This is a genomic window from Methylobacillus sp. (genome assembly GCF_036844465.1).
Lineage (GTDB): Bacteria > Pseudomonadota > Gammaproteobacteria > Burkholderiales > Methylophilaceae > Methylobacillus.
This window is the reverse complement of record NZ_DAIUFW010000004.1, coordinates 282612-329613: the sequence shown is the minus strand read 5'-3', so window position 1 is coordinate 329613 and position 47002 is coordinate 282612. Positions and strand designations below refer to the sequence as shown.

Below are 47002 nucleotides of genomic sequence, written 5' to 3'. Positions count from 1 at the left end.
GCATTATACAGACCTTTTTAATTCGGTCAAGCCAGTTTCGAAAATTTATTATTCATTAATCTTCACCACCAACTTCGCCACCCATCTCATCAGCGAGCCGCGCATTTTACAGTATCTTTCGACCCGGTCAAGCACTTTTCAAAAATTTAATCTTCGATTTATTGCTTAACTGCGCTTCGCTCTATTTCAAGCGAGCCGCGCATTTTACAGACCTTTCTTAGGAGGTCAAGAGAAATTTGCTTCTTGCTTTCCCTTGTTGCGACTCGCCGTCAAAGCGAGCTGCGCATTCTACGCACCCGGAAAATTTGGTCAAGCGTTTTTCCGGAAAATTACAATTTAATTACAACTAGGCACTAACAATCTATCCAAACATGCTTTCTTAATATATAGGTATGTTATTCACCGCTGATAACAATGCGCGCAAACTTGCGTTTGCCTACCTGAGCAACAACAATAGTACCAATGGTTAATTGCAAGTTACGGTCCGATACCTTTTCACTATCCAGCTTCACCCCGCCTTGCTCTATCATGCGAAAGGCTTCGGATGTGCTCGCAACCAATCCCGCCTGCTTGAGCAATGGCCCAATGGCAATCGCAACCTCTTGAATAGAGACTTTCACCTCCGGCACATCGTCAGGGATGCCGCCTTTCGCCCGTAATTCAAAGTCTGCCAGTGCATCAATAGCCGCCTGGTTGCTATGGAAGCGAGCCACAATTTCCTGCGCAAAGCGCACTTTGATGTTGCGGGGGTTCTCACCTGCAGTGACTGCGCTGCGCCATTGCTCGACGGTGGCAATGGATTCAAATGAGAGTAAATCGATATAGCGCCACATCAACTCATCGGATACGGACATGAGCTTACTGAATATAGTATTGGCTGGTTCGGCGATACCTATATAGTTGCCTAGGGACTTGGACATCTTGTTGACGCCATCCAGGCCTTCCAGTAGCGGCACCGTCAGCACTGCTTGCGGCACCTGGCCATAATGTTTCTGCAGCTCACGCCCCATGAGCAGGTTGAAGCGCTGGTCAGTGCCGCCCAGCTCAATGTCTGCTTTCAATGCAACCGAGTCATATCCTTGCAATAAAGGATAGAGGAATTCATGAATCGCGATTGGCTGGTTGCCCTTGTAGCGTTTCTCAAAGTCATCGCGCTCCAGCATACGCGCCACGGTATGCGTGGCCGCCAGCTTGAGCATGCCTGCCGCGCCCAGCTCATTGATCCAGCGCGAGTTGAAAACAACTTCGGTCTGCTCGGGCTTGAGTATCTTGAATACCTGCTCCTGATAGGTCTTTGCATTGATTTGCACCTGCTCCTCACTTAGGGGCGGTCGTGTGGCACTTTTGCCGGTCGGGTCGCCGATCATGCCGGTGAAGTCGCCGATCAGGAACAAAACTTGATGCCCAAGATCCTGGAATTGGCGTAATTTATTGATCAATACCGCATGGCCCAGGTGCAGGTCAGGAGCGGTAGGATCAAAACCCGCTTTCACCCTCAAGGGTTGTCCGGTTTTGAGTTTATCGATTAATTCCTGCTCGCCGATCAGGTCATCAATGCCCCGCCTGATCAACGCCAGGCTGTCGTTCAAATTCGCCATATCTGATAAATATCCGTATCTTAGGGTGTTTTTTTGCTTTCACCATCCAGCACTTTTCTGTTAGCATGCCTGTCTTTAGATTGTGACAGCGATGAGGTAACGACCAGTGCAGCAGACTGAGCAGAGCCGAAAAGAAGTTATTTTAACGCAAAACCCAGCATTAAAAGAACGCAAGCTACGTCTGCGATGGCTGCTTGTCATTTCCAGCCTGCCGCTCTTTGGTATCATCACCGCCTTCGGTATCGCACCTCAAACCTCTACACAGAATGTCACCATTTCCACCATCGTGGAGAATATCGAATTACCCATAGCCTCTGCACCACTCGTTTCAGAAAATCTCGAACACGAAAACTACTGGCAGGCCGATCAAGTCCGCCGGGATGACACATTAGCCAGCCTGATGTCTAGGCTGAATGTGCAAAACAGCGAAGCCTTGACATTCCTGCGCAATGATCCAGATGCCAAAGCATTGGCATCACAGCTACGCCCAGGCCGCTCAATTCAAGCCCAAATCAACGCCAACGGAGAACTTCTCAAGCTGCAATACCAGCTTAACCAGTCCTCCACCCTGACGGTGGAGCGCACCGACACAGGCTATCAGGCCAAGACTGGCGAGCCAGTTCTGGAAGTGCATAATGTATTGAAAACCGCCGAAATCAGGAGCTCGCTCTTTGCAGCTACCGATGCCGCTGATATTCCAGACTCCATCGCCATCCAGATGGCGGAGATTTTCTCTTCCGATATCGATTTTCATACTGACCTGCGCAAGGGTGACCGTTTCGTCGTAATCTACGAAGCCAAGTATGACAATGGCAACTTGGTCAGCACCGGCCAGGTACTAGCAGCCGAATTCACCAATCAGGGCAAAACTTATAAAGCCGTGATGTATCGCACCCCAGAAGGCAAAGTGGCTTATTACACGCCTGAAGGCAAAAGCCTGCATAAGTCCTTCCTGCGCTCCCCGCTGGAGTTCACTCGCATCAGCTCCGGCTTCACCATGGGCCGCTTTCATCCCGTATTACAGAAAATTCGCGCCCACAAGGGCGTGGATATGGCCGCGCCTATCGGCACCCGCATCAAAGCACCTGCTGACGGTATTGTGCAATTTGTGGGCGTCAAAAATGGTTACGGCAACGTGATCTACCTGCAACACGCCGGCGGCGTCACCACGGTGTATGGACACCTTTCCCGTTTCGCGCCCGGCTTGCGTGCTGGCATGAAGGTATCCCAGGGCGATATCATCGGCAATGTTGGTATGACTGGGATGGCGACAGGCCCGCACCTGCATTATGAATTCCTGCTCAATGGCGTACATAGAGACCCACTCAAGGTAGCATTACCTGCCGCGCAACCACTTGCACCACAATACCGAGCTGATTTCGCAGCACATAGTGCAAATCTGAGCGCCCAATTACAACTGCTGAGTGCAAGCACGCTAGCATCGCTTGACTAGTGCATTCCGGGTTTTACATTGGCTTGATGTCAGGCACCAGCTTGGACGGTGCCGACAGTGTGGTGGCCTTGCTGGGTCAGCAGCAATGCAAGATCATCCAGCAGCAGTTCACCCCTTATCCGGCAGTATTGAAACAACAACTGCTGGCGCTACACGATGCAGGCGTCAATGAACTTGAATCAACAGCCCTCATCGGCAATCAACTCTCTCATTTATACGCCCGGAATATTGAAGCCCTATTGCAATCTGCTTCAATAACTTCTGCTGAAATCCGCGCCATTGGCTGTCATGGGCAAACTATTCGCCATCGTCCCGAATTGGGTTTCACCTTGCAGATTGGCAATCCGGCGTTGCTGGCGGAACTGACCAGGATCAGTGTGGTAGCAGACTTCCGCAGCCGGGATATTGCCGCCGGTGGACAAGGCGCCCCTCTGGTCCCCGCTTTCCATGCTACCATGTTCGCCCATCCGCAAAAGCATAGGGCTATCTTGAATATTGGCGGGATTGCCAATATTACGCATCTGCCTGCCGCAGGCGGCCACGTAACCGGCTTTGATACCGGCCCAGGCAATATGCTAATGGACGCGTGGATCAGCAAGCACCAGGGTAAGGATTATGACGCCAATGGCAATTGGGCTGTTAACGGTAATATCATTCCCGAATTGCTCCATTGCATGCTGGCCGAACCATTTTTTACCATGCCACCTCCCAAAAGTACGGGCCGGGATACATTCAGTCTTGCCTGGCTTGAACAACTTTTGGAGCAAACAGGCAAGCAATATGCACCAATAGATGTGCAGCGCACCCTGTTGGAACTCACGGCTGTTTCCATCGCCATGGCAGTGTCACAGCATTGCTCTAATGTGGATGAGCTATATGTATGTGGCGGAGGCGCTTATAATAGCGCTCTGCTGAAACTCCTGCAGCAAGCACTGCCTTCAGTTTCCATTCAGTCCAGCAATGTTCTGGGACTGGCCGTCAATGCCGTTGAAGCCGCCGCATTTGCCTGGCTGGCAAGGCAAACATTGTGTGGATTGCCAGGCAATCTACCGGCGGTCACTGGTGCACGCGGCCCGAGAATACTTGGCGCAGTTTACGCTGCGTAATTTGCAAATTATCCATCTTTGAATCCAGAATTATGAATCCAAGCAAAGTCACTCTTACTTTCGATGATGGCTCCGCTCCCATCGAGCTGCCTATCCTACCCGGCAAACTGGGGCCCAGCGTTATAGATATCGGCGCCCTGGGCAAACATGGGTACTTCACCTACGATCCTGGTTTTCTCTCGACGGCGTCCTGCAATTCCAACATCACCTACATCGATGGGGAACAAGGCTTGCTGCTCTATCGCGGCTACCCTATTGAGCAACTGGCCGAACATTCAGATTTCATGGAAGTTTGTTATTTGTTGATGTATGGCGAACTGCCGAACCCCGAGCAGAAAACCAGTTTCACCGACATCATCACACACCACAGCATGGTGCCTGACCAACTCAACCACATTTTCCGCGGTTTCCGCCGCGATGCCCACCCGATGGCAGTCATGATGAGCGTAGTGGGTTCATTGGCTGCTTTCTACCAAGAATCAAGCGATGTCAGTGACCCGAAAAATCGTGAATTTGCCGCATACCGTCTGCTAGCCAAAGTACCAACCATCGCTGCTTGGAGTTACAAATACAATATCGGCGAACCATTCATGTATCCGAAGAACCGCTTTAATTATGCGGAAAACTTCATGCATATGATGTTTGCCACGCCTTGCGAGGAATACGAGCCCAATCCTATCCTGGCTAAAGCTTTTGAACGCATCCTGATTCTGCATGCAGACCATGAGCAAAATGCGTCCACTTCCACCGTGCGCCTGGCAGGCTCCAGCGGCGCCAACCCATTCGCCTGCATTGCCGCAGGAATCGCCTCATTGTGGGGTCCTGCACATGGTGGCGCCAACGAAGCCACTCTGAAAATGCTGGAAGAGATCGGTGATGTCAGCCGGATTGGCGAATACATCAACCGCGCCAAGGACAAGACCGACTCGTTCCGCCTCATGGGTTTCGGTCACCGCGTCTATCGCAACATGGATCCGCGCGCTGCCATCATGCGCCAGACCTGCCACCAGGTGCTGGATGAGTTGGGGCTCAATGACGATCCCATGTTCAAGCTGGCATTGCAATTGGAAAAAATTGCGCTGGAAGACGAATATTTCGTCAGCCGCCAGCTTTATCCGAATGTGGACTTCTACTCCGGTATCGTCATGCGGGCGATGGGTATCCCCAACTCCATGTTCACCGCCATTTTTGCCATGGCGCGAACAGTAGGCTGGGTTGCTCAATGGAACGAAATGATGTCTGACCCCGGCTCCAAAATTGGCCGCCCGCGTCAACTTTATACCGGTTCCGAACGCCGGGATTTTGTGCCCATGGGGAATCGCTGAATCAATCAATGCTAAAGAATTAAAGCACTCGCATCAAAATAAAAGGGGCCAATGGCCCCTTTATTGTTTCATGAGCAATCAAGTGCTTTCTACATAGAGAAAGACGAACCGCAGCCACAAGTGGTTGTAGCATTGGGATTGCGGATCACAAACTGCGAGCCCTGCAGGCTATCTTCATAATCAATCTCAGCGCCCACCAGGTATTGCAAGCTCATAGGATCAATCAGCAATAGCACGCCATCCTTGTCCACGGTAGTGTCATCGTCATTGATTTCCTCTTCGAAAGTAAATCCGTATTGGAAACCAGAGCAGCCGCCCCCACTAACGAATACGCGCAGCTTGAGATCAGGCGAACCTTCCTCTTCAATCAATTCCTTGACCTTACGCGCCGCATTATCGGTAAAAACCAATGGGCTTGGAATTTCTTCAATCACTGCATTCATGTTGGGCAACTCCTAAAAAATTAATGGGCTCATTATCCTGCTCACCCCTGCAATGGTCAATCTCATCAGGGCAACAAGGGCACAATATTCAGGCCAGTGCTTTCATCCAGTTCGAACATGATATTCATGTTCTGCACTGCTTGGCCCGCCGCACCCTTCACCAGGTTATCCTGCACCACGATAATGGTCAGGTAGCCGGTCTCCGCCTGGGGATACAATGCCAGACGCAACTGGTTCGCGCCACGCACAGTCCGGGTCTCAGGCAAGCTGCCCGGCGGCAGCACGTCCACAAACGGCTCACCTTGATAACGGGTTTCATATAACGCCTGAATATCCGCCTTCACCCCTTGCGGCGTCAATTTGACGTACAAGGTAGACAACATGCCGCGTATCATCGGGATCAGGTGCGGCACAAAAATGAACTGTGGCACCGCACCACCCAATTGCTGCAATTGCTCCTGGATTTCAGGATGATGCCTATGGCCGGCCACACCATAGGCTTTCATGTTATCGCTGGCCTCCGCAAACAAGGTCGCCACTTCGGCTTTTCTGCCTGCGCCGGAAACCCCTGATTTGGAGTCCGAAACAATGGGAACGGACAAATCAATCAGCCCTTGTTCCAGTAATGGCGCCAGACCCAGCAATACGGTGGTCGGATAACAGCCTGGGTTGCCAATGACCTGGGCAGAGCGCACTTTTTCACGATATAACTCGGGCAAGCCATACACAGCACCAGCAAGAATCTCTGGGCAACTGTGCGGCAGCTTGTACCATTTCTCAAACACTGCCGTATCCTGCAAGCGGAAATCTGCGGCAAGATCGATCACCTTCACACCAGCAGCCACCAGTTCCTGCGCCTGGCTCATGGCAACGCCGTGCGGCGTGGCGAAAAAGACCACATCGCACGAGGTCAGGTCCGCCTGTAACGGGTCTGTGAATACAAGATCCACGTGTCTACGCAGGCTGGGGAACATATCCGCGACCGGCAAACCAGCCTCGCCGCGCGAAGTAATGACACTAAGCTCCACGTCGGGGTGCTGCGCCAGTAAGCGCAACAACTCAACCCCGGTATATCCCGTACCACCAACTATACCAACCTTGATTTTCTTGCTCCGCATCACCTGGACTCACCTTCCGCATGCATCTATGACAGCTAAAGAAGTTAATAGTAACAAAACCATATGGCAATTTGAAAACGTCAAAAACAAAAAAGCCGCAACAAGTGCGGCTTTTTCTGAACAGCAACAGCGTAAAGCTTAGCGCTTGGAGAATTGCTTGCGGCGACGCGCCTTGCGGAGGCCGACCTTCTTACGCTCAACTTCGCGTGCATCACGAGTCACGAAACCTGCCTTGGACAGGGCGCTCTTCAGAGCTGCATCGTAGTCGATCAGCGCACGGGTAATACCATGACGTACTGCACCAGCCTGGCCGGATTCGCCACCGCCAGTCACGTTCACGAGAATGTCGAAGCTGCCTTCGTTCTCGGTCAGTGCCAGTGGCTGACGCAATACCATGCGGGAAGTCTCACGGGAGAAATATTCGTCAGCAGGTTTGTCGTTTACAACGATGTTACCGCTACCGGACTTCAAAAAGACACGGGCTACCGAACTCTTGCGGCGACCTGTACCGTAGTTATATTTACCAATCATCGCTGCTTATCCTTACGCTTGACTTTGGATTACCAATGGTTGCGGCTGTTGTGCAACATGGTCGTGCTTGTCACCAGCGTAGACCTTGAGCTTGCGGAACATCGCATAACCCAATGGACCCTTTGGCAGCATACCCTTGACAGCTTTTTCCAGGGCGCGGCCCGGGAAACGCTCTTGCATCTTGCCGAAAGTTGTTGTGGAGATGCCGCCTGGGTAACCACTGTGGCGGTGATACTTCTTGTCCAGCGCCTTGTTGCCGGTTACCTTGATCTTGTCGGCATTGATCACAACAATATAATCGCCCGTATCCACGTGCGGTGTGTAAATAGTCTTATGCTTGCCACGCAGGCGGTGCGCAATTTCGCTCGCCAAACGGCCCAGCACCAAATCCGTAGCATCAACTACGAACCAGTCGCGCTTCACTTCATGCGCTTTTGCAGAAAATGTCTTCATCGGACAAACCAATATTCGGTGAAAAATTAAGAGGCGGATTGTATGCCATACAGGAAAGCTTTGTCAAACATTTATCTGCCGGATTTTTCAATCCGCATAGATACTTAAATGTTGACTTAAAGGTAATCGCTGAGAAACACGCCCGCGAACACTACACCGCCAAGCCAGTTGTTATGCAGAAATGCCTTGAAACAAGGCTGCCGCTCACGAGTGCGAATCAGCGTGTAATGATACAGGGCAATGCCTGCCGCAGCCACCAATCCCATGAAATAGGGCCAGCTCAATTGCAGACGCATGCCGACCCAGCCCATCAATGTCAGGAAAATCACATAACAAGCCATCACCGCCATCACATCCAGCTTGCCGAAAAAAATCGCCGAGGAGCAAATACCGATCTTGAGATCATCATTGCGATCCACCATGGCGTATTCCGTATCGTAGGCAACTGCCCAGAACAGATTGGCAAGCAGCAATATCCAGACTTCCAGCGGCAGCTGTCCGGTAATGGCGGCAAATGCCATCGGGATGCCAAAACCGAAGGCGATACCAAGATAGGCTTGTGGTATCGCCAGGAAGCGCTTGGTCAACGGATAGCTGGCTGCCAGGAACAAGGCCGGCAAGGACAAGGCGATTGTCAACATGTTCAATTGCAACACCAGCCCGAACGCCACCAGACTTAACACTGCCGCCAGCAGCAAGGCTTCGCATACGCTGACCTCACCTGTGACCAACGGCCGTTGTTTTGTCCGCTCCACATGTCCGTCGAAATTCCTGTCCGCAAGGTCATTCATGACACAGCCAGCTGAACGCATCAACACCGTGCCTGCGATAAAGACGAATAACACCACGCCATCCGGCCAACCCGGGCTGGCCAGCCATATGCCCCATAACGTAGGCCAGAGCAGCAACAGGATGCCAACAGGCTTGTCCAGCCGCGTCAGTCGATAATAGGCTTTGAGTTTTTGCAGGATTGTCATGGCTTTATTTTTTGGTTGAGTGGCTGTTGAGCGCCAACACGGCAGGCAGGAACAATTCTGTCACCAGCACCGCATTCCGTCCCAGCCTGAGCACCGAGCGCCTTGCCCAAATGGATTTGCCGGGCATGGTCAAATGTTCCGCTGCGCGTTTATACAGGAAATGCTGCGCGGATATTTTCTTGTATTGCAACGCGCACCGGCACATACGCGGATCAGCAAACAAAGTCCCTCCCAGGGAATGTGACCCAAGACGCCCCAGCCCACGCCATGCGCCGCGCATTGCGCCTTGCGGCAGCACGCTGTGGGCGAACACCACCGCCTCACCGTCGCAGCGCAGCAGCACATCGCGCAGCAAGGCACGCTGGCGCGGCAATGCCTGCAATAAGCCAATCTCAGCAAATGGCGGCTTTTGCCTTACCAAGCGCAAAGGCCGCACGGCAAACTCGACGCTGTGTTGTTGCAAGCGTTTGGTGAGCGATCCACGTTCACTGAGCCAGGGACGATAACGTCGCGCTCCTATCGGCTGACGGAGCCAGCAATCCCGCATTCGGGGAAAATGGGCAAAAACTTTCACCGGGCGATTATCTCAGACTTTGACCAATTCTTCCGCATGGCCAAGCCAGCGTGCGAGATGTGCCTCCGCCATTTGTGGTTCACGCAGTAGCAAATCGGTGGCGATATCGCGTGCCGTCGCGAGCAAATCCTGGTCCCGCTCCAGGTCGGCAATCTTGAGCATGGGCACACCGCTCTGCCGTATGCCCATGAACTCTCCCGGCCCGCGCAATGCCAGGTCTGCCTGCGCAATGGCGAAACCATCGCGGGATTCGTAAATGATCTTGAGGCGCGCGCGCGCCGTTTCTGAAAGCTTGCCGTCCTGGTAGAGCAGGATGCAACTGCTTTTCTCCGCGCCGCGCCCGACACGGCCGCGCAGTTGGTGCAATTGGGCCAGCCCCATGCGCTCAGCATGCTCGATCACCATCAGGCTGGCATTCGGCACATCGACGCCGACCTCGATCACGGTTGTGGCTACTAACAACTGGGTTTCTCCAGCGCTGAACGCAGCCATCACCTGCTGCTTCTCTGCGGGCTTCATGCGGCCATGCACCAGCCCGACCCGCAATTGCGGAAAAGTCTCGCGCAGGCCCTCATAGGTTTCCATGACGGTTTGCAGTTGTAACGCCTCGGATTCCTCAATCAAGGGGCATACCCAATAGGCCTGCCTGCCTGCCATGCAGGCCTGCTGCACGCGCTCAAGCACTTCGCCTCGTCGCGCATCGCTTACCATCCGGGTCGTAATCGGAGTACGTCCGGGTGGCAGCTCGTCGATCACCGACACATCCAGATCGGCAAAATAACTCATGGATAAAGTGCGCGGAATCGGCGTAGCGCTCATCATCAACTGGTGCGGCTGACCGCCCTTCTGCCGCAGTGAGAGCCTCTGCTGCACGCCAAAGCGGTGCTGTTCGTCAATAATAGCCAGCGCCAGCCGCTGAAATACCACCTGGTCTTGGAACAAGGCGTGCGTGCCGATCACCAGTTGCGCCTCACCATTCTCCACGACATGCAGCATTTCCCGCCGCTCCTTCTTGCCCTGGCTGCCGGATAACCAGGCCACCCGTATGCCCAACGGGGCCAGCCAGCCTTGCATTTTCCAGTAATGCTGTTCGGCGAGGATTTCAGTCGGTGCCATGATCGCCGCCTGCCAGCCATTCTCAATGGCCTGTAAAGCAGCCATGGCCGCAACAATTGTCTTGCCACTGCCGACATCACCCTGCAACAGGCGCTGCATGGGATGGGATTGTTGCAGGTCCTGGCCGATTTCCAGCGCGACCCGCTGCTGCGCCTGGGTCAGGGCAAATGGCAGGCTGCGCAACAAAGCCGTGACCAGCTTGCGTGACGGCGCCAACGCTGGCGCTCCCTGATGCCGCCGCCGTTCATGATGCTTGCGCATGGACAGCTGTTGGGCCAGTAGTTCATCGAAGGCCAGCCGCCGCCAAGCGGGGTGATCGTGTGCCTCTATGCTGGCAAGGTCAATGCCTGGCGCAGGGTGGTGCAATTGTTGCAAACTATCGGCAAAAGATGGCAGAGACAATGTCTGGTAGATACCCTGTGGCAGGATTTCTGCCATATCGGCATGCTGCAATGCCCAGGCAATCCATTTGCGCAATGTCGTCTGACTTAATCCAGCGGTAGTCGAATACAAGGGAGTCAGGGTATCGGCTACCGGCGTATCTTCCTCGGCCTGCCTGCATTGTGGATGCACCATTTCCCAGCCGAAAAATCCGCCGCGCACCTCGCCAAAAGCGCGAATATGGCGACCCTCCTTCAAACTCGCAACCTGGCTGGGATAAAAATGCAGGAAGCGCAGCACCAGTTGCCCGGTGTCGTCCTTCAAGCGACAGACTAATGCTTTGCGAGGGCGATATTGCACCTCGGCATGCACGATCTCGCCCTGCACCTGGGCCTGCTCTCCCGTGCGCAGTTCACGGATGGGGGTAATGCGGGTTTCGTCGAGATAACGCAGGGGCAAATGCAACAGCAAACCCTGCAAATTGAAGATGCCCAGCTTGGACAAACGCCCCTGCAACGCAGGGGTGATGCCCTTGATTTCACTCAGCTGGGTATTGGCTGGCAGTCTGGACGCCATGACCTGATGGCAAATACTGACCCTGGCGCAGAGTTGCTATGATCAAGCGCCGATTTCCAGCACTCCGTCCGCTTCCACCAGCGCATTGCGCGGCAATTGCGCCACGCCAACGGCTGCGCGGGCAGGGTAAGGCTGGGTGAAATATTCTGCCATCACGGTATTCACCAGCGCAAAATGCGCCAGGTCCGTCAGGTAGATATTAAGCTTGACGACATCCGCGAGCGAACCGCCAGCCGCCTCAGACACCGCCTTGAGATTCTTGAACACGCGATGCACCTGCGCCTCGATACCGTCCACCATTTCCATGGTGGCAGGATCCAGGCCGATCTGGCCCGAGAGATACACCGTGCTGCCCCTGACCTTGACCGCCTGGGAATAAGTGCCGATTGCCTGAGGAGCACCGTCGGTATGAATGATTTGCTTTGCCATGATTTTCTCCTGAAAACTTGTTATTGCATTATTTCGACTACGCGTGGGAATAAGCGAAAGTGAGCAAACACTACTGCATTCTTTGTTCTGCGCCTGCGCCCTTGACCCGGTTGATTCTCACCACATCCGGAATCTTGCGCAAGCGCCGCATCAACTCCGCCAGATGCACGCGATTTTCCACCTGTACTGTGAAATTCATGGTGGTATAGGTACTGTTGTCCGCTTCTTCCATGCTGACATTGTCGATATTCGAACCCGCCTCTGCAATCCCCGAGGCGATCTTCGCCAGCATGCCGCGACGATTGGCCACCACCAGCCGCAAGCTGACCTTGTACAGGCGGCTGCCTTGTGGGTCCCATTCCACGTCCAGCCATTTGTCCGGATCGAGGCGGAATTTACGGATGGTGGGGCAATCGTGCGTATGAATCACCAGGCCCTTGTCCTTGTTGATGAAGCCCAGGATAGGATCGCCTGGGATAGGTCGGCAACATTGCGCGAATTGCACCGCCATGCCCTCGGAGCCACGGATGGTAATCGTATCCAGCATCTTGGGGTGCGGCTTAACGCTTTCCGCGGTCTCCGGCTGCGCGCCATTGACCGGCACCATGAGCTGGTGCGCCACCATGACGTTGAGTCGCTTGCCCAGGCCGATATCCGAAAGGATTTCATCCCTGCCCTTCGCGCCATAATCACGCACCAGACGCTGCCAGGCCGTATCATCAATGGCGGTCGGATTGGCATGCAAGGCCCGCAACGCTTGATTGAGCATGCGCTCGCCCAACAAGGCGGATTCGGTGGACTGCATGGACTTGAGGTAATGCCGGATATGCGCGCGCGCCTTGCCGGTCAGCACATAATTGAGCCAAGCCGGGTTCGGGTGGGCATGAGCTGCCGTGATGATTTCCACATGATCACCGTTGCGCAGTTCTGTGCGCAACGGAGCCAGTTCCTGGTTGATCTTCACCGCCACGCAGCGGTTGCCGATATCGGTATGCACCGCATAGGCAAAGTCGACCGCAGTCGCCCCCTTCGGTAGGGCCATGATATTGCCCTTGGGCGTGAAGACATAAACCTCGTCCGGGAACAGATCCACCTTGAAATGCTCAAGGAATTCCAGCGAGTCCGTGCTCTCGCTCTGGATGTCCAGCAGGCGCTGCAACCATTGGTGCGTCTGGTGCTGCAGCGCAGTTAAATGGGCATCGGTGGATTTATAGAGCCAATGCGCGGCCACACCCGCATCTGCCACGTTGTGCATTTCACGGCTGCGGATCTGGATTTCTATTGGCGTCCCGAACGGGCCGAACAATGTGGTATGCAACGACTGGTAGCCATTGGCTTTGGGGATGGCAATATAGTCCTTGAACTTGCCGGGAATGGGCTTGTACAGACCGTGCAACACGCCCAGTGCGGCATAACAGGTAGGCAGGTCGCGCACAACGACGCGGAAGCCATAGATATCGTATATCTGCGAGAAGGTGATGGTCTTGCCTGTCATCTTCCGGTAGATGCTATACAAATGCTTTTCGCGGCCCGTGACTTCAGCATCAATATGCTGGTCTTTCAGGCGCTGGTTAATGGCGTCGAGAATCTTGCCAACCACTTCCTTGCGGTTGCCCCGCGCCGCCATCACCGCCTTGGAAATCACGCGGTGGCGCATGGGATAGAGATACTTGAAGCTCAGGTCTTCCAGCGTCTGGTAAATCTCATTCAGGCCCAGCCGGTTGGCAATCGGTGCGTAGATGTCCAGCGTTTCACGCGCGATGCGGCGCTGCTTCTCCGGCTTCATCACCTCCAGCGTGCTCATGTTGTGCAAGCGGTCGGCGAGCTTGATCAGGATCACCCGCACATCCTGCGACATCGCCAGCAGCATCTTGCGGAAATTCTCGGCCTGCGCCTGGGTCGCGCTCTGGAACTCGATCTTGTCGAGCTTGGACAGGCCATCCACCAGCTCGGCCACCTGCTTGCCGAATTTCTCGCTGATTTCCTGCTTGGTGACGCCGGTATCTTCCACCACATCATGCAGCAAGGCCGCAATCAGGGTAGGTGGGTCGAGGTGCAGATTGGCGAGGATGCCAGCCACGCTGACCGGATGGATCACATAAGGCTCGCCGCTGCGGCGCACCTGGCCTTCATGCGCGGCAGCGCTGAAGCGGTAGGCTTCCCAGACCTGGTTGATGTCGTCTTGCTTGAGATATTCCCGCAGGCGCAGGGTGAGTTGGGAGTCTTCGCTGTCGGCTGGCAGCAAAGGCGGGGGTGGAGCGGGTTCAGCTGGTCGTTTGGCAGATGTGGGAGACATAGCTCGATTATTCAACTCAATTATTTGCCATCATATTCACCATCCCGTGACTCGCAATCCTGCTTGCCCCGGGAAGTTGCCAGCTAATGGTTGTCACATAGCAGACAATCAGGCATGTCCGCGGTTAAGTACTTCCAGACCAACCTTGGATGCCGCAATCTCGCGCAGCGCCAGCACGGTAGGTTTGTCCTTGCTGCCATGCGCATTAACCAGCGGCTCGGAGCCATTGGCCAGCTGGCGGGCGCGATAGGCGGCTACCAGGGTCAACTGGAAACGGTTGGGAATTTTTTCCAGACAGTCATCAACGGTAATACGTGCCATGTTATGAAAATCTCCTGAATATTGTCATCGTTACTCATGCATCGCGCCATCACAGCAGCTTTTGCACCACTTCCTGGTGCCGCACCATCTGCTTTTCACGCCTCAGTCTCTGGCTGCGCACGATTGCGCGCAGGTCTTCCAGCGCATGTTCAAATCTGTCGTTAATTGTAACATAGTCAAATTCCGCCACGTGGCGCATCTCGTCGCGCGCGGCCGCCAGCCTGCGGGCGATTACCTCGGCGCTGTCCTGCGCGCGGTTTTTCAGGCGTTGCTCCAGCGTCTCCATGGAAGGCGGCAGAATGAAAATGCTGATCGCCTCAGGATATTGTTTGCGTACCTGCTGCGCGCCCTGCCAGTCGATTTCCAAGATCAGGTCCAGCCCACGCGCCAGCACCGCATTCACCGTAGATTGCGATGTACCGTAATAAGCGCCATGCACCTGGGCGCTTTCGAGGAAATCCCCGTGTCCAAGCAGCTCGACGAACTTCGGTTCTGCGACAAAGTGGTAATGCACCCCATCTTCCTCGCCGGGCCGCGGCTGGCGCGTGGTATGGGATACCGAGAGCTTGATCTGGTCATCCCCGTCCAGCAATGCCCGTACCAACGAGGTTTTCCCAGCGCCGGAAGGGGCTGTAATGATGAAGAGGTTACCTTTCATGATAGTGAATTCCGTCATACATGCTTAAAAATCGGGTTCAGGAGGACAATTTGCGCTTATGAAGAATCGATGACGCCAGGGATGCCATGATGAACACCACGCCAATCAACCCTGTAATCACTTCCGGCACCGGTTGGTAGATGGTGTAGAACATGACCAGTCCCAACACCCCGATCGCATAATGAGCGCCGTGCTCCAGATAAATATAGTTATCCAGCGTGCCTTTGTAGACCAGCCGCACCGTCATGGAGCGCACGAACATGGCGCCTATGGTCAGGCCCAGCATAATGATGACGACGTCACGAGTGATCGCGAACGCCCCGATCACGCCGTCGAACGAGAAGGAAGCATCCAGGATTTCGAGATAGAGAAATCCCATGACCCCATTGCGCTTGGCCGTGTTGGCAAAGGCATCGGCCTCCGCCTGCGAGGAAAAGAAGTTGCTCAGGCTGTCGATCAATACATACAGCACCACCCCAGCCAGCCCAGATAACAGAATGGTCAGGCGCTTCTCCTGTGAAATGGGCAGGAAATGCTGCAAGCCTAGCAGGATCAGGAGAATGACAATAATCTTGATTGATTCCAGGTTGCCCAGTTTGCCAAATGCGGCTTCAAGGCGCCCCAGCCAATGCAGTTCCTTTTCAGGGTCCAGCAGAAAGCTCAGGAACACAAGGAACAGGAAGGAGCCACCAAATGCGGCAATCGCCGTATGCCCGTCATCCAGATAATCCGCATACAACACCGGATTATTGATGGCCATATCCGCCACCGCCACCAATCCCTGATCGGTCGCTACCGCCACAAGCAATAATGGGAACAGCAAACGCACACCAAACACTGCGATCAGGATACCGACCGTCAGAAATATCTGCCGCCATCTTTCATCCATCTCCTTGAGGATGGCAGCATTCACCACGGCATTATCGAAAGAAAGGCTGACTTCCATGACGCCCAGAATCAGCGCCACGCTCAGCGCAGGCCAGATGCCGGAAATATCGCCCTTGAGCTGGTAACCCCAGAGCGCTGCCAGCCCCAGGCAAAGAAACGTCACAAAAAAAGAATATCTGAAATCGCGCATGATCATTCCGCGTATTGAACAGGTCCGCCGGACTCCGCCAGTCTGCTTCACTCCTCTCAGCAAAATCCAAAAGCCGGAACCGACTAGCTTACCATATCCGCATCAGCGAACCCGACCTTGCTTCACTGAAGTATCTAACTGGCCAGGTAAAACAAGCCAATCAACCGGGACTTGCTGGATATTATTTTGCAATCCGCTGTAACGAATAGCGGCTAACTGACGACTTATGTTTGTCACTACTCCGAAAAAGGATACAGGCCATGAAATCCCCACACTTCATCCAATCCGCCGCCATCGCGCTTGCCAGCGGCATTGCTCTGGCAGGTATGGCACTCCCCGTCCAGGCTGAACCTGGTCCCGTAGAATTGATTGATGCCTTGAATGGCGTTTTCGGCCAGCACAAAGGATTGCGCAGTTCACATGCCAAAGGCTTTTGCGCAACCGGGAAATTCATCCCGGATAGTGCAGCAGGCACATTGATTGCCTCACCAATGTTCGCGCAGCCTGAAGTCCCCGCCATCTTCCGTTTCTCCATCGGCGGCGGCAACCCGGCGGTTTCCGACAAATCCCGCAGCGTGCGCGGCCTGGCCGTCAAGCTGGAATCAGGTGATGAAACCTATGATTTGGCCCTAGTTTCAGAACCTGTGTTTTTTGCTGCCACGCCCGCTTCCTTTGTCAGCTTTCTGCAGGCCAGAGTCGCTGACCCTGCCACCAAGAAGCCCAACCCCGAGAAAATCAAGCAGCATAGCGAGCAATATCCGGAAAGTAACCTGCTGGGCAAACTCCTGGCTGCACATGCCGCACCGGCCTCTTATGCCACCACGCCTTATTTTTCCAATCACGCTTTTCATTTCGAGAATGGCAAAGGCAGCAGTAAATGGGCCAGAATCATTGTGGAACCAGATGCAGGCACCCGCTACCTCACAGAAGGTGATGAGCAGACATTGCCTGATAACTTCCTGAAAGAGGAGCTACAAGCCAAGCTGAAAAATGGTGCAATTTCCTATACTTTTTACCTGCAGGAAGCTACCGTCGGAGACTCGCTGACCGACCCCACGCAGCCGTGGAGCCAGTCCGGCGCCAAACAGCCGATCGGCAAGCTTGAAGTCAGCAGCCTGGTAGCGGATCATACATGCGATACGGCTATTTTCTCGCCGACTCAACTACCGGATGGTATCAGCCCCGCAAACGATCCTATCTTGCAAGCGCGCGGCGCGGCTTATGTAGAATCCCTCAGGAGAAGATCAGCGCAATAAAGGAAGCAGATGCAGACTACCGCAGGCAACACCGCAGATTTTACCCAGGCCGTGCTGGAGCATATGGCGTTCCTGACGCGGCTTGCCTGCCTGCAACTGGGTGAGGATGGTCACGATGCGGCGCAGGAAACGCTGATTGGCGCCCTCACCGGCCATGAACGCTATGCCGGGCAATCCTCGATACGCGCATGGCTGTTAGGCATTTTGCGCCACAAGATCATCGACGCCATTCGCCTGAAGAAGAAATTCCACGCCATCGCCCTTGATGACCTCATCGCCGAATACGATGCCCAGGATATGTTCACTCCCGATGGCAACTGGAACCCGGAAAATTTCAATCCTGTCTTGTGCCCTTCGACCACTACGGAAAGGCAGCAACTGCTGGATATCATCGAGCTATGCCTGCAAGCACTGCCCGAGAAAAACGCCAGTATCTTCCTCATGCGCGAATACCTTGGGTTTGATATTGAAGAAATTGCCCACCAGACCCAACTGACACCCGGCCATATCCGCGTCACCCTGCATCGCGCCAGACTCAAGCTGCGCGCCTGCACCGTTAACGCCTGGGGAGATGAATATGCATCCTGACACCTTGTTCAACTGCATCCACGCCGCCACCCTGGTCTGTGAAAGTCGCGATCGCGAGCTTAGCGCGACGGAACGCTCCGAGATCCAGCACCACGTCGCCACCTGCCCTGCATGCCAACAAGCAAGGCAGCAATTGGCGTCACTATTTGAGCAACTTGATCTTTATTTGGGGAAACAGTGAAGCGGGTGCCTATTCAATATTCTGCACCTGCTCGCGCATCTGTTCGATCAGCAGCTTGAGCGCCATGGCGGCTTGGGAAACCTCGGTGGAGACGGATTTGGAGGCCAGGGTATTAGCCTCGCGATTGAGTTCCTGCATGAGGAAATCGAGCTGTTTGCCCGCAGGACTGCCTGCATTCAGGAGATGTTTCACTTCTGTGATATGCGCGCCCAGGCGGCTGAGTTCTTCGTCCACGTCGATGCGCTGGGCGAAAATGGTAAGCTCCTGGCGAACACGCTCTTCATCCGCGACGCCCAACGCCTCCCGGAGCTTGGCCGTGAGCCTTGCCTGGTAGGTCTGCATCTGGGTGGGCAGCAGAGGACGCACCTTGGCGACTTGTGTTTCCATATCGACAAGACGTTCCAGGATGATGTCCTTGAGCTTGGCGCCTTCGCGCGCACGCGCCGCCGTCATTTGCTGCACGGCCTTGAGCACAGCTTCCTGGATAGCCTTGCCCAGTGTTTCCTGATCCGTGCTTTCGCCCAGCACCACGCCCGGCCAGCGCAAAATATCGGAAACGCTCAAGGGACGGCTTTCAGGGAAATGGCGCTGCACGCTAACTGTCATTTGCGCCAGTTGTTGCAACACGTTGTCGTCCAGTTGTACCTGTCGCTGTTCGGTAGCGCGATGCGCCAGGCTGAGGCGGCACTCCACCTTGCCGCGCTTGAGGTGGGTGGAGATAAGCTCACGCACCTGCGGCTCGAACATGCGCACATGGTCGTCGAGCTTGAGCTGCAACTCGAGATAACGGTGATTTACCGAGCGCAGCTCCAATACCAGAACTCCATTGCTGACCTCATGTTCGACTGAGGCATAACCGGTCATGCTGTAGATCATCTGTTGCCAATCCTGATTAAATTTGGCTCATGGTATCAAATCCAACGCAATTCATGACAGAATAACCGGCAAATTACAGGTTCGACCCCAGATCTCCCGCGATTCTCCATTCATGCATTCCAACCAGAACAGCCCTCTGCCACCAGGCTATCAACTGGAGGGTTATGAAATCAGAAAACTCCTTAGCGCAGGCGGGTTTAGTTTTGTCTATATCGCACGCGAGCTGGAAAGCCGCTCCACCGTGGCAATCAAGGAATACATGCCGAATATCCTGGCCCTGCGCAAGGAGGGCGACAAAGTGCATGTGCCCACCAACGATGCAGCAGCCGGGTTCCGCTTCGGGCTGAAGTGTTTTTTTGAGGAAGGCCGCTCGCTCGCCAATATCGAGCATAAAAACATCGTCCGCGTGCAGAATTTCTTCCGCGCCAACGACACGGTATACATGGTGATGCAATACGAGCGCGGCAAATCCCTGCAGGAATATGTATTGGCGCGCGACACCCATCTGCCAGAACCCATGCTGCGCAGCATTTTCAGTCAATTGCTCAACGGCCTGCGCGAGGTGCATGCGCAAAAATTGCTGCATCTCGACCTCAAGCCCGCCAATATCTATATCCGGTTGGATGGCTCGCCGGTGTTGCTGGATTTCGGCTCCGCGCGCATGACGCTCAACGAGGCTTCCAACAATCTGCCGCCCAGCTACACACCGGGTTTTGCCGCGCCGGAACAATATGGCGACCGCCAGAACCTTGGTCCCTGGAGTGACGTTTACAGCATAGGCGCCAGCATGTACGCATGCTTGCAGCAGGCCGCGCCGCAGGCGGCGAACCAGCGCCTGAACAAGGATCTGCTGATTCCCGCCGTCAAGCTGGGCCGTGGCAAATATTCCCGCGCGCTGCTGGAGATCATCGACAGCTGCATGGCGCTGGATTACATGGAGCGCCCTCCCAGCGTGTTCGCGCTGCAAAAATCATTGATGGAGGATGTAGCCGATACCGGCCAGCGTGGCTGGCTGCATAGAATCTCCTCGATGTTCACCCAGGATTAACAATATGAAATTCAGCATTTATCAATGCAGCCGCAGCGGTGGACGCCCGGTCAACCAGGACCGGGTCGCCTATTCCTACAGCAAGGACGCCTTGTTGCTGGTGCTTGCCGACGGCATGGGGGGACACCATCATGGCGAAGTAGCGGCCCAATTGGCCGTCAAGATGCTGACGGCGGCATTCCAGCAGGCCGCTACCCCTGACCTGCCGGATGTCAAAGGCTTTTTACGCACTGAAATCCTCAAGCTGCATGAAGCCATCCACCATGTGGCAGTCAATCGCTCGCTGGAAGAAACCCCAAAGACCACGCTGGTAGCGGGAATCCTGCAACGCAATACGCTGTATTGCGCCCATATCGGCGATTCACGCCTGTATCACTTCCGCCGGGGCAAGCCGCTGTTCCGCACCGAGGATCATTCCGTCGTTCAACTCATGATGAAACAGGGCAAGCTGGATGCGCAAGCCGCGCTGCATCATCCTGACCGCCACAAGATATACAACTGCCTGGGCAGCGACTCTCCCCCGAAAATAGACATCAGCTCCCCCATCCCACTACAGGCGGGCGACCACATTTTGCTATGCAGCGACGGCCTGTGGACATATCTCAGCGACGAGCGCATGCAGGACATGCTCATCAACGGCCCCGGCATTGCCCATAGCGTCCCCGGCCTTCTGGATGCCGCTGAAAAGGTAGGCGACAAGAATATGGACAACCTCAGCGCCATCGGCCTCCAGTGGGAAACCAAGGCAGAGTTGCCGCTTACCATCTCCACCCTGGAGATGTCGCTGGCGCAATCCCATACCATCATCGGCCTCTCCGAAACGGCAGACATCGACGCCGATACGCTAGCCACCGACCTGGACGAGGACGAGATCGAGCGCGCCATTGCCGAAATCAATGCCGCCATCAAGCGCAGCAAGCGCTGAGCGCCCGTATTCCCGGAAAATACAATTCATCATTCAGCCATCGCTTATAATAACGGCTTTGAAATCTCAGGAATTGCCATGCGCCCCAGCCAACGCACGCCGGATCAGTTACGTGAAGTCGAGATCATCCGCCATTACACCAAGCATGCGGAAGGCTCCGTGCTGGTCAAGTTCGGCGATACCCATGTGCTGTGCACCGCCAGCGTGGAAGAAAAAGTGCCCGGCTTCCTCAAGGGCAAGGGCCAAGGCTGGGTCACGGCGGAATACGGCATGCTGCCCCGTTCCACCGGCAGCCGCATGGACCGTGAAGCCGCGCGCGGCAAGCAATCCGGACGCACTCAGGAAATCCAGCGCCTGATCGGGCGCAGCCTGCGCGCCATCATCGACCTGGGGAAACTCGGCGAGCGCACTGTCCACCTGGATTGCGACGTGATCCAGGCTGACGGCGGCACGCGCACCGCCAGCATCACCGGGGCCTATGTCGCCTTGCATGACGCCATCAGCTTTTTGTTGAAAAAAGGCTTGATCACCGAATCGCCGTTACGAGATGCCGTAGCCGCCATTTCGGTCGGCGTCTATCAGGGCACGCCAGTGCTGGATCTGGACTATATCGAGGATTCCGCCTGTGACACCGACATGAACGTGGTCATGACCGGCCAAGGCGGTTTTGTGGAAATCCAGGGCACTGCCGAAGGCGAGCCTTTCCAGCGCGACGCCATGAACCGCATGCTGGAATTGGCCGAAAACGGCATCCGCAGCCTGTTGGACAAACAGAAAGAAGCCTTGGGGCTATAAGCATGGGCATGCCTTTCCAGAAACTGGTGATCGCCAGCGGCAACCAGGGCAAGCTGAAGGAAATCCAGGCCTTGCTGGCGCCGCTTGCCATCGAGGTCATCCCGCAATCCGCCTTCAATGTGCCGGAAGCGGAAGAGCCTTTCGTCACCTTTATCGAGAATGCTCTCGCCAAGGCGCGCCATGCCAGCCGCCATACCGGCCTGCCCGCACTGGCGGATGATTCCGGCATTTGTGTCAACGCGCTGCAGGGCGCGCCAGGCGTGTATTCCGCTCGCTATGCCGGAGAACCAAAATCCGACGTGCGCAACAACGAGAAACTGCTGCAGAGCCTGGCAGGGCTGCATGACCGCCATGCGTATTACTATTGCGTCATGGTGCTGGTGCGCCATGCGGACGATCCGCAACCGTTGATCGCAGAAGGCATCTGGCAAGGCGAAATATTGACCGCGCCGCGCGGCAGCGGCGGCTTTGGCTACGACCCCTTGTTCCTGGATGTCAAAACCAGCCAGACCGCCGCCGAGTTGGCTGCCGAGATCAAGAACCGCATCAGCCACCGCGGCCATGCGCTGAGCAAGCTGGTGCAGCAATTGGAGAAATTAGCCTCATGAGCGGTAACTGGCCCAAATGGGTGCGGGACGACGGCAGCGTCGTTTCCTGCACGGAAAAGGTCAAGGTCATGACCGAGAACTTCGATGAGATCAAGCAGATCGCGCAGGACGCGCTGGAAGACGGCCTGCTCATGGAAGTGTCGGAACCGCAGATGCGCGAAGCCTTGCACCGCCTGATTGATGAATTGGTGAACCCCTATCAGCACGTCCATCGAAATCAAGGCGATTGACACGCCGGCGGCGCAAGCAGAAGACGTCGTTTCCTCCGCGCCCACCCAGCCGCCCCCGTTATCGCTTTATATCCACATCCCCTGGTGCGTGCGCAAATGCCCGTATTGCGACTTCAACTCCCATGAGTCGCGCGGCGAAATCCCCGAGACCGCCTACGTCGATGCGTTGATCGCCGACCTGGAACAATCGGTGCCGCGCATCTGGGGCCGCCGCGTACACAGCATTTTCTTCGGCGGCGGCACGCCCAGCCTGTTTTCGCCGGAAGCCATAGACCGTATTCTGAGCAATGTGCGGGCGCTGGTGCCGCTTGGCGTGGATTGCGAAATCACCATGGAAGCCAACCCCGGCACCGTTGATGCAGCGCATTTCAAGGGCTACCGCGCCGCGGGCGTCAACCGTCTCTCGCTCGGCATCCAGAGTTTCGACAGCGCTTATTTACAAAAACTGGGACGCATCCATGACGAAGCCCAGGCTGTGGCTGCCGCTGAGTTGGCGCTGGATATTTTTGACGCCGTAAATCTGGACGTCATGTATGCCCTTCCCGGCCAAAGCCTGGAGCATGCTCTGGCCGATGCCAGGCGCGCCTGTGAACTGCGGCCCGCGCACCTGTCCTTCTACCACCTGACGCTGGAACCCAACACGCCGTTCCACCGCACCCCGCCAGCACTGCCCGATGACGACGCCAGCGCCAGCATGCAGGAAGCGATTGAAGAGCTGCTTGCCCAGCACGGCTATAATCATTACGAAACCTCGGCCTTCGCGCAACAGGGCCGCCAATGCCGCCACAACCGCAACTACTGGTTGTTCGGGGATTATCTTGGCATAGGCGCGGGTGCGCACAGCAAGCTAAGCTTTCACGACCGCATCACGCGCGAAACGCGCCACAAGCACCCCAAGCGCTATCTTGATCACTCCATGCGCGGCAATGCAGCAGACAATCTATGGTCCATTCCGCAGGATGAACTGCCTTTCGAGTTCATGATGAACGCATTGCGGCTGACCTGCGGCTTTGAGCCATCATTGTTTGAATTGCGCACCGGCCTTGCCCTGGAGAGCATCTCCGCCACCTTACAGCAGGCTGCCGACAAGAGCCTATTGCACCTTGGCCCGGAATATATTGCCCCTACCCAGCTCGGCCAACGCTTCCTCAACGAACTGTTGCAACTATTCCTTGACTGATAATTCGAAGTTGCAAGTTTATTTTGTAAGACATTCTCTGTATTACAATGTAGCGGTTCTGAGAGCAGAATGTAGCTAGGCGAGAAGCACTTGCCTGCGACACAAGCCCCCCTGAGAAAATGAATATAATTTGGGTCAGCCATGGATCAACATAAAAAAGCCGTTGAAACCGCACGACAAACCCTGCTCCAGCTTTCAAAAAGCCGAATAGCGCCCACACCCGATAACTATCGCAAGGTTTATAACACCATCAACGGTCAGTCTGCCGTCGACAACTCCTTTGCCCTCGGACAATTACTGCACAAGCTCCTGACGGAAATTGGTATCCGGCAACCCTCCTACCGCCTGGAAATCAATAGTCTCCTGACGCAGATTGAAAAACAGGAATGGCCAGATCTGGAAACTCCGCTACGGCAATTACTCGCCATCCTATCCACGCCTGTCAACTCGCAGGAAGCCCAGGCCATCCAGCCTGAATTCAATGCGCCGTCTGATGTCGTCACGCTCTGGCGCAACATGCTGATCAAGACACTGGACTTGGTCGTGCTCCCTCAACTCAAGGATTTGCCCGAAGTCCATGCCCGTGCTACTGCCCTGCTGCAATCCGCACGGCAAGCTGAGGGCCGGAAAGATATTCTGGCGCTGGAATCTATCCTGAAGGAAATCCTGTTCAGCCTGGAAATGCACCTGGATGGGCAGGGCCAACTGCAATTGCAACTGCTACAGCTATTGCGCATGCTGATCGTCAGCCTGGAAACCCTGGCTGAGGAAGAGCATTGGTTACAAGGCCCGATTGCGACTGTGCGCGAAACGCTTAGCCAGCCATTGAGCATAGATTCGTTATCCAAGGCAGAAGACACCCTGCAGGACCTCATTTTCATGCAGGGGCAATTCCGGCCAGGGCTGATCGAAGCCAAGAAGACACTGAAAAAAATGGCAGAAATCTTTGTCACGCAACTAGCTGAAGTCACGGTAGCCACCGATGACTACCAGGCCAAGCTGCAGCATTATCGCGAGGAAATCAGCCATAGCGATGATATACGGGCGCTCAATGAGGTGGTGACCCGCCTGCTTGAGGACACCCAGATTATCAGCACCCTTACGCAGCATTCACATGACAAAATCGTGGAAACCCAGACCAGGATTCGCGAAGCCGAAAAGCAGATCTACGAACTCACCTTGCAGCTCGATCATATCAATGAGATTGCATTTGAAGACCACCTGACCGGTACCCTGAACCGCCGCGGGATGGATGAAGCATTATTGCGGGAATTCCAGCGGGCAGACCGGTTTGGCATGCCGCTCAGTATCGCCATGATGGATATCGACCATTTCAAGCAAATCAACGATACCTTGGGCCACACGACTGGCGATCATGCGTTGGCCCATCTTGCTTCCGTAATCAAGGAATCACTACGCACCACGGATGTGATCGCGCGGTACGGCGGCGAGGAATTCATCATCCTCTTGCCTGGTACCGTGGAAAAAGATGCAATCAGCGTGATTACGCGAGCACAACGCGAATTGACGCGCAACATCTTCCTGCACAACGACAGCCATGTTCTGATTACCTTCAGCGCCGGAGTAGCGGAGCGCGAGACGGGTGAATCTGCGGACTCCCTGATCGGACGCATAGACCACGCCTTGTACGTGGCAAAAAACAGTGGCCGCAACCGGGTAGTAGGCGCCAGCACCATGCAACCATCGCCGCAGTAGTCATGAATATAGTCAATCATGAGAAAGAAAAAGCCCCGCAATGCGGGGCTTTTCAACTCACTCTCACTCCAGCACCGTTTTAGTCCAGTAGCTTCCTTGCGCGTATCAAGGCTTCCCGAACTTGGCTAGGTGCCGTGCCGCCGCGATGGTTGCGGCTGGCCAGCGACCCTTCCAGCGTCAGCACCTGATATACGTCTTCCCCAATCTGCGCACTGAACTGCTGCAATTGCGCCAAAGGCAGGTCTGACAGGTCGCAACCCTGCTCCACGGCATGGCGCACTGTCAATGCCACTACCTCATGCGCATCACGGAACGGCATGCCTTTCTTCACTAGATAATCCGCCAGGTCGGTAGCAGTGGCAAAGCCTTCCGCCGCCGCCAGGCGCATGGCATCCTTGTTGACCTTGATGCCGCGCAGCATATCTGCATAGATTTCCAGCGTTACCAGCAGGGTGTCCACTGTGTCGAACAAGGGTTCCTTGTCCTCCTGGTTATCCTTGTTGTAGGCCAGCGGCTGGCTTTTCATCAAAGTCAGCAAAGCCACGAGGTGACCGTTGACGCGCCCGGTCTTGCCGCGCACCAGCTCCGGCACGTCGGGATTCTTCTTCTGCGGCATGATGGAGGAGCCGGTGCAGAAGCGGTCGGCAATGTCGATAAAGCCGAAGCGCGGACTGGACCACAGGATCAGCTCTTCCGATAGTCGCGACAAATGCGTCATGATCAATGCCGCCGCCGCGGTGAATTCAATCGCAAAATCACGGTCGGATACCGCGTCCAGCGAGTTTTCGCACAGCGCCTCGAAACCGAGCTCATGCGCGACGCGCTCGCGATCTATGGGATAGCTGGTACCTGCCAGCGCCGCCGCGCCTAGCGGCAGACGATTGATGCGTTTGCGGGCATCAATCAGGCGTTCCGCATCGCGCTGCAGCATCTCGAAATACGCCAGCAGGTGATGACCGAAGGTCACGGGCTGCGCCACCTGCAAATGCGTGAAGCCGGGCATCACGGTATCGGCATGCTGTTCCGCGAGCTCCACCAGCGAAGCCTGCAATTTGCGGATGCGGCCGACGGCATCGTCCACCATGGCGCGCAGCCAGAGGCGGATATCGGTAGCGACCTGGTCGTTGCGCGAGCGGCCAGTATGCAAGCGCTTACCCGCGTCGCCGATCTTGTCCGTCAGGCGCTTTTCGATATTAAGATGCACATCCTCCAGGTCGAGCAGCCAAATGAATTCGCCCCTGCGGATTTCTTCCAGAATCTCGTTCAGGCCCTGCTCTATCCTGGCCACGTCCTCCTGGCTGATGATGCCCTGCGCACCCAGCATGCGGGAGTGCGCCAGCGAACCCTGGATATCGTATTCGGCCAACCGGTAGTCGAAGCCCACGGAAGCGGTATATTGCTTGACCAGTTCAGCCACGGGTTCATTGAAGCGGCCGGACCAGGTCTTGGAGGAGGTTTGGTTCAAGTGATTGGACTTTTCTGTCATGATGCTGCGTGATGGACTCACGTGATTGAATAAAGTGTGAAAAATAGTGCGCTAAATATGCCTATTATAAAGCAATTTGCCATGCGTTCAGCGAAATTGCCCGACTTCCGCAACCTGGGCATCTGCCTGCGCATCCTCATCGCCGTCAACCTGCTGGGCCTGTTTGCCGCGCTGGCGGCCAGCGCCACGCTGGGAGAATGGCTGCCAGAGTTCACGCGCTGGTGCGCCTTCATACAGCCGGTGCTGCTGCTTAGCCTGCTGGCCCTGTATCTATTGCAGCCATGGCTGGCCCGGCTGAACCCGGCTGGCGGCTACTTAGTGGTGCTGACACTGCCCGCCCTGTTCAGCCTGTTGGCCCACGCCATTGCCATATCGCTGTTGAACATCAACCTGCCCGGCCATCCTTTGCGCACCGTCATTCTCGCCATCTGCATCGCCTCCATCACCCTGCTCTACCTGCATCTGCGCCAGCGCGCGCTGGCGCCCGCACTCGCCGAGGCACGGCTGCAGGCATTACAAGCCAGGATACGCCCGCATTTCCTGTTCAACAGCATCAATGCCGTGCTCTCCATTGTCCGCAGCGACAGCAAGCAGGCGGAAACCGCCTTGATGGATATGGCCGACCTGTTCCGCGTCCTGATGGCTGACAACCGCGAACTGGTGCCGCTGGCGCAGGAGCTGGCCTTGTGTCGACAATATTTAGCATTGGAGAAACTGCGCCTGGAGAATCGCCTCAATATTGATTGGCAAGTGGAGAATATGCCGCAAGATGCCCTGATTCCTCCGCTCGTCCTGCAACCGTTGTTGGAAAACGCGGTATATCACGGCATAGAACCGCTATCGGAAGGCGGCACCATCACCATCGAGCTCAGCAGCACGCGCAACGGGCTACACATTCACCTGCACAACCCTTATCAGCCAGGTATCAGCCACCACCAGGGCAACCGCATGGCGCTCGACAATATCCGCGAGCGGCTGCAATTGCATTTCGATGCCGAAGCCAGCCTCAATATCGTCCGGAACGATGACGGCTACAGCGTGCATATCGTCATTCCCTACCGCCACAGGCCTGCTGCATGAGCACCCCGACCCTCGATGTCGTCATTGCCGACGACGAGCCGCCCGCCCGTAACCGCCTGCGCGAGCTGCTTGCCGATATCCCGGGCGTGAAGCTGGTGGGAGAAGCCAGGCACGGTAATGAGGCGCTCGAGCTCACGCAACAACTCAAACCGCATGTCCTGCTGCTGGATATCCGCATGCCCAACATGGACGGCATCGAGGCCGCAGGCCATGCGCAGAAGCTTGCTCTGCCGCCCGCCATCATCTTCACCACAGCTTTCGATGGCTATGCCATCCAGGCGTTTGAGATGAATGCCGTAGATTACCTGCTCAAGCCCATCCGCCAGGAAAGGCTGGCCGCGGCCCTGCACAAGGCACGCGTGCTCTTGCCCGCGCAGATAGAGGCGCTGCGCCCATTACAGCGCGTCCGCACCCATTTCAGCGTTAGCGACCACGGCCGCATCCTGCTTATCCCGGTGCATGAGGTCGCCTATCTGCGCGCTGAACTCAAGTATGTCACCCTGCGCACGCGCTATGGAGAATACCTGATCGAGGAATCCCTCACGGCGCTGGAGCAAGAACTGGGGCCGTTGTTTCTGCGCCTGCATCGCAATTGCCTCGTCGCGCAGTCCAGCATAACAGGCTATGAAAAGCGCGAAACCGACGGCGAAAGCGGATGGCACGCTCTGCTCAAGGACATCCCGGAAACCATTGCCGTCAGTCGGCGGCAATACCATCTGCTACGCAAGCTTTCCGCACATTAGGCTGAAAAGACCCTATGCTAGAATGCCGGTTTCGATAACGAACCGGTTGCGCAGCACACGCCCAACCCGCACGCACTAATGAACATTCCCAAGAAACTGGTGATTGCCTCGCGCGAAAGCGCTTTGGCCATGTGGCAGGCGCAACATATCCAGAGCCGTCTGCAAGCCTTGTACCCGCAAACCGAAGTCACCATCCTCGGCATGACAACCACAGGCGATCAGATCCTGGATTCCCCGCTGGCTCGCATCGGCGGCAAGGGCCTGTTCGTCAAGGAACTGGAGCAGGCGCTCGCAGACGGACGCGCCGACCTTGCCGTGCATTCCATGAAAGATGTGCCCATGCATCTGCCGCCCGGCTTCGCCATGGCGGCGATCAGCGAGCGCGAGGATCCGCGCGATGCTTTCGTCTCCAACGATTTCGCCAGCCTAGAAGCGCTGCCTGCAGGCAGCGTGGTCGGCACTTCCAGCCTGCGCCGTCAAAGCCAGCTGCAGGCACGCTTTCCTACGCTCAAGATAGAGTCGCTGCGCGGCAACCTGCAAACCCGGCTGCGCAAGCTGGACGAAGGCCAATATGCCGCCATCATCCTGGCAGCAGCAGGACTCAAGCGATTGGGACTGGAATCGCGCATCCGCGAAGCCATAGACCAGGACAAGAGCATCCCCGCCGTGGGCCAGGGCGCGCTGGGTATCGAAATCAACGCCGAACGTGCCGACCTGCTGGAAATATTGGCGCCGCTCAACCACGCCATCACTGCCGCCTGTGTGGAAGCCGAACGCGGTATGAGCCGCGCGCTGGCTGGCAGTTGCCAGGTGCCTTTGGGCGCTTTCGCGCAGCAGGAGGGCGATACGCTGCACATAACGGGCTTTGTCGCCAGTATCGACGGCAAGGAATTGTTGCGGGAATCCGCGCAAGGTCCAGCCACCAAGCCAGAAGCGCTGGGCCAGGCATTGGCGACCAAGCTGATCGCGCGCGGCGCGGACCGCATCCTGGCCGCGCTTGCCAATGACTGAACCTGCAACCAATCTCGCTGGCCGCCATATCGCCATCACGCGGCCAGTTGAACAAGCTGCGCGCCTGACTCGCCTGATTGAAGAAGCTGGCGGCCAGTCCATCAGCTTTCCCTTGCTTGAAATCGCGCCGCTACAAGACTACAGCGTGTTTGAACAGTTACTGGATGATGTATCAGTACAGGACTGGCTGATTTTCATCAGCTCTAACGCCGTGCAGTACTCTATGCCCAGGCTGCAGGCGAAATTTGTGCAATGGCCCGCCAAGCCCAGGTGCGTCGCTATCGGGCCGGTCACTGCGGCTGAACTCGTGCAATATGGCGTTACGAATATCCTGCAGCCAGCGCAGCGCTTCGACAGTGAAGCATTGCTGGCGCTGCCGGAAATGCAATCGGTACGTGACCAGCGCGTCATGATCGTACGCGGCATCGGTGGCCGCGAGCTGATCGCGGACACCCTGCGCAGCCGGGGCGCGGAAGTGTGCTTCGCCGAATGCTATCGCCGCATCAACCCGCAAACAGATACAGGAAAATTACAACGGCTATGGCACAATGGGCAATTGGATACCATTGTGGTTACCAGCAGCGAAGCCATGCGCCACCTGCTTGCCATGACCGACAATGGCAGCGCAGAATGGCTACGGGATATCAGAATATGTGTTAACCATGCCCGTATCGCCGAACTGCCATCCCGCCTGGGCCTGCATGTGCAAGTTGCTGCCGCGCCTGGGGACGAAGCCATGCTGCAATGTTTAAGTGAAGTAAATCATGACTGAACAACAATCACCTGAAATCCAGACAATCTCATCGGCACCCGCAGATACTAGGCGTAAGCCTTCTTCGCTGGCATGGCTGGCTCTGTTGCTGGCGATTGGTGCCATCGCCTTTCTTTCCTGGCAATGGCTGGATACTCGCCACCGCTTCGGCACGTTGGAACAATCCCTGTCGCAACGCCTGGAGCAATTCAACGGCACCAACCAGCAAAGCCTGGCGCTATCCAAGAATGCAGACGAGCGCAGCACAGAGGCCAACAGCCGCATCATCCGCCTGGAACAGCAATTGGCGGAATCGCGCGACCAACAGGAAGCCTTGCAGACGCTCTATCTGGAACTGGTCAACAATCATGACGAACGCGTGATCGCTGAGGTTGAACAATTACTGCTCATCGCCAACCAGCAATTACAGCTGGCAGGCAACATCAAGCCTGCGCTGCTGGCATTGCAGACTGCGGACTCACGCCTGCAACCCATGAATAGCGTGCCTGCCGTACAATTACGCAAGGCCATCGGCAAGGATATCCAGCGCTTGCAGGAATTACCGCAGGTGGATTCCATCGGCATCAGCCTCAAGCTGGAGAACCTGATGGAAAGTGCCACTACTTTGCCATTGGTGAGCGACCGTCACCCTAAAACCTCCATCCCGGAAGCCGCCATGGCGGAAGAAAGCTCCTTCCGCAAGCTGGCTCGCGAAGTCTGGGATGACCTCAAGCACATGATCCGCCTGGAACGGGTTGACCGCCCCGAGCCGCCTCTACTGGCGCCTGACCAGACCTTCTTCCTGCGTGAGAACCTCAAGCTACGCCTGCTGGGTGCCAGAATTGCGCTACTGCAACGCGACGAAAATACCTACCGCGCAGACCTGCAACAGGCAGAACAATGGATCAAAAGTTATTTTGACCTACGTGAGCAAAGCACGACAGCAGCACTGGATACCCTGAAACAGCTCTCCGCCAGCAGCATCGTCATCCAGCTACCTGATATTTCCGAAACCCAGGGTCTGGCCAGCCAATACAAGCTGACACTGGAGCGCGCGAGTAACTCGGAGCGCGCCCATGACCGCAACAACCTGGAGCGAGGCCAATAGTGCGTGTATTGATCTGGATATTGCTGATATTGGCACTGGCTATCGGTGTCTCCCTGCTTGTGGGCAATAATGAGGGTTACGTACTGATCGTGCGACCGCCTTACCGCCTGGAGCTGTCGCTAAACCTGTTGCTTATCCTGGTCGTCCTGGCTTTTGCCTCATTGCATCTGCTGTTGCGTTTTATCCATTACGCACGCGACTTGCCTGCCAATGTACGCGCCTACAAGGAAAACCGCCGCATCCGCCTCGGTCATGCTTCTCTGCTGGAAGCATTGCATGCCTTGAGCCAGGGGCGCTATCAGATTGCGCAGAAATCCGCCTCAAAAGCCCTGGACCTGGGCGAAGACCCGAGCCTCACTGCCTTGATTGCCGCGCGCGCCTCACACAAGCTCAAGCAAAAAGGCCAGCGTGACTACTATCTGGCAGAAGCAGAACGCCTTGCTCCGGATGCAGAAGTCGCCCGGTTGCTATTACAGGCAGAACTACTGCTGGACGACCGCCTCTACAGCCAGGCGCTGGATGTACTGCAGCAGATCGAGAAGATAGAACACCGTTTCATTCCCGCCTTGCGGCTGGAGTTGAAAGTACAGTTGCGCCTTAATAACTGGGAACAGGTTTTGGTACTGCTGCAACAGCTTGAGAAACATGACGGCATGGAAAGCTGGCAAGCTCGCGAAATCCGCCTGCAGGCGCATCAGCACCTGATTGAACGCCATGGACACAATCTGAATACACTTATGAACTACTGGAAGAGAGTGCCAGCGGAGGACAAGCTCAATACGCGCATTGCCAAGCTGGCCGCGGATGCCTTTATTCGCCTCAATGCAGGCAACCAGGCGCAGGAAGTACTGGAAATGAGCCTGACCCGGGAATGGGACAGCGAGCTGGCAGCCAAGTTAGGGGATTGCGCCAGCACCAACCCTCAAAAGCAATTGCAACAGGCGGAACACTGGCTGTTGAGTCATGAGCAGGATGCGAAACTCCTATTGGCGCTGGGCAAGATGTGCATGCGCCTTGAGCTGTGGGGCAAGGCCCAAAGTTACCTGGAAGCCAGCATCAGCGTGCAACCTTGCGCTGAAGCCCATCTCACGCTGGCGCGCCTGTTGGATAACCGCGGCGAAACCGATGCCGCGAATCGCCACTATCGTCTGAGTGTGCAGGCTTGTGAAGATAACAAGTAATCCAGAAGCCCTGACTAGCGGAACGCCAATGCTTAGCCGGTTATTCAGCAAAGTCTATGGCAGCCCCGCTGGCAAATATAGATATCTGCGCTAAGCTGGGATCTTCGCCACAGGATTGGCAAAGGTAAAGGCATCAGAGAAAAACTCCCCTTTCGGCAAGCCGTGGCGCTGGAAATCACGATGCGCCACATCCACCATCTGCGGCGCTCCGCAGCAATACACCTGATAAGCGCTCATATCCGGGTAATCCTCCAATACTGCCTCGTGCACCAAACCAGTACGCCCCAGCCAGCCATCTTCCGGCTCAGGCGCCGACAACACGGGAATATAGCGGAACAAGCGGTTCTCTGCCGCCCATTGCCGCGGCAACTCATCCATGTAGAGGTCCTCCAGGGTTCGCGCGCCCCAATACAAGGTCATGGGCCGCTTGAGTCCCTGGCGCAATGCATGCTCAACAATCCCCTTTACCGGCGCAAAACCGGTGCCGCCGGCCACCAAGATGACCGGGCGCGTGCTTTCCTCGCGCAGGAAGAATGTACCGAAAGGCCCCTCGATACGCAGGATGGTTTTTTCCTGCATTTCATTGAAGACATACTGGGTAAATTGTCCACTTGCCACCAACCGCATATGCAGTTCGATGAAGCGGTCATCATGCGGCGCGTTCGCCAGCGAAAATGCGCGGCGTCTGCCGTCATTGAGCAGGAACTCGATATACTGACCCGCCATGAACTGCATGCGCTCATTGCTTGGCAGCTTCAGTGTCATGCCCATGACATCATGGGAAAGCTTTTCCAGCTTTTCCACCCGCACAGTCAGGATGCGCGGCGGAATACCTTCGCCTTCCACTTCGCGGCACTCGATCACCAGGTCGGTTAAAGGCTGGGCACAGCAAAACAGCGCCTTGCCAACTTTCTTTTCATCTTCACTGAGCGCGCTGTCGAAATACTCGCCATAGCTCACTTCGCCCGCGAGCACCTGCCCCTTGCAGGCGCCACAGGTACCATTGCGACATCCGTAAGGCAGGTTGATACCGGCATCAATCGCGGCATCCAGGACAGTACTACCATCCTCCACCTCGAATACGCGATCACTGGGCTTGATAATGACTTGAAAAGACATGGTTTTCTGACTCTATGCATCGCAGCCATTTGGCCGAAAAATCGTATTAGTCTAGCATAGAGCTAGTCCTCGCGACGGTACTCGCCCTCGATCACGTCTCCATTCGAGCGGCCTGCGCCAGGTTCGCTGCGATATTGCGACTGAAATTGCTCCGTGGTTTCACGTGAAACGAACTCTTCATCATTAGCTGCCTGCTCCAATTTCCCGCCACCTGGTAGTAGCAGCAAAATAACTGCAATCGCATCGCTGATCACGCCTGGAATCATGAGCAACACGCCTGCCAGCAGGTTTTTGGCGCTGCCGAATACAGCGCGCAAAGGTGTGCCGCCAGCTTGCAACGTTTGCGCCATACGCCCCATCATCATGAGCTTCTCATCCTGCACAAGCCGCCAACCCAATATCCCCATCACGATCAAATATGCCAGCACCAGCCAGCCATACCTTGCAGCCAATTCCACCAGCACCCATATCTCAGCTATCGGGAATGCGAGTAAAATCAGTAAAAGGAAAAGAACACGCATGAATACTCAATCTCCATCATCAGAAAACAATTCCGCTATCCTGGTCCTGACCAATATGCCGGACCAGGATAGCGCTGAAACCATTGCACACGCGCTTGTCAGCAGAAAACTGGCCGCCTGTGTCAACATGCTTGCCTCTTGCCAATCCTGTTACCAGTGGCAGGGCAAGGTAGAAACCGCAACGGAAATACCATTGCTGATCAAGACCACCGCCGAACGCTATGCCGAACTCGAGCAAGCCATCCGGGAGCTGCACCCTTACGAACTTCCCGAGATCATCCATGTCCCAATCACGGGCGGTTTCCCCGCCTATCTTACATGGCTACACCAGGAAACCCAGGCTTGAACCCGACACTGCAGCGCTGCTTATCATTTTTCCTGTTACTCTGCATGTTGCTGGGCGGCACCGGCATGGCCTATGCGACCGGTAGCAGCCAACTTGGCGAATGGCTAAGCCAGGGACGTAGCGCCTTTCTTGGCAGCGACCAGGATAATATTCTGCCGCCAGAGCAGGCTTTCAAGCTCCAGGTCGAATTAATTGATGCAGATCATCTGCAGGCAGCCTTCAAGATTGCGCCGGGGCATTATCTCTACAAGGACAGGATCAAGTTTGAGCTGGAGCCTGCCGACCACAAAGTGAACAATCTCAGCCTGCCGCAAGGCGACTGGAAGCAGGACCCAACCTTTGGCCGCACCGAGGTATTCCATCACAACTTTATCGCCGATATGCGCCTAGTATTGTCCACATTGCCGGCTGGCAATATCAGGATCAAGGCGAGCTATCAGGGCTGCAGCGAAAAAGGCTTGTGCTACCCGCCTCGGCAACAGTTCTTCGAACTTGGCTCCCTGCTTCCGACCGTTAGCAAACCGGCAGGTTCAACTACGGCCCAACCACAAGGCGAACATGATCAGGCGGCCAGCCTTCTGTCGCAAGGCAGCCTGCTGTTGATTATCGCGGGCTTCTTCGGTTTCGGCCTGCTGCTCTCGCTGACGCCTTGCATGCTGCCGATGATCCCCATCCTTTCCGGCATCATTGTCGGCAGTCAGCGCAAAAGCCGCTGGCATACCTTTCGGCTTTCACTGGCCTATACCCTGGGCATGGCATTCAGCTACACCATTGCCGGGGTCGCAGCCGGCCTTTCCGGGCAATTGCTGAGTTCTGCCCTGCAGAATGCCTGGGTGCTGGGTGCAAGCGGCCTGGTCTTTGTCCTGCTAGCGCTTTCCATGTTCGGTTTCTATGAACTGAAACTGCCCGCTACGCTGGAAAACCGCCTGGCGCAAACCAGCAGCCGCCTGCCGGGCGGACGCCTGATTGGCGTTTTTGTAATGGGCATCCTCTCCGCCCTGATCGTCAGCCCCTGCGTCGCCGCGCCGCTGGCAGGTGCATTGATCTATATCGGACAAACCCAGGACGTCGCGCTGGGCGCCACCGCCCTGTTCTCCATGTCGGTCGGCATGGGCATTCCCCTGCTGCTCGTTGGCGCTTCTGCTGGGACGCTACTGCCCAAGGCCGGGCCATGGATGGTGGCCATCCGCCAGGCTTTTGGCGTGTTCATGCTGGCGGTCGCTTTGTGGATTGTTTCCCCCTTGCTGCCTATCAGTGTGCAATTACTGACCTGGGGCGCCCTGCTTATCGTACCCGCCATCTTCATGCATGCCCTGGACCACTTGCCTGAGACAGCCACGGCCTGGCATCGCTTCTGGAAGGGCATCGCCATTCTCATGTTGATCGTCGGCATTGCCCAGGTGATCGGCGCTGTTTCCGGCGCCAGGACACCATTGCGACCATTGGAAGGACTCACTCTGAATCATGCCCAGGCCACCAGCCTGCCATTCCAGCGCATCAAAACCGTGACTGATCTGGACCAAGTATTGCGCCAGAATCCCGGCAAACCGGTCATGCTGGACTTTTATGCAGACTGGTGCGCTTCCTGCAAGGAGATGGAGCAATTCACCTTCACTGATACTGAAGTGCGCGCATCCCTGCAGGATTTCGTGCTATTGCAAGCCGATGTCACCGCCAATGATGCGGACGACCAAGCCTTGCTCAAGCGCTTCGGCCTGTTCGGCCCGCCCGGGATCATCTTTTTCGATGGCCAGGGAGAGGAGCTCAAGCACCACACCGTGATCGGCTATCAGAACAGTAGCCGCTTCCTTGTTTCATTGAATGCAGCCAAGTCCACTCATGCAAACATCAAACCAGAATAATCCCGGCAAGAATAAGTCCGGTTTAAGCAAGGGCGGCTTCATCATTTTTGCCCTGGCGATTGCAGCAGCCATGCTGCTGCTCCAGCAATTTGCTACCAAGCCCAGACTGGCGCAACCAGTCGATGTCTATGCCTCCACTGCACCATTCTTTGCCAGCCAAGTGACAGACCTAGATCAGCAAACGCAAAGCCTGGCCCAATGGCAAGGGCAATTGCTTGTAGTCAACTTTTGGGCGACCTGGTGCGCCCCGTGCCGCGAGGAAATGCCAGAACTGGCCGCACTGGCGCAGGAATATGCTGGCAAACTAACCGTTCTGGGTATTTCACTGGATAACCTGCATACCATGCAGGCTTTCTCTCAGCATACTCCCATACCCTACCCGTTGCTTTCTGCAGATATCGAGGGCATGGCACTCAGCACCTCCCTGGGCAATATCAACAGCGTTGTTCCCCATACCGTCATCATTGGGCCGGACGGTAAAATCCTCAAAAGCTACTTTGGCCGCATCACCAAATCCTTACTGGCAGAGACTCTTAAAGCTGCACTTTCGGAAGATAAATAGCAGACAAGTTCTCTAAATTTCGTCAATTCTCTAGACAAAATACCCAAAATTACGGCAAAATTTCGCCCATTCCAGTTAAATTGGCGATCAACTACGCCCCTTCCATGACTCAATCATCTTCGAAATCCGTACTGGTATTGCATGGACCCAACCTGAATTTGCTGGGGTTGCGCGAACCCAATCATTACGGTTCGAACACATTGGAAGATATCAATCGCCAATTGACGCAACATGCTGCGGCGGCCGGAATTTCCATTGATATCTGCCAGAGCAACCATGAGGCTGCGTTGATAGAGAAAATCCATACGCTGGCGCACGCCCCGGTGGATTTCATTATCATCAATCCTGCCGCCTTCACCCATACCTCGGTAGCCTTGCGCGACGCATTGGCTGCCGTGAAGATACCGTTTATCGAAGTTCATCTTTCAAATATCTACGCCCGCGAACCTTTCCGTCACCACTCTTATTTTTCCGATCTCGCAGTCGGCGTCATCAGTGGCCTGGGAGCTCGCGGATATTTACTGGCACTGGATTACGCCATCAACCACATTACCCGTGCCTGAACGGCACCCAATACACCGAGAGGTCAACCATGGATTTACGCAAACTGAAGAAACTGATCGATCTGGTCGAAGAATCCGGCATTTCCGAGCTGGAACTTACCGAAGGCGAGGAAAAAGTACGCATCTCGCGCCATATCGCTGGCGGACAAGCCCCCATTCAATTTGCCCAACCTTATATGGCAGCACCTGCGGCACCCCTGGCGACCGCCCCGGCAACGCTTGCAAGCGAAGCGGCCAGCACTGAACCCGTCATCGAAGGACATGTGGTTAAATCACCCATGGTCGGCACCTTCTACCGCGCGTCCTCCCCTGATGCCAAGCCATTCGTTGATGTCGGCAGCAGCGTCAGCGCCGGTGATACACTGTGCATCATCGAAGCCATGAAGCTCCTGAATGAGATCGAAGCCGACAAGTCCGGCGTGATCAAGGCTATTCTGGTCGAAAACGGCCAGCCCGTGGAATACGGTGAACCGCTGTTCATCATTGGCTAGGAACCCACTCCATGTTTGATAAAGTCCTCATCGCCAACCGAGGGGAAATCGCCCTGCGCGTACAACGTGCCTGCCGCGAACTCGGTATCAAGACAGTCGCGGTGCACTCCGAAGCCGATCGCGAAGCCAAATACGTCAAGCTCGCGGACGAATCGGTCTGCATAGGGCCTGCCCCTTCCGGTCAAAGCTATCTGAACATTCCCGCTGTGATCAGCGCTGCCGAAGTCACGGATGCGGAAGCCATCCATCCCGGCTATGGCTTCCTCTCGGAGAATGCCGATTTCGCCGAGCGCGTCGAGCAAAGCGGCTTCACCTTCATCGGCCCGCGCGCCGAGACCATCCGCCTGATGGGCGACAAGGTCAGCGCAAAGGACACAATGAAGGCGGCGGGCGTGCCGTGCGTGCCCGGCTCGGACGGCGCACTTTCAGATGACGCGGATGAAAACCTGCGCATCGCCAAGGAGATTGGCTACCCGGTCATCATCAAGGCAGCTGGCGGCGGCGGCGGACGCGGCATGCGCGTCGTGCATACCGAAGCCGCCCTGCTGAGCGCGGTCAACATGACCAAGGCCGAAGCGCAAGCCGCATTCGGCAACCCCATGGTCTACATGGAGAAATTCCTGGAGCAGCCACGCCATATCGAGATCCAGGTGCTGGCTGACCAGCACGGCAATGCCATATACTTGGGTGAGCGCGACTGCTCCATGCAGCGTCGCCATCAGAAGGTGCTGGAAGAAGCGCCTGCCTTCGGCATCACGCCCGCACTGCGTGAAAAGATCGGCACTGCCTGCACCGAAGCCTGCAAGCGCATCAATTACCGCGGCGCGGGCACCTTCGAGTTCCTTTACGAAAACGGCGAATTCTACTTTATCGAGATGAATACCCGCGTGCAGGTGGAACATCCCGTCACCGAAATGGTGACTGGCATCGATATCGTCGTGCAGCAAATCCTGATTGCCGCGGGCGAAAAGCTCAGTATCAAGCAAAAGGACGTCAAGCTGGCAGGCCACTCCATCGAGTGCCGCATCAATGCGGAAGATCCGTTCAATTTTGTGCCATCCCCTGGCCGCATCACCACCTTCCATATGCCGGGCGGTCCCGGCATTCGCGTCGATACCCACGCCTATCAGGGCTACATGGTGCCGCCAAACTACGATTCCATGATCGGCAAGCTGATCGCCTACGGCGATACGCGCGAGCAGGCGATTGCGCGCATGCAGATCGCCTTGTCTGAAATGGTGATTGAAGGCATCAAGACCAATGTCGCGCTGCATAAGGAACTCCTATCCGATGCGGCTTTCCACCAGGGTGGCACCAGCATCCATTACCTGGAGCATAAACTCGGCATTGCATCCAAGTAATGGGCTGGATTTCATTAAAAATCGAGGCGCAGGACAATAATGCCGAACTGCTGAGCGATACCCTGATGGAACTTGGCGCCCTCTCTGCCAGCATTGAGGACGCCAATGCCGAAACACCGGACGAGCAACCCATTTTCGGTGAGCCGGGCGACCCTCCGCCCGGCATCTGGCAGCAGAATGTCGTTAGCGCCCTGTTCAATGAAGATGCCGATCTGGAAGCAATCCTGCAGGAATTGGGCGCAGCCACCGGCATTGCGGAATTCCAGTTCACTACTGAGGCCATCGCTGAGCAGGACTGGGTGCGCGCCACGCAATCCCAGTTTGACCCGATCAGGATTCGCGATGATCTCTGGATCGTCCCTTCCTGGCACGATGCGCCCAACCCGGACGCGCTCAATATTGTGCTGGATCCAGGTCTGGCCTTCGGCACAGGAAGCCACCCGACCACGCACCTGTGTCTGAGCTGGCTGGCAGATGCTGTCACGTCTGGTGCCAGTGTGCTGGATTATGGCTGCGGCTCCGGCATTCTTGCCATCGCCGCCCGTAAACTGGGAGCCGGTAACGTCATCGGCGTGGACATCGACAGCCAAGCCATCCAGTCCAGCATCTATAACGCAGAGCAGAACCAGACCGATACCAACTTCTACCTGGCCAATGACCTGCCCGGCGGACAATTCGATATCGTCGTGGCCAATATCCTGTCCAGCGCACTTTCGATTTTAGCTCCCGCATTAGCTCGCGCAGCCCGCAGCGGCGGAAAAATCGCGCTTTCCGGCATCTTGCGCGAGCAGGCGGAACAGGTCAGCGCCATTTACCAGGAATGGTTCGATATGAGCCCACCCACGTTCATGGATAGCTGGGTGCTGCTCACCGGTACCAGAAGGTAACCCTTGGCATGCGGCTAGTCACCTTCTGTCCTGCATGCAATACCCGGTTCCTCGTCACGGCAGAACAGTTGGCAGCTCATGATGGCGAGGTGCGCTGTGGTCAATGCCAGCACAGCTTCAATGTGCGCTCTCGGTTGTATGCAATACTGGAGCCGCAAACCCTCCCGCTTGCTCCAGCAGCAGTCACTGAGCCAGCCACCGACTCATCTCTCATGGTCGAAGAAACCATAGAGGATATTGCTGACATAGCGGCAAGTAGTGAGAGCACTGCTACTCTGGTAGCTGATGAGGATATTCCAGGGCATGACATCTCGACTTCTCCGGACATAGAAGCTCACTCTGTTGAAGAAATCCCCGCTATCATTGAAGTCGATACTATCGTCACCATTGCCACAGAAATTGACCAGGGTGAATCGGTAGATACTGATATAGAAGAATCTGCCATCGCCAGTGTCATAGCAGCATCGACAGAAACCGCACCGGCAGTGCATGCCGCTATGCAGCAGGTCCATGACTTTTCGCAATTCAATGCCGCACCTGAACCCGTCAGCACCAGTTTTCTTGCTCCTGAGAAACCAGTTCGACGCTTTCCGTTGTGGGTGAGTATCTCCTTGAGCTTATTGCTCGCGCTGATGCTGATCGCGCAATCAGCCTATTTTTTCCGTACTCAGTTGGCAGGTTATTGGCCATCCAGCAGGCCCGCGCTCGAATTCGCCTGCCAATGGCTCGGATGCTCTGTGCCTTTGCCACGCAACTCGGAATTGCTGGCACTGGACGACTCCGACCTGCAAGAGGATTTTGAGCATCCCGGAGTCATCCAGCTCTCGACTAGACTGATCAATAATGCTTCCTATGCTCAGGGTTATCCCTTGCTGGAGCTGACTCTGACCAACGATGACGACAAACCCAAGCTGCGCCGCAGCTTTACTCCGGGAGAATACCTGCCTTCAGGTACTGACATTGACGCCGGCCTGGCTGCAAAGCAGGAAATCCAGATCAATCTGGCATTCTCCACCAGCGGCGAGACCGTTTCCGGCTATCGCGTGTTCGTGACTTACTAAACCTCCCCTCGTAACTCTCCCCGGCTCAGGATTTATCTCAGTTACCGATATATAACGGCATACCGCTTGAATTCAGTCTAATGAAAATCATGAGGTCCGGATCATGATGCTGCGCATGGCGTAAGTCAGCATGATCTATATGATGTGAATCGTGAATTGCGCCAAATGAATCCTACCGCGCAGTGACAATCCCAATTTAAAGGAGACAGATCATGTGGACCAAGCCAGAAGTGACCGAAATGCGTTTTGGTTTTGAAGTAACCATGTACGTTTGCAACCGTTAAGCAATTCTCATCTCCATGAGAAAGGGGCCGCCAGGCCCCTTTTCTTTTACGCCGCTGCAATAATGGATTGCAGACAGGGCGATTTGAGCGCGCGGATTGCCTGCAACAGGCACTCAATAGCCTGCTCCCGCGCATAACCTTTGCGCCAGGCCAGCGCCATGCGGCGCAGCGGAACCGGCTCTGCAAATGGAATCATCCTGATCAATGGGTTCTGATACCGTTCCACCGCCGCGCTGCAAGGCAATACCGTAATGCCCAGATTGGAAGCCACCATGTTGCGTATGGTTTCCAGTGAATTTCCCTGTAATACCTCTCCGCTTTTCGACAGCTCCGGGCAGGCCAGCACCACCTGGGTGCTGAAACAATGGCCGCTGTTGAGCAATAACACCTTCTCGCTGGCAAGCTCTTCCGCATGGATAAGCTTGCGCTCGGCCCAGGGATGGATATCCGGCACCGCCACGACGAAACTCTCGTCGTACAAGGGTTCGCAGTGCACGCCCGGCACGTCGAATGGCAGGGCGATGATGGCTGCATCGATCACGCGGTTGCGCAATTGCGTTTCCAGATTCGCCGTCAGGTTCTCCTCCACTTCCAGCGGCATTTCAGGAGCGAGCTTGCGTAACGCGGGGATAATCTCGGGCAACAGGTAAGGCCCGGTGGAATAAATCACGCCCAGCTTGAACGGCCCAGCCAATTGGTTATTGCCCATGCGGGCGATTTCCTTGACGCGGTCTGCTTCTTCCAGCGCGCGCATGGCCTGGGCAACGATCTGCTCGCCAATCGGCGTCATCGTCACATCCTTGTGACCGCGCTCAAACAGCGTCACGCCAAGCTCTTCTTCCAGTTTCTTGACCGCCAGGCTCAAGGCCGGCTGGCTGACAAAACATTTTTCCGCAGCACGGCGAAAATTGCGTTCGCGCGCCACGGCCACGATGAATTTGAATTCACTCAAGGTCATGGGATTACCTGATAACTAATACATATCAAATTGTATCAATTAATATGCATTATCGATAAATTCCATATCCATATGCCTTACGCAAACCTGCTGATTAGTGATAGATTGCAGCGTTTTTTTCAGAAAGCGCTATGTGTCTGCTGTATTGAATTGGCTCAAAGGCTTAAAGCCGCAACAAAGCCCGGTCAACCATCAAGAGAAGCTACGAGCCTGCCTCGGCGCGCTACTAGGAATATTATTCAGCGGCTTTCTGAGCGCCTGGCTGCTGGGCATGGAAAGCCTGCCGTTCCTGATGGCGCCCTTGGGCGCATCGGCGGTTCTGCTGTATGCCGTGCCCGCCAGCCCGTTGGCCCAGCCCTGGTGCATCATAGGCGGCAACCTAGTATCCGCGCTGGTCGGCATTGCTAGCCTGTATTGGATACCCCTCGTTCCTGTCGCGGCTGCCGTGGCAGTCGCAATCGCCATTATCCTGATGTTCGCGCTGCGCTGCCTGCATCCCCCTGGCGGAGCAGTCGCATTGACCGCCGTGCTCTCAGGCTCGCTGGCGCTGGAACATACCGGCTATTTCCTGCTTTTGGTACTTCTCAATTCCAGCCTGTTGCTGCTGGTCGCGCTGGCCTACAATAATGCCACCAAACGCAGCTATCCTCACGTGACCAGGCCAGAGCCGAACACGCACAACACCCATGATGTGAATCCCTCGCACCGGGTCGGCTTTACCCGGGACGACCTGGATACCGTACTCAAGGAATACAACCAAGTGCTGGATGTCACGCCTGATGACCTGGAGAACCTGCTGCTGAAAACAGAAATGCAGGCCTACAAGCGTCGCTTCGGTGAAATTACCTGCGGCGACATCATGTCGCGGGACGTGATCAGCGTGGAATATGGCACTCTGCTGGAAGAGGCCTGGCCGCTGCTGCTTACCCACCACATCAAGGCTCTACCTGTGGTTGATCGCGCCCGCCGGGTGATCGGCATCATCACGCGCTTCGATTTCATGAAGCACGCCAACCTTGATGCCTACCCGGGGTTTGAGGAAAAACTCAGGAAGTTCGTGCGCCGTTCCCTGTCAGCGGAAAGCGGGCAGCCGCAGGTGGTCGGCCAGATCATGACCAGCAAGGTGCTTACCGTAGATATGGACATGCATATTGTTAAGCTGGTCCCGCTGTTATCCGACCATGGTATCCATCATGTACCGGTGCTGGATCACGAACAACGGCTAGTCGGCATCGTGACCCAGACTGACCTGGTCGCGGCGCTTTATCGCGGACAACTGGAAGAAGCCGGAATATTCGGCGGCTCCATCAGCTAGCTTCAGTCAGCGGGCGCAGGGCCTGGAAATCCGCACCGCTCGGACTCTGGAATACGCGTAAGCCAAACTCCGGCATGATCGCCAGCAGATGATCGAAAATATCCGATTGTATAGCCTCATACTGCACAAATACCGTAGTGTTGGTGAAGCACCAGATTTCTAGTGGAATACCTTCTGCAGAAAGATTTTGCTGTCGCACCACCATGAGCATTTCCTGATGCACATGCGGATGGTTTTTCAGATATTGCTCGACATAAGCGCGAAAAGTACCAATATTGGTGATCCGGCGGGTATTAAGCGGCTTCCTGCCTTTCTCGCCCAAGGCCCGGTTCCATTCATCCAGCTCTTCCTGCTTTTTCTTCAGATAGTCACCCAGCAGGTTGAATTGCTGCAAGTGTTCAAGCTCTTCTGGCGTCAGGAAGTGAATGCTGTTCTGATCGATGAAAATACTGCGCTTGATGCGGCGGCCACCGGACTCGAACATACCGCGCCAGTTTTTGAATGAATCGGTGATAAAGCGCTTGGTGGGGATGGTGGTAATCGTCTTGTCCCAGTTCTGCACCTTGACCGTGTGCAGGGCGATATCAATCACGAAACCATCCGCGTTGAGCTGCGGCACCTCTATCCAGTCGCCGACGCGGATGATGTCGTTCGACGAAATCTGCACACTCGCCACCAAGGACAGCAAGGTATCCTGGAAGATCAGCATCAGCACCGCTGCCATCGCGCCAATGCCGGATAACAGAATCACCGGCGAGCGATCCATCAAGGTGGCAATGACCAGAATCGTCGCGATGATGTAAATCACGATCTTGACGACCTGCACATAGCCCTTGATCGGCCTGCGATGCGCGTCGGGCCGCTGCTGCCAGACATCGTTGACGATATCCAGCGCAGCCGCAATCGCCAAGCCCGCCGTCAACACAATAAAGCCGTGCGCCACATTGCGCACCACCGTCACCAAGGCTTCCGGCAGATTGGGAATCCAGACAATGCCCACTGCGATAATCAATGCCGGGATGATATTTGCCGATCTGGACACTACCCTGCTTCTGGCAATGGCCTGCCCAACGGCGGCAGAACGCATCATCTTGTGCAAACCACGCACCAGGACACGCTTGATCACCCAATTGGCCGTCCCAGCCGCGAGTACCAGCAATATGATATCCACCAGGCTGAATATCACCTGATGCACTTGCAGCCACCCCATTAAATTATTCCAGTCTTCTATCATTGGCTTTCTTTCCTACCTGTTACCTCACTGCGACCGGTACATTGCCAGCCGCTTCGTATACTCCATGAACGCAAAGCAATGACTGCCGAAAGACCTGCAGAATCCAGGTCCAGCAACAAATCAATACATGGGAACAGCCTGTTAGTACCCAGTGTGGGAGATAGGTTCAGAAAAATGCCTTGATTGAGCAGACCGGATTAAATCAGGCAACTGTTCAATCCCCCGCTCCGGGTTTAAGATCAGGAATCACCATTCCAGAATTTCACGCCATGTACAGCTACATACTCCTGGCTCACATCCTCGCCGCTACGGTTTGGACCGGCGGCCACCTAGTGCTGTCCTGTACCGTGTTGCCCCGGGCATTGAAACAGCGTAATCCTGAATTATTGCTGAATTTTGAAGCAGGATTCGAGTACATCGGCATGCCCGCCTTATTGATTCAAATCGCTACAGGTTTCTGGATGGCACACTATTGGATAGCAGATTTCTCTGCCTTGTTGGCGGCAGATACCTTGCCCAGCAGGCTCCTCCTGTTGAAGCTCGCATTACTGGCTATTACTATCCTCACCGCGATTGATGCCCGCTTCCGACTCATTCCCTATCTCAATCCCGCCACCTTGCCTGCACTGGCGCGCAGGATCACTTTGGTCACCATTGCATCGGTCGGCTTTGTCCTCGTTGGCGTCTCATTCCGAGGTGGCCTCATTACATGACACTGGCAAAAATGTCTCTAAACAGCGTCATTTCAGGCTCTTAATTGAAAATTTTCCTGAATTCCCCATTAAAAGGGGTTTCATTGGGCGCAGGTTGTGATATTTTCTCCCCTGTTACTATTTAACCTGGTAACGAGGCGAAGTATTACCTTACGAAAATTAGATTGATAACCCATAAACACAAGGACTGGACCCATATGAACAAGACAGAACTGATCGAAGAAATCGCCAAGGAAGCAGGTATCTCCAAGGCTGCTGCAGGTAAAGCTGTTGATGCATTCACCGCTTCCGTAACCGCAGCCCTGAAGGGTGGCGATACAGTGACATTGATCGGCTTCGGTACTTTTGGTGTTTCCGAACGCGCTGCCCGTACAGGCCGCAATCCTCAAACTGGCAAGGAAATCAAGATTGCTGCCCGCAAGGCACCAAGCTTCAAAGCAGGCAAGGCCCTGAAAGATGCGTTGAACTAAATTCATCAGTTGTTCATACGCCAAGAAAAACGCCGGCAGATGCTGGCGTTTTTTATTGC

General features: G+C 55.5%; 51 protein-coding genes (1 of these 51 running past the window's edge). 31 read left to right on the top strand and 20 right to left on the bottom strand.

Annotated features, from left to right (window positions below; translation table 11 throughout):
• Positions 1-395: 395 nt before the first annotated feature.
• Positions 396-1598 (bottom strand): tyrosine--tRNA ligase, encoded by a 1203-nt coding sequence (gene tyrS / locus V7Z75_RS07960; protein ID WP_334108071.1) that lies wholly within the window; start codon positions 1596-1598, stop codon positions 396-398.
• Between the two features lie 106 nt (positions 1599-1704).
• Here tyrS and V7Z75_RS07955 point away from each other — a divergent pair, with 106 nt between their 5' ends.
• The 3 genes from V7Z75_RS07955 to gltA are packed head-to-tail and all read left to right on the top strand — an operon-like array spanning position 1705 to position 5482.
• Positions 1705-3051, top strand: a complete 1347-nt coding sequence (locus V7Z75_RS07955; RefSeq protein ID WP_334108070.1) for a peptidoglycan DD-metalloendopeptidase family protein — start codon at positions 1705-1707, stop codon at positions 3049-3051.
• A complete protein-coding gene (locus V7Z75_RS07950) occupies positions 3051-4157 on the top strand; it encodes an anhydro-N-acetylmuramic acid kinase (RefSeq protein WP_334108069.1) in 1107 nt (368 codons plus the stop codon). The genes V7Z75_RS07955 and V7Z75_RS07950 overlap by 1 nt, the downstream gene beginning before the upstream one ends.
• A 32-nt stretch (positions 4158-4189) precedes the next feature.
• Positions 4190-5482, top strand: a complete 1293-nt coding sequence (gene gltA, locus V7Z75_RS07945; protein ID WP_334108068.1) for a citrate synthase — start codon at positions 4190-4192, stop codon at positions 5480-5482.
• An 89-nt stretch (positions 5483-5571) separates the two neighbouring features.
• Here the strand turns inward: gltA and erpA are convergent, their stop codons facing one another.
• The 12 genes from erpA to V7Z75_RS07885 all read right to left on the bottom strand — a co-directional run bounded on the left by erpA (position 5572) and on the right by V7Z75_RS07885 (position 16433).
• Positions 5572-5925, bottom strand: coding sequence for an iron-sulfur cluster insertion protein ErpA (gene erpA, locus V7Z75_RS07940; protein WP_334108067.1), 354 nt, complete (start codon positions 5923-5925; stop codon positions 5572-5574).
• A 65-nt stretch (positions 5926-5990) separates the two neighbouring features.
• Positions 5991-7043: an N-acetyl-gamma-glutamyl-phosphate reductase gene (gene argC, locus V7Z75_RS07935; protein WP_334108066.1), complete on the bottom strand. Its 1053-nt coding sequence runs from the start codon at positions 7041-7043 to the stop codon at positions 5991-5993.
• A 138-nt stretch (positions 7044-7181) separates the two neighbouring features.
• Positions 7182-7574 (bottom strand): 30S ribosomal protein S9, encoded by a 393-nt coding sequence (gene rpsI, locus V7Z75_RS07930; RefSeq protein WP_334108065.1) that lies wholly within the window; start codon positions 7572-7574, stop codon positions 7182-7184.
• 12 nt (positions 7575-7586) lie between these two features.
• Positions 7587-8027 carry a 50S ribosomal protein L13 gene (rplM, locus tag V7Z75_RS07925; RefSeq protein WP_011478423.1) on the bottom strand — a complete coding sequence of 147 codons (441 nt, stop codon included), beginning with the start codon at positions 8025-8027 and terminating at the stop codon, positions 7587-7589.
• 116 nt (positions 8028-8143) lie between these two features.
• Positions 8144-9004, bottom strand: coding sequence for a 4-hydroxybenzoate octaprenyltransferase (gene ubiA / locus V7Z75_RS07920; RefSeq protein WP_334108064.1), 861 nt, complete (start codon positions 9002-9004; stop codon positions 8144-8146).
• 4 nt (positions 9005-9008) lie between these two features.
• Entirely contained in the window at positions 9009-9551 is a 543-nt protein-coding gene (locus V7Z75_RS07915; protein WP_334108086.1) for a chorismate--pyruvate lyase family protein, read from the bottom strand.
• Positions 9552-9590: 39 nt separating this feature from the next.
• A complete protein-coding gene (gene recG, locus V7Z75_RS07910) occupies positions 9591-11651 on the bottom strand; it encodes an ATP-dependent DNA helicase RecG (RefSeq protein ID WP_334108063.1) in 2061 nt (686 codons plus the stop codon).
• Positions 11652-11693: 42 nt separating this feature from the next.
• Entirely contained in the window at positions 11694-12080 is a 387-nt protein-coding gene (locus tag V7Z75_RS07905) for a RidA family protein (protein WP_334108062.1), read from the bottom strand.
• Positions 12081-12150: 70 nt separating this feature from the next.
• Entirely contained in the window at positions 12151-14376 is a 2226-nt protein-coding gene (locus tag V7Z75_RS07900) for a RelA/SpoT family protein (RefSeq protein ID WP_334108061.1), read from the bottom strand.
• Between the two features lie 108 nt (positions 14377-14484).
• A complete protein-coding gene (gene rpoZ, locus V7Z75_RS07895; protein WP_089375371.1) occupies positions 14485-14697 on the bottom strand; it encodes a DNA-directed RNA polymerase subunit omega in 213 nt (70 codons plus the stop codon).
• A gap of 49 nt (positions 14698-14746) precedes the next feature.
• Positions 14747-15355 (bottom strand): guanylate kinase, encoded by a 609-nt coding sequence (gene gmk, locus V7Z75_RS07890; RefSeq protein ID WP_334108060.1) that lies wholly within the window; start codon positions 15353-15355, stop codon positions 14747-14749.
• A 37-nt stretch (positions 15356-15392) separates the two neighbouring features.
• A complete protein-coding gene (locus V7Z75_RS07885; RefSeq protein WP_334108059.1) occupies positions 15393-16433 on the bottom strand; it encodes a DUF475 domain-containing protein in 1041 nt (346 codons plus the stop codon).
• 260 nt (positions 16434-16693) lie between these two features.
• On the opposite strand from V7Z75_RS07885, the gene V7Z75_RS07880 reads away from it, so the two are divergent.
• From V7Z75_RS07880 to V7Z75_RS07870, 3 genes are read left to right on the top strand one after another with little or no spacing between them, the layout of a single operon-like run.
• The gene (locus V7Z75_RS07880) at positions 16694-17689 is read left to right on the top strand and encodes a catalase (protein ID WP_334108058.1); all 996 of its coding nucleotides are present in this window, start codon (positions 16694-16696) and stop codon (positions 17687-17689) included.
• 9 nt (positions 17690-17698) lie between these two features.
• The gene (locus V7Z75_RS07875; RefSeq protein WP_334108057.1) at positions 17699-18277 is read left to right on the top strand and encodes a sigma-70 family RNA polymerase sigma factor; all 579 of its coding nucleotides are present in this window, start codon (positions 17699-17701) and stop codon (positions 18275-18277) included.
• Complete coding sequence (locus V7Z75_RS07870; protein WP_334108056.1) at positions 18267-18458, top strand: zf-HC2 domain-containing protein; 192 nt, start codon at positions 18267-18269, stop codon at positions 18456-18458. The genes V7Z75_RS07875 and V7Z75_RS07870 overlap by 11 nt, the downstream gene beginning before the upstream one ends.
• A gap of 9 nt (positions 18459-18467) precedes the next feature.
• On the opposite strand, the gene V7Z75_RS07865 is transcribed toward V7Z75_RS07870, so the two are convergent.
• Positions 18468-19334 carry a YicC/YloC family endoribonuclease gene (locus V7Z75_RS07865; protein WP_334108055.1) on the bottom strand — a complete coding sequence of 289 codons (867 nt, stop codon included), beginning with the start codon at positions 19332-19334 and terminating at the stop codon, positions 18468-18470.
• A 112-nt stretch (positions 19335-19446) separates the two neighbouring features.
• Here V7Z75_RS07865 and V7Z75_RS07860 point away from each other — a divergent pair, with 112 nt between their 5' ends.
• The 7 genes from V7Z75_RS07860 (at position 19447) to V7Z75_RS07830 (ending at position 25836) form a co-directional block, all read left to right on the top strand.
• On the top strand, positions 19447-20382 hold the full coding sequence (locus V7Z75_RS07860) for a serine/threonine protein kinase (RefSeq protein WP_334108054.1): 936 nt from the start codon (positions 19447-19449) through the stop codon (positions 20380-20382).
• Positions 20383-20386: 4 nt separating this feature from the next.
• Positions 20387-21307 (top strand): PP2C family protein-serine/threonine phosphatase, encoded by a 921-nt coding sequence (locus V7Z75_RS07855; RefSeq protein WP_334108053.1) that lies wholly within the window; start codon positions 20387-20389, stop codon positions 21305-21307.
• A 78-nt stretch (positions 21308-21385) separates the two neighbouring features.
• Positions 21386-22102 (top strand): ribonuclease PH, encoded by a 717-nt coding sequence (gene rph / locus V7Z75_RS07850; protein ID WP_334108052.1) that lies wholly within the window; start codon positions 21386-21388, stop codon positions 22100-22102.
• Between the two features lie 2 nt (positions 22103-22104).
• A complete protein-coding gene (gene rdgB / locus V7Z75_RS07845) occupies positions 22105-22710 on the top strand; it encodes an RdgB/HAM1 family non-canonical purine NTP pyrophosphatase (protein ID WP_334108051.1) in 606 nt (201 codons plus the stop codon).
• Positions 22707-22940 carry a hypothetical protein gene (locus V7Z75_RS07840; RefSeq protein ID WP_334108050.1) on the top strand — a complete coding sequence of 78 codons (234 nt, stop codon included), beginning with the start codon at positions 22707-22709 and terminating at the stop codon, positions 22938-22940. Before rdgB ends, V7Z75_RS07840 begins: the two co-directional genes overlap by 4 nt.
• Entirely contained in the window at positions 22927-24120 is a 1194-nt protein-coding gene (hemW, locus tag V7Z75_RS07835) for a radical SAM family heme chaperone HemW (protein WP_442919900.1), read from the top strand. The genes V7Z75_RS07840 and hemW overlap by 14 nt, the downstream gene beginning before the upstream one ends.
• Before the next feature lie 141 nt (positions 24121-24261).
• Complete coding sequence (locus V7Z75_RS07830; RefSeq protein WP_334108049.1) at positions 24262-25836, top strand: GGDEF domain-containing protein; 1575 nt, start codon at positions 24262-24264, stop codon at positions 25834-25836.
• Positions 25837-25915: 79 nt separating this feature from the next.
• Here the strand turns inward: V7Z75_RS07830 and argH are convergent, their stop codons facing one another.
• Positions 25916-27322 (bottom strand): argininosuccinate lyase, encoded by a 1407-nt coding sequence (argH, locus tag V7Z75_RS07825; protein WP_334108048.1) that lies wholly within the window; start codon positions 27320-27322, stop codon positions 25916-25918.
• Positions 27323-27403: 81 nt separating this feature from the next.
• Here argH and V7Z75_RS07820 point away from each other — a divergent pair, with 81 nt between their 5' ends.
• The 6 genes from V7Z75_RS07820 to V7Z75_RS07795 all read left to right on the top strand — a co-directional run bounded on the left by V7Z75_RS07820 (position 27404) and on the right by V7Z75_RS07795 (position 33196).
• Positions 27404-28402 carry a sensor histidine kinase gene (locus V7Z75_RS07820; protein ID WP_334108047.1) on the top strand — a complete coding sequence of 333 codons (999 nt, stop codon included), beginning with the start codon at positions 27404-27406 and terminating at the stop codon, positions 28400-28402.
• A complete protein-coding gene (locus V7Z75_RS07815; protein WP_334108046.1) occupies positions 28399-29145 on the top strand; it encodes a LytR/AlgR family response regulator transcription factor in 747 nt (248 codons plus the stop codon). The genes V7Z75_RS07820 and V7Z75_RS07815 overlap by 4 nt, the downstream gene beginning before the upstream one ends.
• Before the next feature lie 78 nt (positions 29146-29223).
• Positions 29224-30156 carry a hydroxymethylbilane synthase gene (hemC, locus tag V7Z75_RS07810; RefSeq protein WP_334108045.1) on the top strand — a complete coding sequence of 311 codons (933 nt, stop codon included), beginning with the start codon at positions 29224-29226 and terminating at the stop codon, positions 30154-30156.
• Positions 30149-30928, top strand: a complete 780-nt coding sequence (locus V7Z75_RS07805; RefSeq protein WP_334108044.1) for a uroporphyrinogen-III synthase — start codon at positions 30149-30151, stop codon at positions 30926-30928. Before hemC ends, V7Z75_RS07805 begins: the two co-directional genes overlap by 8 nt.
• Positions 30921-32015 carry a uroporphyrinogen-III C-methyltransferase gene (locus V7Z75_RS07800; protein ID WP_334108043.1) on the top strand — a complete coding sequence of 365 codons (1095 nt, stop codon included), beginning with the start codon at positions 30921-30923 and terminating at the stop codon, positions 32013-32015. Before V7Z75_RS07805 ends, V7Z75_RS07800 begins: the two co-directional genes overlap by 8 nt.
• Positions 32015-33196, top strand: a complete 1182-nt coding sequence (locus V7Z75_RS07795) for a heme biosynthesis HemY N-terminal domain-containing protein (RefSeq protein WP_334108042.1) — start codon at positions 32015-32017, stop codon at positions 33194-33196. The genes V7Z75_RS07800 and V7Z75_RS07795 overlap by 1 nt, the downstream gene beginning before the upstream one ends.
• A 90-nt stretch (positions 33197-33286) precedes the next feature.
• Here the strand turns inward: V7Z75_RS07795 and V7Z75_RS07790 are convergent, their stop codons facing one another.
• Positions 33287-34315, bottom strand: coding sequence for a CDP-6-deoxy-delta-3,4-glucoseen reductase (locus V7Z75_RS07790; RefSeq protein WP_334108041.1), 1029 nt, complete (start codon positions 34313-34315; stop codon positions 33287-33289).
• A 62-nt stretch (positions 34316-34377) separates the two neighbouring features.
• Entirely contained in the window at positions 34378-34836 is a 459-nt protein-coding gene (locus V7Z75_RS07785; protein WP_334108040.1) for an FxsA family protein, read from the bottom strand.
• Here V7Z75_RS07785 and cutA point away from each other — a divergent pair.
• From cutA to pqqA, 9 genes are all read left to right on the top strand, one after another.
• Entirely contained in the window at positions 34835-35182 is a 348-nt protein-coding gene (gene cutA, locus V7Z75_RS07780; RefSeq protein ID WP_334108039.1) for a divalent-cation tolerance protein CutA, read from the top strand. The genes V7Z75_RS07785 and cutA overlap by 2 nt on opposite strands.
• Positions 35179-37044, top strand: coding sequence for a protein-disulfide reductase DsbD (gene dsbD, locus V7Z75_RS07775; RefSeq protein WP_334108038.1), 1866 nt, complete (start codon positions 35179-35181; stop codon positions 37042-37044). Before cutA ends, dsbD begins: the two co-directional genes overlap by 4 nt.
• Positions 37022-37606: a TlpA family protein disulfide reductase gene (locus V7Z75_RS07770; protein ID WP_334108037.1), complete on the top strand. Its 585-nt coding sequence runs from the start codon at positions 37022-37024 to the stop codon at positions 37604-37606. The genes dsbD and V7Z75_RS07770 overlap by 23 nt, the downstream gene beginning before the upstream one ends.
• Before the next feature lie 104 nt (positions 37607-37710).
• On the top strand, positions 37711-38169 hold the full coding sequence (gene aroQ, locus V7Z75_RS07765; protein WP_334108036.1) for a type II 3-dehydroquinate dehydratase: 459 nt from the start codon (positions 37711-37713) through the stop codon (positions 38167-38169).
• A 29-nt stretch (positions 38170-38198) separates the two neighbouring features.
• Positions 38199-38660, top strand: coding sequence for an acetyl-CoA carboxylase biotin carboxyl carrier protein (gene accB / locus V7Z75_RS07760; RefSeq protein ID WP_334108035.1), 462 nt, complete (start codon positions 38199-38201; stop codon positions 38658-38660).
• Between the two features lie 11 nt (positions 38661-38671).
• Entirely contained in the window at positions 38672-40021 is a 1350-nt protein-coding gene (gene accC, locus V7Z75_RS07755; RefSeq protein WP_334108034.1) for an acetyl-CoA carboxylase biotin carboxylase subunit, read from the top strand.
• On the top strand, positions 40021-40908 hold the full coding sequence (gene prmA, locus V7Z75_RS07750; RefSeq protein WP_334108033.1) for a 50S ribosomal protein L11 methyltransferase: 888 nt from the start codon (positions 40021-40023) through the stop codon (positions 40906-40908). The genes accC and prmA overlap by 1 nt, the downstream gene beginning before the upstream one ends.
• 8 nt (positions 40909-40916) lie before the next feature.
• Positions 40917-41969 carry a DUF3426 domain-containing protein gene (locus V7Z75_RS07745; protein ID WP_334108032.1) on the top strand — a complete coding sequence of 351 codons (1053 nt, stop codon included), beginning with the start codon at positions 40917-40919 and terminating at the stop codon, positions 41967-41969.
• Positions 41970-42181: 212 nt separating this feature from the next.
• Positions 42182-42253 carry a pyrroloquinoline quinone precursor peptide PqqA gene (pqqA, locus tag V7Z75_RS07740; protein WP_081774944.1) on the top strand — a complete coding sequence of 24 codons (72 nt, stop codon included), beginning with the start codon at positions 42182-42184 and terminating at the stop codon, positions 42251-42253.
• 46 nt (positions 42254-42299) lie between these two features.
• Here pqqA and V7Z75_RS07735 read toward each other — a convergent pair whose 3' ends face one another.
• Positions 42300-43211, bottom strand: coding sequence for a hydrogen peroxide-inducible genes activator (locus tag V7Z75_RS07735; protein WP_334108031.1), 912 nt, complete (start codon positions 43209-43211; stop codon positions 42300-42302).
• Positions 43212-43344: 133 nt separating this feature from the next.
• Here V7Z75_RS07735 and V7Z75_RS07730 point away from each other — a divergent pair, with 133 nt between their 5' ends.
• Positions 43345-44526 carry an HPP family protein gene (locus tag V7Z75_RS07730; RefSeq protein WP_334108030.1) on the top strand — a complete coding sequence of 394 codons (1182 nt, stop codon included), beginning with the start codon at positions 43345-43347 and terminating at the stop codon, positions 44524-44526.
• On the opposite strand, the gene V7Z75_RS07725 is transcribed toward V7Z75_RS07730, so the two are convergent.
• Complete coding sequence (locus V7Z75_RS07725) at positions 44519-45736, bottom strand: mechanosensitive ion channel family protein (protein ID WP_334108029.1); 1218 nt, start codon at positions 45734-45736, stop codon at positions 44519-44521. The two genes, V7Z75_RS07730 and V7Z75_RS07725, sit on opposite strands and share 8 nt — an antisense overlap.
• Positions 45737-46029: 293 nt before the next feature.
• Here V7Z75_RS07725 and V7Z75_RS07720 point away from each other — a divergent pair, with 293 nt between their 5' ends.
• Positions 46030-46473, top strand: a complete 444-nt coding sequence (locus V7Z75_RS07720) for a CopD family protein (RefSeq protein ID WP_334108028.1) — start codon at positions 46030-46032, stop codon at positions 46471-46473.
• 197 nt (positions 46474-46670) lie between these two features.
• On the top strand, positions 46671-46943 hold the full coding sequence (locus tag V7Z75_RS07715; RefSeq protein WP_230342959.1) for an HU family DNA-binding protein: 273 nt from the start codon (positions 46671-46673) through the stop codon (positions 46941-46943).
• A 52-nt stretch (positions 46944-46995) separates the two neighbouring features.
• On the opposite strand, the gene V7Z75_RS07710 is transcribed toward V7Z75_RS07715, so the two are convergent.
• On the bottom strand, positions 46996-47002 hold the 3' portion of the coding sequence (locus V7Z75_RS07710; RefSeq protein ID WP_334108027.1) for a GNAT family N-acetyltransferase. It continues 449 nt past the right edge of the window; 7 of the gene's 456 nt are visible here — the last part of the coding sequence; the start codon falls outside the window, past its right edge — the gene reads right to left on this strand; the stop codon is at positions 46996-46998.

Coding starts and splice junctions, on each gene's coding strand:
- tyrS (WP_334108071.1), bottom strand. CDS start 1,598: ATGGCGAATTTGAACGACAGCCTGGCGTTGATCAGGCGGGGCATTGAT.
- gltA (WP_334108068.1), top strand. CDS start 4,190: ATGAATCCAAGCAAAGTCACTCTTACTTTCGATGATGGCTCCGCTCCC.
- erpA (WP_334108067.1), bottom strand. CDS start 5,925: ATGAATGCAGTGATTGAAGAAATTCCAAGCCCATTGGTTTTTACCGAT.
- argC (WP_334108066.1), bottom strand. CDS start 7,043: ATGCGGAGCAAGAAAATCAAGGTTGGTATAGTTGGTGGTACGGGATAT.
- rpsI (WP_334108065.1), bottom strand. CDS start 7,574: ATGATTGGTAAATATAACTACGGTACAGGTCGCCGCAAGAGTTCGGTA.
- rplM (WP_011478423.1), bottom strand. CDS start 8,027: ATGAAGACATTTTCTGCAAAAGCGCATGAAGTGAAGCGCGACTGGTTC.
- ubiA (WP_334108064.1), bottom strand. CDS start 9,004: ATGACAATCCTGCAAAAACTCAAAGCCTATTATCGACTGACGCGGCTG.
- V7Z75_RS07915 (WP_334108086.1), bottom strand. CDS start 9,551: ATGCGGGATTGCTGGCTCCGTCAGCCGATAGGAGCGCGACGTTATCGT.
- recG (WP_334108063.1), bottom strand. CDS start 11,651: ATGGCGTCCAGACTGCCAGCCAATACCCAGCTGAGTGAAATCAAGGGC.
- V7Z75_RS07905 (WP_334108062.1), bottom strand. CDS start 12,080: ATGGCAAAGCAAATCATTCATACCGACGGTGCTCCTCAGGCAATCGGC.
- V7Z75_RS07900 (WP_334108061.1), bottom strand. CDS start 14,376: ATGTCTCCCACATCTGCCAAACGACCAGCTGAACCCGCTCCACCCCCG.
- rpoZ (WP_089375371.1), bottom strand. CDS start 14,697: ATGGCACGTATTACCGTTGATGACTGTCTGGAAAAAATTCCCAACCGT.
- gmk (WP_334108060.1), bottom strand. CDS start 15,355: ATGAAAGGTAACCTCTTCATCATTACAGCCCCTTCCGGCGCTGGGAAA.
- V7Z75_RS07885 (WP_334108059.1), bottom strand. CDS start 16,433: ATGCGCGATTTCAGATATTCTTTTTTTGTGACGTTTCTTTGCCTGGGG.
- V7Z75_RS07880 (WP_334108058.1), top strand. CDS start 16,694: ATGAAATCCCCACACTTCATCCAATCCGCCGCCATCGCGCTTGCCAGC.
- V7Z75_RS07875 (WP_334108057.1), top strand. CDS start 17,699: ATGCAGACTACCGCAGGCAACACCGCAGATTTTACCCAGGCCGTGCTG.
- V7Z75_RS07870 (WP_334108056.1), top strand. CDS start 18,267: ATGCATCCTGACACCTTGTTCAACTGCATCCACGCCGCCACCCTGGTC.
- V7Z75_RS07865 (WP_334108055.1), bottom strand. CDS start 19,334: ATGATCTACAGCATGACCGGTTATGCCTCAGTCGAACATGAGGTCAGC.
- V7Z75_RS07860 (WP_334108054.1), top strand. CDS start 19,447: ATGCATTCCAACCAGAACAGCCCTCTGCCACCAGGCTATCAACTGGAG.
- V7Z75_RS07855 (WP_334108053.1), top strand. CDS start 20,387: ATGAAATTCAGCATTTATCAATGCAGCCGCAGCGGTGGACGCCCGGTC.
- rph (WP_334108052.1), top strand. CDS start 21,386: ATGCGCCCCAGCCAACGCACGCCGGATCAGTTACGTGAAGTCGAGATC.
- rdgB (WP_334108051.1), top strand. CDS start 22,105: ATGGGCATGCCTTTCCAGAAACTGGTGATCGCCAGCGGCAACCAGGGC.
- V7Z75_RS07840 (WP_334108050.1), top strand. CDS start 22,707: ATGAGCGGTAACTGGCCCAAATGGGTGCGGGACGACGGCAGCGTCGTT.
- V7Z75_RS07830 (WP_334108049.1), top strand. CDS start 24,262: ATGGATCAACATAAAAAAGCCGTTGAAACCGCACGACAAACCCTGCTC.
- argH (WP_334108048.1), bottom strand. CDS start 27,322: ATGACAGAAAAGTCCAATCACTTGAACCAAACCTCCTCCAAGACCTGG.
- V7Z75_RS07820 (WP_334108047.1), top strand. CDS start 27,404: ATGCGTTCAGCGAAATTGCCCGACTTCCGCAACCTGGGCATCTGCCTG.
- V7Z75_RS07815 (WP_334108046.1), top strand. CDS start 28,399: ATGAGCACCCCGACCCTCGATGTCGTCATTGCCGACGACGAGCCGCCC.
- hemC (WP_334108045.1), top strand. CDS start 29,224: ATGAACATTCCCAAGAAACTGGTGATTGCCTCGCGCGAAAGCGCTTTG.
- V7Z75_RS07805 (WP_334108044.1), top strand. CDS start 30,149: ATGACTGAACCTGCAACCAATCTCGCTGGCCGCCATATCGCCATCACG.
- V7Z75_RS07800 (WP_334108043.1), top strand. CDS start 30,921: ATGACTGAACAACAATCACCTGAAATCCAGACAATCTCATCGGCACCC.
- V7Z75_RS07790 (WP_334108041.1), bottom strand. CDS start 34,315: ATGTCTTTTCAAGTCATTATCAAGCCCAGTGATCGCGTATTCGAGGTG.
- cutA (WP_334108039.1), top strand. CDS start 34,835: ATGAATACTCAATCTCCATCATCAGAAAACAATTCCGCTATCCTGGTC.
- V7Z75_RS07785 (WP_334108040.1), bottom strand. CDS start 34,836: ATGCGTGTTCTTTTCCTTTTACTGATTTTACTCGCATTCCCGATAGCT.
- V7Z75_RS07770 (WP_334108037.1), top strand. CDS start 37,022: ATGCAAACATCAAACCAGAATAATCCCGGCAAGAATAAGTCCGGTTTA.
- aroQ (WP_334108036.1), top strand. CDS start 37,711: ATGACTCAATCATCTTCGAAATCCGTACTGGTATTGCATGGACCCAAC.
- accB (WP_334108035.1), top strand. CDS start 38,199: ATGGATTTACGCAAACTGAAGAAACTGATCGATCTGGTCGAAGAATCC.
- accC (WP_334108034.1), top strand. CDS start 38,672: ATGTTTGATAAAGTCCTCATCGCCAACCGAGGGGAAATCGCCCTGCGC.
- prmA (WP_334108033.1), top strand. CDS start 40,021: ATGGGCTGGATTTCATTAAAAATCGAGGCGCAGGACAATAATGCCGAA.
- V7Z75_RS07745 (WP_334108032.1), top strand. CDS start 40,917: ATGCGGCTAGTCACCTTCTGTCCTGCATGCAATACCCGGTTCCTCGTC.
- V7Z75_RS07735 (WP_334108031.1), bottom strand. CDS start 43,211: ATGACCTTGAGTGAATTCAAATTCATCGTGGCCGTGGCGCGCGAACGC.
- V7Z75_RS07725 (WP_334108029.1), bottom strand. CDS start 45,736: ATGGGGTGGCTGCAAGTGCATCAGGTGATATTCAGCCTGGTGGATATC.
- V7Z75_RS07720 (WP_334108028.1), top strand. CDS start 46,030: ATGTACAGCTACATACTCCTGGCTCACATCCTCGCCGCTACGGTTTGG.
- V7Z75_RS07715 (WP_230342959.1), top strand. CDS start 46,671: ATGAACAAGACAGAACTGATCGAAGAAATCGCCAAGGAAGCAGGTATC.